The 43,101-nt window shown below is 68.9% G+C and carries 42 protein-coding genes; 23 read left to right on the forward strand and 19 right to left on the reverse strand.

Annotation, left to right across the window (positions count from 1 at the left end; all coding sequences use genetic code 11):
* Nucleotides 1–247: 247 nt before the first annotated feature.
* Together ABZ833_RS44555 and ABZ833_RS44560 are read left to right on the forward strand one after the other, a co-directional pair.
* Nucleotides 248–739, forward strand: coding sequence for a DUF2975 domain-containing protein (locus ABZ833_RS44555; RefSeq protein WP_361059508.1), 492 nt, complete (start codon nt 248–250; stop codon nt 737–739).
* Complete coding sequence (locus ABZ833_RS44560) at nt 739–960, forward strand: helix-turn-helix transcriptional regulator (protein WP_361059511.1); 222 nt, start codon at nt 739–741, stop codon at nt 958–960. The genes ABZ833_RS44555 and ABZ833_RS44560 overlap by 1 nt, the downstream gene beginning before the upstream one ends.
* A 103-nt stretch (nt 961–1,063) precedes the next feature.
* Here the strand turns inward: ABZ833_RS44560 and ABZ833_RS44565 are convergent, their stop codons facing one another.
* The gene (locus tag ABZ833_RS44565) at nt 1,064–1,696 is read right to left on the reverse strand and encodes a DUF2461 family protein (protein ID WP_361059514.1); all 633 of its coding nucleotides are present in this window, start codon (nt 1,694–1,696) and stop codon (nt 1,064–1,066) included.
* Nucleotides 1,697–1,821: 125 nt separating this feature from the next.
* Between ABZ833_RS44565 and ABZ833_RS44570 the strand changes: the two genes are divergently transcribed.
* Both ABZ833_RS44570 and ABZ833_RS44575 read left to right on the forward strand, forming a co-directional pair.
* Complete coding sequence (locus ABZ833_RS44570) at nt 1,822–2,007, forward strand: hypothetical protein (protein ID WP_361059517.1); 186 nt, start codon at nt 1,822–1,824, stop codon at nt 2,005–2,007.
* Nucleotides 2,008–2,159: 152 nt separating this feature from the next.
* Nucleotides 2,160–2,966 carry a DUF899 family protein gene (locus ABZ833_RS44575; RefSeq protein ID WP_361059520.1) on the forward strand — a complete coding sequence of 269 codons (807 nt, stop codon included), beginning with the start codon at nt 2,160–2,162 and terminating at the stop codon, nt 2,964–2,966.
* A gap of 44 nt (nt 2,967–3,010) precedes the next feature.
* Here the strand turns inward: ABZ833_RS44575 and ABZ833_RS44580 are convergent, their stop codons facing one another.
* The 4 genes from ABZ833_RS44580 to ABZ833_RS44595 form a co-directional block, all read right to left on the reverse strand.
* Entirely contained in the window at nt 3,011–3,520 is a 510-nt protein-coding gene (locus tag ABZ833_RS44580) for a DinB family protein (protein ID WP_361059523.1), read from the reverse strand.
* Nucleotides 3,521–3,952: 432 nt separating this feature from the next.
* Nucleotides 3,953–4,366, reverse strand: coding sequence for a VOC family protein (locus ABZ833_RS44585; protein ID WP_361059526.1), 414 nt, complete (start codon nt 4,364–4,366; stop codon nt 3,953–3,955).
* The gene (locus ABZ833_RS44590) at nt 4,363–4,947 is read right to left on the reverse strand and encodes a dihydrofolate reductase family protein (RefSeq protein WP_361059529.1); all 585 of its coding nucleotides are present in this window, start codon (nt 4,945–4,947) and stop codon (nt 4,363–4,365) included. Before ABZ833_RS44590 ends, ABZ833_RS44585 begins: the two co-directional genes overlap by 4 nt.
* A 161-nt stretch (nt 4,948–5,108) precedes the next feature.
* On the reverse strand, nt 5,109–5,567 hold the full coding sequence (locus ABZ833_RS44595) for a MarR family transcriptional regulator (RefSeq protein WP_361059532.1): 459 nt from the start codon (nt 5,565–5,567) through the stop codon (nt 5,109–5,111).
* A gap of 63 nt (nt 5,568–5,630) precedes the next feature.
* On the opposite strand from ABZ833_RS44595, the gene ABZ833_RS44600 reads away from it, so the two are divergent.
* The 3 genes from ABZ833_RS44600 to map all read left to right on the forward strand — a co-directional run bounded on the left by ABZ833_RS44600 (nt 5,631) and on the right by map (nt 8,911).
* Nucleotides 5,631–5,999: a VOC family protein gene (locus tag ABZ833_RS44600; RefSeq protein WP_361059535.1), complete on the forward strand. Its 369-nt coding sequence runs from the start codon at nt 5,631–5,633 to the stop codon at nt 5,997–5,999.
* 243 nt (nt 6,000–6,242) lie between these two features.
* Complete coding sequence (locus tag ABZ833_RS44605; protein WP_361059538.1) at nt 6,243–7,994, forward strand: glycoside hydrolase family 18 protein; 1,752 nt, start codon at nt 6,243–6,245, stop codon at nt 7,992–7,994.
* Nucleotides 7,995–8,128: 134 nt separating this feature from the next.
* Entirely contained in the window at nt 8,129–8,911 is a 783-nt protein-coding gene (gene map, locus ABZ833_RS44610) for a type I methionyl aminopeptidase (RefSeq protein ID WP_361059541.1), read from the forward strand.
* 62 nt (nt 8,912–8,973) lie between these two features.
* Here the strand turns inward: map and ABZ833_RS44615 are convergent, their stop codons facing one another.
* Nucleotides 8,974–9,951, reverse strand: coding sequence for a LacI family DNA-binding transcriptional regulator (locus ABZ833_RS44615; RefSeq protein WP_361059543.1), 978 nt, complete (start codon nt 9,949–9,951; stop codon nt 8,974–8,976).
* A gap of 215 nt (nt 9,952–10,166) precedes the next feature.
* Between ABZ833_RS44615 and ABZ833_RS44620 the strand changes: the two genes are divergently transcribed.
* The 3 genes from ABZ833_RS44620 to ABZ833_RS44630 all read left to right on the forward strand — a co-directional run bounded on the left by ABZ833_RS44620 (nt 10,167) and on the right by ABZ833_RS44630 (nt 14,994).
* Nucleotides 10,167–11,531: an NCS2 family permease gene (locus tag ABZ833_RS44620; protein ID WP_361059546.1), complete on the forward strand. Its 1,365-nt coding sequence runs from the start codon at nt 10,167–10,169 to the stop codon at nt 11,529–11,531.
* A gap of 93 nt (nt 11,532–11,624) precedes the next feature.
* Nucleotides 11,625–13,343 (forward strand): adenine deaminase C-terminal domain-containing protein, encoded by a 1,719-nt coding sequence (locus tag ABZ833_RS44625; RefSeq protein WP_361059549.1) that lies wholly within the window; start codon nt 11,625–11,627, stop codon nt 13,341–13,343.
* A gap of 157 nt (nt 13,344–13,500) precedes the next feature.
* On the forward strand, nt 13,501–14,994 hold the full coding sequence (locus ABZ833_RS44630; RefSeq protein WP_361059552.1) for an MFS transporter: 1,494 nt from the start codon (nt 13,501–13,503) through the stop codon (nt 14,992–14,994).
* On the opposite strand, the gene ABZ833_RS44635 is transcribed toward ABZ833_RS44630, so the two are convergent.
* Nucleotides 14,979–15,752, reverse strand: a complete 774-nt coding sequence (locus tag ABZ833_RS44635; RefSeq protein ID WP_361059555.1) for a DUF4239 domain-containing protein — start codon at nt 15,750–15,752, stop codon at nt 14,979–14,981. The two genes, ABZ833_RS44630 and ABZ833_RS44635, sit on opposite strands and share 16 nt — an antisense overlap.
* A gap of 119 nt (nt 15,753–15,871) precedes the next feature.
* Nucleotides 15,872–16,837: a LysR family transcriptional regulator gene (locus tag ABZ833_RS44640; protein WP_361059558.1), complete on the reverse strand. Its 966-nt coding sequence runs from the start codon at nt 16,835–16,837 to the stop codon at nt 15,872–15,874.
* Between the two features lie 127 nt (nt 16,838–16,964).
* Here ABZ833_RS44640 and ABZ833_RS44645 point away from each other — a divergent pair, with 127 nt between their 5' ends.
* The gene (locus ABZ833_RS44645; protein WP_361059561.1) at nt 16,965–18,074 is read left to right on the forward strand and encodes a PrpF domain-containing protein; all 1,110 of its coding nucleotides are present in this window, start codon (nt 16,965–16,967) and stop codon (nt 18,072–18,074) included.
* An 81-nt stretch (nt 18,075–18,155) separates the two neighbouring features.
* Nucleotides 18,156–19,415, forward strand: coding sequence for an SLC13 family permease (locus ABZ833_RS44650; RefSeq protein WP_361059564.1), 1,260 nt, complete (start codon nt 18,156–18,158; stop codon nt 19,413–19,415).
* A gap of 51 nt (nt 19,416–19,466) precedes the next feature.
* Here the strand turns inward: ABZ833_RS44650 and ABZ833_RS44655 are convergent, their stop codons facing one another.
* Entirely contained in the window at nt 19,467–20,507 is a 1,041-nt protein-coding gene (locus ABZ833_RS44655; RefSeq protein ID WP_361059567.1) for a bile acid:sodium symporter family protein, read from the reverse strand.
* A 251-nt stretch (nt 20,508–20,758) separates the two neighbouring features.
* Here ABZ833_RS44655 and ABZ833_RS44660 point away from each other — a divergent pair, with 251 nt between their 5' ends.
* A complete protein-coding gene (locus ABZ833_RS44660) occupies nt 20,759–21,556 on the forward strand; it encodes an SDR family oxidoreductase (protein ID WP_361059623.1) in 798 nt (265 codons plus the stop codon).
* A 161-nt stretch (nt 21,557–21,717) separates the two neighbouring features.
* On the opposite strand, the gene ABZ833_RS44665 is transcribed toward ABZ833_RS44660, so the two are convergent.
* The 4 genes from ABZ833_RS44665 to ABZ833_RS44680 all read right to left on the reverse strand — a co-directional run bounded on the left by ABZ833_RS44665 (nt 21,718) and on the right by ABZ833_RS44680 (nt 23,993).
* Entirely contained in the window at nt 21,718–22,302 is a 585-nt protein-coding gene (locus ABZ833_RS44665) for a DinB family protein (protein ID WP_361059569.1), read from the reverse strand.
* 158 nt (nt 22,303–22,460) lie between these two features.
* Complete coding sequence (locus tag ABZ833_RS44670) at nt 22,461–23,060, reverse strand: GPP34 family phosphoprotein (RefSeq protein WP_361059572.1); 600 nt, start codon at nt 23,058–23,060, stop codon at nt 22,461–22,463.
* A gap of 92 nt (nt 23,061–23,152) precedes the next feature.
* Nucleotides 23,153–23,278, reverse strand: coding sequence for a hypothetical protein (locus tag ABZ833_RS44675; protein WP_361059575.1), 126 nt, complete (start codon nt 23,276–23,278; stop codon nt 23,153–23,155).
* Nucleotides 23,279–23,405: 127 nt separating this feature from the next.
* Nucleotides 23,406–23,993 (reverse strand): TetR/AcrR family transcriptional regulator, encoded by a 588-nt coding sequence (locus ABZ833_RS44680; RefSeq protein ID WP_361059578.1) that lies wholly within the window; start codon nt 23,991–23,993, stop codon nt 23,406–23,408.
* A gap of 139 nt (nt 23,994–24,132) precedes the next feature.
* On the opposite strand from ABZ833_RS44680, the gene ABZ833_RS44685 reads away from it, so the two are divergent.
* Together ABZ833_RS44685 and ABZ833_RS44690 are read left to right on the forward strand one after the other, a co-directional pair.
* A complete protein-coding gene (locus ABZ833_RS44685; RefSeq protein WP_361059580.1) occupies nt 24,133–25,446 on the forward strand; it encodes an erythromycin esterase family protein in 1,314 nt (437 codons plus the stop codon).
* 134 nt (nt 25,447–25,580) lie between these two features.
* Nucleotides 25,581–25,895, forward strand: a complete 315-nt coding sequence (locus ABZ833_RS44690) for a hypothetical protein (protein WP_361059583.1) — start codon at nt 25,581–25,583, stop codon at nt 25,893–25,895.
* A 167-nt stretch (nt 25,896–26,062) separates the two neighbouring features.
* On the opposite strand, the gene ABZ833_RS44695 is transcribed toward ABZ833_RS44690, so the two are convergent.
* The 4 genes from ABZ833_RS44695 to ABZ833_RS44710 all read right to left on the reverse strand — a co-directional run bounded on the left by ABZ833_RS44695 (nt 26,063) and on the right by ABZ833_RS44710 (nt 30,988).
* A complete protein-coding gene (locus ABZ833_RS44695; protein ID WP_361059586.1) occupies nt 26,063–26,446 on the reverse strand; it encodes a hypothetical protein in 384 nt (127 codons plus the stop codon).
* Between the two features lie 361 nt (nt 26,447–26,807).
* The gene (locus ABZ833_RS44700) at nt 26,808–28,277 is read right to left on the reverse strand and encodes an FG-GAP repeat protein (RefSeq protein WP_361059588.1); all 1,470 of its coding nucleotides are present in this window, start codon (nt 28,275–28,277) and stop codon (nt 26,808–26,810) included.
* A gap of 445 nt (nt 28,278–28,722) precedes the next feature.
* The gene (locus ABZ833_RS44705; RefSeq protein ID WP_361059591.1) at nt 28,723–29,247 is read right to left on the reverse strand and encodes a 2'-5' RNA ligase family protein; all 525 of its coding nucleotides are present in this window, start codon (nt 29,245–29,247) and stop codon (nt 28,723–28,725) included.
* 373 nt (nt 29,248–29,620) lie between these two features.
* A complete protein-coding gene (locus tag ABZ833_RS44710) occupies nt 29,621–30,988 on the reverse strand; it encodes a cytochrome P450 (protein ID WP_361059594.1) in 1,368 nt (455 codons plus the stop codon).
* Between the two features lie 943 nt (nt 30,989–31,931).
* Here ABZ833_RS44710 and ABZ833_RS44715 point away from each other — a divergent pair.
* From ABZ833_RS44715 to ABZ833_RS44735, 5 genes are all read left to right on the forward strand, one after another.
* On the forward strand, nt 31,932–32,900 hold the full coding sequence (locus tag ABZ833_RS44715; RefSeq protein ID WP_361059597.1) for an NAD(P)-dependent alcohol dehydrogenase: 969 nt from the start codon (nt 31,932–31,934) through the stop codon (nt 32,898–32,900).
* 429 nt (nt 32,901–33,329) lie between these two features.
* Nucleotides 33,330–33,539 carry a DUF6243 family protein gene (locus ABZ833_RS44720; RefSeq protein ID WP_361059599.1) on the forward strand — a complete coding sequence of 70 codons (210 nt, stop codon included), beginning with the start codon at nt 33,330–33,332 and terminating at the stop codon, nt 33,537–33,539.
* Between the two features lie 311 nt (nt 33,540–33,850).
* Entirely contained in the window at nt 33,851–34,453 is a 603-nt protein-coding gene (locus tag ABZ833_RS44725; protein WP_361059602.1) for a sugar O-acetyltransferase, read from the forward strand.
* Nucleotides 34,454–34,939: 486 nt separating this feature from the next.
* A complete protein-coding gene (gene snpA / locus ABZ833_RS44730; protein ID WP_361059605.1) occupies nt 34,940–35,620 on the forward strand; it encodes a snapalysin in 681 nt (226 codons plus the stop codon).
* A gap of 804 nt (nt 35,621–36,424) precedes the next feature.
* Nucleotides 36,425–37,048: a hypothetical protein gene (locus ABZ833_RS44735; protein WP_361059608.1), complete on the forward strand. Its 624-nt coding sequence runs from the start codon at nt 36,425–36,427 to the stop codon at nt 37,046–37,048.
* Nucleotides 37,049–37,636: 588 nt separating this feature from the next.
* On the opposite strand, the gene ABZ833_RS44740 is transcribed toward ABZ833_RS44735, so the two are convergent.
* The gene (locus tag ABZ833_RS44740) at nt 37,637–37,819 is read right to left on the reverse strand and encodes a hypothetical protein (RefSeq protein WP_361059610.1); all 183 of its coding nucleotides are present in this window, start codon (nt 37,817–37,819) and stop codon (nt 37,637–37,639) included.
* Between the two features lie 493 nt (nt 37,820–38,312).
* Here ABZ833_RS44740 and ABZ833_RS44745 point away from each other — a divergent pair, with 493 nt between their 5' ends.
* Together ABZ833_RS44745 and ABZ833_RS44750 are read left to right on the forward strand one after the other, a co-directional pair.
* Nucleotides 38,313–38,900, forward strand: coding sequence for a GrpB family protein (locus ABZ833_RS44745; RefSeq protein WP_361059613.1), 588 nt, complete (start codon nt 38,313–38,315; stop codon nt 38,898–38,900).
* 134 nt (nt 38,901–39,034) lie between these two features.
* Nucleotides 39,035–39,415 (forward strand): FKBP-type peptidyl-prolyl cis-trans isomerase, encoded by a 381-nt coding sequence (locus ABZ833_RS44750; RefSeq protein ID WP_361059616.1) that lies wholly within the window; start codon nt 39,035–39,037, stop codon nt 39,413–39,415.
* 330 nt (nt 39,416–39,745) lie between these two features.
* On the opposite strand, the gene ABZ833_RS44755 is transcribed toward ABZ833_RS44750, so the two are convergent.
* Nucleotides 39,746–42,268 carry a Helicase associated domain protein gene (locus tag ABZ833_RS44755; RefSeq protein ID WP_361059618.1) on the reverse strand — a complete coding sequence of 841 codons (2,523 nt, stop codon included), beginning with the start codon at nt 42,266–42,268 and terminating at the stop codon, nt 39,746–39,748.
* Between the two features lie 256 nt (nt 42,269–42,524).
* On the opposite strand from ABZ833_RS44755, the gene ABZ833_RS44760 reads away from it, so the two are divergent.
* A complete protein-coding gene (locus tag ABZ833_RS44760; RefSeq protein ID WP_361059621.1) occupies nt 42,525–42,788 on the forward strand; it encodes a DUF6199 family natural product biosynthesis protein in 264 nt (87 codons plus the stop codon).
* Nucleotides 42,789–43,101: the final 313 nt, after the last annotated feature.

Here is a 43,101-nt window from a genome sequence, read left to right on the forward strand (position 1 = left end):
TAGCTCGGTGCGTGCGGTCTGAAGTATTTGTATCGCGCACCGAGTTACAGGCAGTCCTCCGCCACGTCTCCGTTCTGTCACAGGCGCACCGCCCTCGACAGGCTTCACCACCAAGGAGCCTCGTGCAGCGTCGATCGCCCATCGACCGGCATCCGCACCCCCCTGCGCCATGAGCCCTCCGGCCCATCCCTTGCTGCATCTATCGAGATTCGATAGATTAACATCGTATGTCGATGGAGGATGGGTCATGGGGAAGCTGACAGTGCGCGCGCTGCGCGCCGTGCTCGTGGTGGTGCTCACCGGCACCGTGTTCGTACAGGTATTGATGGTGTGGGCGTTGGTCAGTGGGAATGACCCGGAGGACGGGTCGCTCCCGCTGACCCCGTTGCGCGTGATCACGATCCTGGGCATCGGGACGGTCCAGGTCGCGCTGGTCTGTGTATGGCGACTGGTGACGATGGTGCGACGCGGAACCGTGTTCTCCCACGCCGCCTTCCGGTGCGTGGACGGCATCATCGGCGCGATCGTTGCGGCTGCTCTCGTGTGGTTCGCGGTCACGGCCCTGAATACGCCCGGCCAGCGGGACGACCCGGGCGTCACCCTCATCATGGGCGGGATCGGCGTGGCCATCCTGGGCGTCGCGCTCATCGTGCTCGTGCTGCGGATGCTGCTCGCCCAGGCCGTCGCCCGCGACGTCGAAGCAGCGCAGATGCAGGCCGAGTTGGACGAGGTGATCTGATGCCGATCGCCGTCGACATCGACGTCATGCTGGCCAAGCGGAAGATGTCCGTGGGTGAACTCGCGGACCGCGTAGGGATCACGCCCGCCAACCTGGCGGTACTCAAGAACGGCCGCGCCAAGGCGGTGCGTTTCGCGACGCTCGCCGCGCTCTGCGAGGTGCTCAAGTGCCAGCCGGGCGACCTGCTTCGGTGGGAGGCCGAGGAGACCGAGGGCGAATGAACCGCGCCTGCTGACGCATCATGGCCGCACCGGCAAGTCTTCAGCGACTGCCGGTGATGTCGAGGCGGTCACCGATCAAGTGCAGGCAGGCGCCCTCGTGATGTCAGGCGGCGCGCTTCACGTGGCGGACCAGCCACATCAGCATGGCGTCCAGGTCGGCGGCGGCCGAGAGGACCCGGTCGAGCGCCTCGGAGGTGTGCAGCCACTCCTCGCAGCCGAGGGGACGGGCGGCGATCAGCGAACGGTGGCGCAGCAGGTCCGTACGGGAGTGGTCCGTCGGATAGCCGCGCGGAGGGCGTTTCATCACGTCCCCGGAGATGTCGTAGCCCTTCTTCCGCACGTCCTCGACGATGGCGGACAGCTCGCGGCCGCTCCCCTCCGAGGCCACGGCTTTGCGGAACATGTCCACCTGGCCGGGATCGGGGTACCACCAGGCGCCCTGGATCCGCAGGCCGTCCAGGGAGAACCGGAGGCCGATCTCGACCTTGCGGCCGAGCCGGATCACCGCGCTCTGGTGCTGCCACCACCAAGAGTCGGTGCGGTAGTGCCAGACGGAGAAGTCCTCGTATCGGGGGTCGGTGTCCGCGACCTCGTTGAGCAGGGCGATCATCGGCTGCCTGACCAGGCGTTCACGGTCCGCGCGACAGCGCTCGCGGGTCGCGTGGGTCGGTTCGCCCTGGAGCTGCCACAACACGTCCATGGCCTGCTCCGGCCAGCCTGTGAACTGTCCGCGCATGCGGGCAGGTTAGCTCACCCATGGTCCGTACGCGGCAGACGTAAGCGGCACACTGGAGGGTGGCCGGCACGCCGTATCGGGTGCCCCGGGTCGCGCGAGGGCGCGCGGCCCCTTAGACCGGATGTATGAGCGAGAACGAAGAGCAGGTCCACCGTCCCGGCGAGATCGTCCCTGAGTCGGGGATCTATGAGTGCGAGTGCGGAGAGCACCACCGTTACAGCGCCGACGTGCGCGGCCACCGCTTTCCGCCGCTGAGCGCGGCCTGCACCGGCAGCGGCTGGAAGCTCGTGATCTCCGCGCACGATTCCTGATGGCTCGAGCGGGATGACGCTCCGCCCGCCGGTGCAGCACGCGCTCCGCGCTGGGGCACAGTAAGAGTCCAGCGTCTGCGCCAGGACCTTGACCGCGGGGAGATGACAGGCAGCTTCAGCCAACGTCACCGGAACAAGGAGAGAAAGCAGCCATGAAGGACGAATCAACGACCGTCGGCAAGCCGGCGGTCGTCGACCGGGCCACCTTCCAGGCCGAACTGGACAACCTCCGCACCCGGGAGAAGGCACACACCCGGGAAGGCGACGCGATCGCCGCGGCCCGTCGGCGCCTGCCCATGGTCGAGGTCGACCCGGACCTTGAGCTGATCGGGCCAAACGGACCGCTCACTCTGCGCGACGCGTTCGAAGGCCGTCGGCAGCTCGTCGCCTACTACTTCATGTGGTGGCCCACCCGGCCCGCACCCGAGCAGTGCGAAGGCTGCACGTTGTTCCTCAGCCAGGTCAGCGAGCTGTCCTACCTGCACTCCCGTGACATCACTTACGCGGTCTTCAGCCAGGGCCGCAACACCGCGTTCGGCCCCGGCGACCCCCAGGTGTCCTACGAGGAGAGCCTCCGCTACCGCGACTTCATGGACTGGACCCTGCCGTGGTACTCGGCGCAGCCCTCCCTGGACACGCTCCTCGTCGGTCGTGAGATCGGGTTGTTCCACCTCGTGTGCTACGTCCGGGAAGGCGACCGCGTCTTCGAGACCTACTGGACGAACCGCCGCGGCGTGGAGGCGATGGACTACAGCTACGCGCTCATGGACCTCGCCGTCTACGGACGCCAGGAACCGTGGGAGGACTCGCCCTCCGGCTGGCCACAAGACTGCTCCATGAGGACGGACAGCGGTCCACCCGCATGGCCGCCGGTGTCGGGGGAGTCGGGCGGACGCCCCATCGCCCAGTGGCCGCGACTCGACGCCGGAAACTCCGACGACCTGGCCGTTGGCCCCTGATCGTCTGTGCGCCCGGTGGGTGTAGCGGCCGGAGTGACCGTGTGTCAACGGCGCTGCAGCAGGCCCCGGACGTACGCGGCCTGGCCAGTGTGCTGCAGATCGTCGGAGATGACGCTGATCAGCCGGACCCCGAGGGTGACGGACGGCGTCCACTGCTCGTCGACGACGCGGTCGAGCGCTGTGTCGTCGAGTGCGCGCACGAAGGAGAGGGTCTGCTCGTGGACGGCGTCGTGGTAACCGCGCAACTGGTCGGCGGAGACGCCACCGAGCGACGCCACCTGCTTGGGCGTGTGCCCGTACCCCGTCTCCTCCTCACCGAGCGGTAGTTGGAAGCGGTCGTACCAGCCCTGGGCGGTCCACACCTGGTCCAGACCCGCCGCGTCAGCGACATGATCGTCCTGGACGCGGGTGAGGTGCCACACCAGCCAGACGATCGAATTGGCCTCGTCGTCAGGACGGAAAGCAAGCTCCTCGGGCGACAGGCCGTCGACGGCAGCGTGCACTTCCTCCTGGACACGATCGAACGCGTCCGCCAAAAGCTCTGCAGTGTTCATCCATCCATAGTCACCGCCGCGCCGGGAACGCGCCGGAATGGAAGGTGACGACGGCCTGTCGTTGGCTCTCAACCCACTGGTGGACTCCCTCGGGTCGCCCGTCAGCTTGACTGCCGCTGCGTTGTCTCGGCGAAGGCCAGCCCTTGCAAGGCGAGTCGTTCCGTCTCGAATCGGCCTTCGGTCGTGGCCTCGACGTCGAATCCGTGCGTGACCTGCGGTGGGTAGCCGATGAGTTCGAGCGCCCGGCTGGGCAGCGCCTGCTGGGCGGATTGCTGGCGCCGTGGTGCTGGTGTGGATGGGAGCGCCTTCAGCGGCAGTCCGTTCGGCGCCGGATGGAACAGGTCTCCGGAGCGCTGTTGGTCGGGCTGGGGGTGCGCCTGACTACCGAGTCCTAGGGGGATTGCCGGTGGCGAGCAACGCTCGCCGGAGCGCTCAGGAGAAGTCCGCGGCGGTGAGGCCGTCGGGGTGTCCAGGCGGCCACTCCACCAGCTCGATCCGGTAGCCGTCCGGGTCGGTGAGCCACGACGTCTTCGGGCCGTGAGGTCCGCCTGGGTACTGGACAGGTCCCGGCTCCAGACCGGCGTCGGTCAGCCGCTCCAGGGCGGCGGCCAGTGTGTCCACCTGGATTGCGAGGTGGTCGACACCGCTGCCCACGTCGACGGGTCCGTCGAGGGGGCGGTGGACCAGTTCGAGCGAGGCCGCCGGTTCGCCGGGGAACTTGAGGATCACGAGGTGGCTCCCGTCGCCACCGTCGACCCTGCCCAGCTCGGCGTAGCCCAGGGCGGTGTAGAAGTCGAGCGAGCGGTCAAGGTCGGTGACGCGGTAGGCGACGAAGAGCGTCTTCATGCGGTCTCCTCGGGTCGGCGGACCCGGTAGCGAAGGTGTGTGACGTCTCGGTCCTCGAGCCGTCGGACGAGGTCGAGTTCGATGTGATCGCCGCCGAGGTGGTCGAAGAGTCGTCGGCCGTCCCCGAGGAGGACCTGAACCAGGTGGATCTCCATCTCGTCGATCTGCCCGGCCCGGAGGAGCGCTTGGGCCGCGCCCGCCCCATGGACCATGACCGGCCGGTCCCCGGCGGCCGCACGAGCCTGACGGGCGCAGTCCTCGACGTCGGTGACGAATCGCGCGTGGCCGGGTGGCACGTCCCCGTCATCCACATGGTGGGTGAGGACGAAGATCGGCACACCGTCGTGATGGTCGCCCTGCCAACGCCCGGCGAGTTCGAAGGTCCGACGGCCGGAGATCAGCGCGCCGGTCGCCAGCGCCTCGCGATAGACCTGTCCGCTGGGACCATCGGATTCCCGGTCGTCGAGCCAGTTGAAAAGACGTCCACCGGCACGTCCGAGCTCTTGGCCCCGTCGGTCGTCCGGACCGGCGATGTAGCCGTCGAGCGACATCGACATGTACAGCCGAAGCGGATTGCTCATTCCGGCCTCCATCTCTCCTCCATGGCATCGGGATGCGCCGCTTGCCGCCCCATCGGGGCGGGACCGTCAAAGAGAAAGACTCCAGGCAGCAGACAGACTCATCGCCTCGGCGAGGCGTAGTTCGAGAGCAGTGTGCGACGAGATCTGCGCCGGGGAGCGAGCTACGCACCGTCGTTGCCGTCGCGCAGGGAATGAATCATGCTCCGCAGACTCCGGAACGCGCCTGCCTGCTCGGTCTCGGTCATGTCGGCCAGCATTCTGACCTCGACGGACCGGACCGCTGCCGTCGCCTTCTCGAGGCTCCGCCGGCCGCGAGGCGTGAGCCGCGTGGGAAGGACCTTCCCGACGGGAGCCGCCGCGGGCCTGGTCACGTAGCCGTCTCGTTCCAGGGCCTGGAGCAGCACGTTCATCGTCTGCCGTGTTACGAACGCGCCCCGCGCGAGCTCGGAGTTCGACAAGCCCGGCCGTTGAGCCAGCAGCTCGAGGCAGGAGTAGTGCGTCACGCTCATCCCGAGCGGCCGCAGCACCTCCTCCATGGCTGCGCGCAGGGCGCTGGACGCCTCTTTCAGCAGGTAGCCCAGGGACGTCTCCAGGTCGACGCCGACACCGTCTTGATTCATGTCAGTATTCTGACATAGCTTGATGCGTGTCAGAAAGCTGACACGGAAAGAAGGAGCATCATCATGCCCGCCACCGGTCCTGACTTCATCTCGCTCCAGGCGCGCGACCTCGACGCTTCGCAGGCGTTCTACGAGCAGTACCTCGGCCTCGTGCGCTCGCAGGCCGGACCTCCGCACGCCGTCGTCTTCGAGACAAAGCCGATCGCGTTCGCACTCCGCGACGCCCTTCCCGGCACCGATCTCGCATCCGTTGCCCAGCCAGGCATCGGTGCGGCGATCTGGCTCCACGCCACGGACGTCCAGGCCATTCACGATGCTCTCGTCGCCGACGGTCACACCATCGTCTCCGCGCCGATCGACGGCCCCTTCGGCCGGACATTCACCTTCGCCGACCCCGACGGCTACCAGGTCACGCTCCACGACCGCACCTGATCGGCCGCGCGCCGCGGACCGTGCCGGGGGAGTGGGCGGGGGACGTGACGTTGGTGCCGTGCGCCCCGCGCTCACGGAGACGGCCCCCGGTCGGCCCCGTGATGCGTACGTTCCTCGACTGCTCCGCGGTCGGGTCGTCGCGTCAGAAGCCTTGACAACTCCATTGGTCTGGACCAACTATGCGCACAGCAGCGGTGGCCACCGTCGTTCACTTCCGTCCTCACCTCTCCCTGGAGGCATTTCGTGGACCGTGTACGGCAGGGCAGACCCGGCGTTCGCCGGAGAATCGGCGCAGCGATCGCCGTCGGTGCGGCCGCCGCACTCACCGTCACCGCACTCGCCGCGCCCGCGCAGTCGGCGGACGTCAAAGCGGCGTACACCAAGGCGGCCGACGTTGCAGCGGCGGACGTCAACGTCGCCAAGAACGCCGGGTTCGAGGCGGACCTGAGCAACTGGACCTGCGCCGCGAACAGCGGTACCGCCGTGACTTCCCCCGTGCACGGCGGCACGAAGGCGCTCAGAGCCACCCCGTCGGGCCAGGGCACCGCCGAGTGTTCCCAGATCGTCTCGGTGAAGCCCAACTCGACGTACAAGCTGAGCAGTTGGGTGCAGGGCAGTTATGCCTACCTCGGCGCCCGTGGCACCGGTACGACCGACGTGTCGACCTGGACGCCGGGCAACTCGTCCTGGCAGCAACTCTCCACCAGCTTCACGACCGGCGCGAACACCACGTCGGTCACCGTGTACACGCACGGCTGGTACGGGCAGAGCGCGTACTACGTGGATGATGTGAGCGTGCTCGGACCCGACGGGGGCGGCGGCACCGACCCGGTGGAGATACCGTCCGTGCCGGCCGGCCTCGCGGCGGGCACGGCGACGTCCACGTCGGTGGACCTGTCCTGGACCCCGGTGTCCACGGCCACCGGATACACCGTCTACCGCGACGGCGCCAAGGTGGCCTCGGTCGGCGGCGCCTCCACGACCGTCACCGGTCTCACGCCGGACACCGCCTACAGCTTCCAGGTGAGCGCCTCGAACGCGGCGGGTGAGTCCGCGAAGTCGACGGCGGTGTCCGCGCGGACCGCCAAGGGTGGTGGCGGAGACGGCGGCACCGTGCCCAAACACGCGCTGACCGGCTACTGGCAGAACTTCGACAACGGCGCGACCGTGCAGAAGCTGCGGGACGTGTCGTCGCAGTACGACATCATCGCCGTTTCCTTCGCCGACGCCACCACCACGCCGGGCCAGATCACCTTCAACCTGGACCCCGCCGTCGGCTACTCCTCCACCGCGGACTTCAAGGCGGACATCGCCGCGAAGAAGGCCGCGGGCAAGTCGGTGATCCTCTCGGTGGGCGGCGAGAAGGGCACCATCTCGGTCAACAGCGACGCCTCCGCGACCGCGTTCGCCAACAGCGCCTACGCGCTGATGCAGGAGTACGGGTTCAACGGCGTCGACATCGACCTGGAGAACGGACTCAACCCCACGTACATGACCAAGGCGCTGCGCCAGCTCGCCGCGAAGGCGGGCCCGAACATGGTGCTCACGATGGCGCCGCAGACCATCGACATGCAGTCCACGTCCGGCGGGTACTTCCAGACGGCGCTGAACGTGAAGGACATCCTCACGGTCGTCAACATGCAGTACTACAACAGTGGTTCGATGCTCGGCTGTGACGGCAAGGTCTACAGCCAGGGCAGCGTGGACTTCCTGACCGCGCTCGCCTGCATCCAGCTGGAGGGTGGCCTGGACCCGTCGCAGGTCGGGCTCGGCGTCCCGGCGTCCACGCGTGCTGCGGGCGGCGGTTACGTGGCCCCGTCCGTCGTGAACAACGCCCTCGACTGCCTGACCCGGGGCACCGGCTGCGGCTCCTTCAAGCCGTCGAAGACGTACCCGGGGCTGCGGGGCGCCATGACGTGGTCCACGAACTGGGACGCGGCGGCGGGCAGTACGTGGTCGAACTCCGTCGGCCCGAAGGTGCACGGCCTTCCGTAGTGAACGAACTACCTGGCGGGGCGGGCGGACCGAAGGACGGTCCGCCCGTCCCGCGAGGGGTCCGACCGTGACCCCATTCTAATACCGGTATAGTTTGACCGGTATAGTTGTTGGTCCCGTGAGGAAAGTGGCACATGATCGAGATCCTGAACCCCGCTCTGCTGGTCCGCGCAAGAGACACAGGCGCCCTGGTCGCAGACATCCTGCAGACACTGAAGGGCCGGAGCGCGGTCGGCACGAACCTCCTGGACATCGACCGGTGGGCCAAGGCCATGATCGCCGAGGCGGGGGCGCTGTCCTGCTACGTCGACTACGCACCATCCTTCGGGCGCGGCCCCTTCGGCCACTACATCTGCACGGCCGTCAACGATGCCGTGCTCCATGGGCGGCCCTACGACTACACGCTCGCCGACGGCGATCTGCTCACCCTCGACCTCGCCGTCTCCAAGAACGGAGTCGCCGCAGACGCCGCCATCAGCTTCGTCGTGGGCAATGCGCAGCCCGCACAGAGCGTCGCGATGATCAGGGCAACCGAACGCGCACTGGCCGCGGGGATCGCGGCCGCCGGACCCGGAGCTCGTGTCGGCGACATCTCCCACGCCATCGGCACGGTCCTCCACCAGGCCGGATACGAGATCAACACCGAATTCGGAGGGCACGGCATCGGGTCGACGATGCACCAGGACCCGCACGTCGCGAACACCGGACGGCCTGGCCGTGGATACAAACTGCGCCCCGGGCTGCTGCTGGCGCTGGAGCCGTGGGTCATGGCGGACACCGCCAAACTCGTCACCGACGCCGACGGGTGGACGCTCCGCAGCGCGACGGGCTGCCGGACGGCACACAGCGAGCACACCATCGCCATCACCGAGGACGGAGCCGAGATCCTCACGTTGCCGAAGTCGTCGAAGCCGTAAGGCGCTGCTGCCCCCGCGTTGCTCTGCTGCGCAGCATGGACCAAGGGGCAGCCGGGTGGTGGCTACGGGCCGCGCGGCGGAGCCGTCGACGCGCGCAATACGGGGGCCGCCGGCAGGCGCGATGTGACCGTGCGCCGGTGGCCGTCGAGCAGCTCGTGGAGGCGGGTGACGGCAAGTGCCCCGGCTTCTCGGAGCGGCACGTCGAGCGCGGTCACCGGGGGCGTGGTCGCGCTGAGCGTACTGAGGTCGTCGGCCGCGGCCAGACTCACGTCCTCGGGCACGCGTCGTCCGGCCACGCCGAGGCCGTGCAGCAGCCCGAGCGTCAGGTAGCTGTTGTAGGCGAGGACGGCCGTGGCCTCGCCGGGCAGTACGCGTGAGGCCTCGATCCCGGCGTCGAACGTGGGCGGCAGGGGCCCGAGGACGTGGACACGGGCGCCTGCCGCCGACGCCCGTGCGGTGAGAGCGGCCCGTCGCTGTTCGTCTGCCCAGGAGTCCGCGGGGCCGGAGACGTAGGCGATGTCGCGGTGGCCCTGTGCCAGCAGATGGTCAAGGAGTTCGGTCAGGCCCGTGGCGGTGTCGGCGACCACAGCGGGCAGTCGGCCCACCTGGCGGTCGACGAGCACCAGCGGGCGCCGTCGGAACCGCTCCCGCAGCGCGGCGTCCGTGCCGACCGGCGTCACCATGATCAGGCCGTCGGCCTGCTCGGAGAGCCGGTCGGCGAGGGCGGCCTCACGCTGCGCGTCATACTCCGAGACCGCGATCAGCAGATGACTCTCGGTCTCCTCCGCCGCTTGCTGTGCGCCCATCACCAGCGGCGCGAAGAACGGGTTCGAGAGAGTCGGCACGATCAGGCCGATCAAGCCCGTACGGCCCGTGGTCAGCGCACGGGCTGCGGCGTTGGGCTGGAAACCGAGCCGGTCGGCCGCCTCCCGGACACGAAGCCGCGTGCTCTCGGCGACCAGTTCGGGGCGCTGCAGTGCCCGCGAGGCGGTGGCCTTGGACACCCCCGCCGCACGCGCCACGTCCAAGAGCGTCGCCATGCCGTCCCCTGCCTCATGTGCCCGGCAAGGATCGAAGATCCGTCCGAGGCCAGTGTTCACTTTCGCCTGATGCCGTGCCATGATACCCGCAACCGGTCTCTGCAACCGGTTTCATAGACCGGTTGCAGAGACCGTTCCAAGCCGGGTTCCCCGCGCGCCCGCACTCTGACACGCCGACAACCGCGTGCCCGCCCTTCACCCCGCCCGAGGTCCCCATGCCCACCACCGCTCCGCCGCCCGGCGAGCAGACCGACGCTGCCACCCCGCCGCCCGCCTCGCCCGTCGAGCGGGTCTTCGGCGTCCGTGACCGCGGCAGCAGCCACCGCACGGAACTCGTGGCGGGCGCCTCGATGTTCATGGCCGCCGCCTACGCCGTCGTCGTGGTTCCCGGCCAGCTGGCCTCCGCCGGTGTGCCGCACGGCGCCGCGACGACCGCCGTCATCATCGCCATCGCCCTCGCGACGCTGGCCATGGGCCTGATCGCCAACCTGCCGTTCGTCGTCGCCCCGGGCCTCGGCGGCGTGGCCCTGATCGCGTTCACCATCGTCGGACAGGACCATGTCCCCTGGGACACGGCGCTCGGCATGGTCTTCTGGTCCGGCGTCGCCTTCCTGCTCCTCACCCTCTTCGGCATCCGCGACCTCGTCACGCGGCTCATGCCGATGAACCTCAAGTACGCCATCAGCGGCGGCCTGGGCCTCTACATCGCGCTCATCGGATTCCGCGACGCCGACCTCGTCGTCGGCAACGCCGACAAGGCCGCTCTCGCGGTCGGCGACCTGTCCGAGCCCACCGCGCTCCTCGCCCTGGCAGGCCTGCTGCTGCTCACCGCCCTCGCCGCACGCAAAGTACCGGGCGCCTTCCTCATCACCATCGCAGCCGTCACGCTCGTCGGCGTGCCGCTGGGCGTGACCGACGTCCCCGACAGCCTCTTCGCGGCCCCCGACTCGCCCGGCCCCCTCCTCTTCAACATCGACATCCTCGGCGCTCTCAAGCCCGAATACTTCCCCTACATCTTCGCGTTCTTCGTGTCCGAGTTCTTCTCCATGACCGGAACCCTCCTGGCCGTCTCCGGACGCGCCGGTCTCCTGGACAAGGACGGCAACATCCCCGGCTCCCGCCGCCCCTTCCTCGTCGACTCCGTCTCCGTGATGGGCGGTTCAGCCGTGGGCGCGCCCTCGATGACCGCCTACCTGGAGTCGTCGGCCGCCGCCGACGCCGGCGGCAAGACCGGCCTGGCATCGGTATGGGCCGCGTGTGGCTTCGCACTGCTGCTGCTCGTCACCCCGTTCGCCACCCTGATCCCCTCCGCGGCCACCGCACCCGTGCTGATGTTCATCGGTCTGAACATGCTCGGCGCGCTCAAGAACGTCGACTTCAAGGACCCCACGAACGCCATCCCGGCCGCCCTGACCGTCGCCACCACGCTGTTCTTCGGCAACTTCGGCACCGGCATCGCGACCGGCCTCGCGGCCCACGTCCTGGTGAAGACCGTCAGCGGCCGGATCCGCGAGGTGCCCTGGCCGCTGTGGATCGTCATGATCCCGCTGGGCTACTACTTCTACACACTCGTCCCCTGACCGCCCCGTCGCCCGAGACGACAACCCTCTTCCGGCGCGGGCCGCGCCCGCCCGCCCGCGCGTGACGACACCCTTTGCAAGGAGCACGACCACATGAGTGAGCAGCACGACCTCCGGATCAGCGGCGGGCGCGTGATGTCCACCTTCACCGGTGAGGAGTTCGCCGCGGACGTACTGGTACGGGGCGACCGCATCACCGCGGTGCTCCCGCCCGGCACCCCGGCCACGGCAGGGGAGGAGATCGACGCGACCGGCATGCTGATCGTCCCCGGCTTCGTGGACGCCCACATGCACATCGAGAGCGCGTTCCTGACGCCTCAGGAGTTCGCGGCCGTGACGCTGGCCCGCGGCACGACGACGGTCCTCGCCGACCCGCACGAGATCGTCAACGTCGCCGGCCGGGACGCCATGCGCTGGATGATCGACGCGGGCGGCCAGACCGCCCAGACCCAGCTGTGGGGCGTGCCCTCGTGCGTGCCCGCGCTGGAGGGCCTGGAGCACGCCGGAGCGGCCCTCTCCGCCGACGACATCGCGGACATGCTGGGGTGGCCGGGTGTCATCGCGCTGGGCGAGGTCATGGACTACCGCGCGGTCGTCGCCGGCGACCGCCGCATGCACGAGATCACCGCGGTGGCCCGCGCACACGACGCGATCCTCGACGGCCACTGCCCGAACCTGACCGGCGCGGAACTGAGCGCGTACCTGGCCACCGGTGTGGACTCCGACCACACCAAGAACCGCACCGAGGTGGTCCTGGAGAAGGCGCGCCTGGGCATGACGATGATGCTCCAGGAGAAGTGCCTCACCCCGGACGTGGCGACAGCCTTGCTGTCCTTGCCCCAACTCCCGCCGCTGTGCCTGGTCACGGACGACCTCGCGGCCGACCACATCGTCGAGCGAGGCCACCTGGACCACATCGCGCGGGTCGCCGTGGCCGCCGGGTTCCCGCCCCATGTCGTCCTCAAGGCCCTGACGTGGACGCCGGCCCAGCGTCTGCGGCTCCACGACCGAGGCGTCGTCTCCCCGGGCAAGCGCGCCGACCTGGTCCTGCTGCGGGGCGAACTCGCCGCGTTCGAGCCCGCGTTGGTGCTGGCGGGTGGCCGCATCGTGGGCCGCGACGGCGCTCCCGAACAGGCGACACCCGCCTCGGAGACCCTTGCCGTACCGCCCCTGGACAGCCGCGTGGACGTGGAACCACAGGAGGCGGACGGATACCGCTGGCGCGTGGACCTGCCGGACGGCACGCACCGCTTCCGGGCGATGAGCGTCAACCCGCGCGACACCTACACCGAAGCGACCGAGGTCGAACTCCCGGTCTCCGACGGTGAGGTGCACTGGGAGGGCCGGACCACACTGGTCCGCGTACGCAACCGCTACGGACGCCCCGGCATGGTCTTCGCCCCGCTCCTGGGCCGGGATCTGGGTGAGGGCGCCGTGGCATCGACGTACGCCCACGACAGCCACAACCTTCTGACGATCGGTACCTCACGCGCGGCGATGGCCGCAGCCGCCGCGACCGTCGTCGCCGACGGGGGAGGGGTGGCCGTCGTCAGGGGTGCCGCGGGTGAGACCGTGGCGGCGCGCATGCCGCTGCCCGTGGGCGGCGTTCTGTCCGCCCGCCCGGCCCACGATGTCGCCGCCCAGGCGGCCGCGGTGCGAACGGCTCTGGAGACCTGGGGCTGGAACCACCTCAACCCGTTCATGAGCGTGTCGACCCTGACGCTCGCCGTCTCACCCGCCCTCAAGATCACCGACCGCTCGCTGGTGGACGTGGCACGCCGCGAACCAGTGGCAGCGACGGTGGGGGACTGACCAGCCACGGCGACGGCTCCCGACGGGGTGACCGCACGCTGATCGGGCTGACGTCCATGACGCAGACGACGGTGACCATTATGCGGACATGTGTACGGACGATTTCCGGCCGGTGCGACGATTCGCCGGTACGTCCGCACCACCCCGGAAGGCGCTCGTGAGCTCCACCTCCCCCTTGTCCGGCAGCACGGCCCCGGCGACCACGCCGGGCACGGTACTGATCCGCTCCGCGGCGGACATCTCTGACCTGGTCAACTCGGGCACGGCCCGCGGTCAGCACGCCAAAATGATCGTGATCATCGCGCTCGGCGGCATCTTCCTCGACGCCTACGACCTGAGTTCCCTCGCCTACGGGCTTCCCGACATCACGGAACAGTTCGGCCTCAGCTCCGCCATGGCCGGCACGGTCACCGCCTCGATCAGCGTGGGATCCCTCGTCGGTGCTCTCGTCGGCGGCTGGCTGGTGGACCGGATCGGCCGCTACCGGGTGTTCATGGCGAACATGCTCTTCTTCGTCGTCACCGCGCTCGTGTGCGCGCTGGCGCAGGACGTATGGACCCTGATCGCGGCGCGCTTCGTGATGGGCATCGGCGTCGGCATGGACATCCCCGTCGCGATCGCGTTCCTCGCCGAATTCTCCCGGCTGCGCGGCAAGGGCAGCAAGGGCTCGCGCACGGCTGCCTGGTCGCCCGCCTGGTACACCGCGACCAGCGGCTGCTACCTGGTGATCATGCTCCTCTACTTCGTCCTGCCCGACGCCCAGCTGGGCTGGCTGTGGCGATTCACCGTCGGCTTCGGCGCCATACCCGCGCTGCTGGTACTGCTGCTGCGCCGGCGCTACATGAACGAGTCCCCGACCTGGGCCGCCGACCAGGGCGACCTGGAAGGCGCGGCGCGCATCCTCCGCCAGTCCTACGGCGTCGACGCGCGCGTCGCCGACGATGTGCCCGCGCAGGCGCCCCGCCCGCCCAGGCCCGGCCTCGCCGCGTACGCACGGCTCTTCACCCCTCCGTACCGCACGCGCACCATCCAGTCGGTGACGGTCGGTCTGGCGGAGACCTTCGGCTACAACGCAGTCGCGTTCGGGCTGCCGATCATCATCGCCACCCTGATGACCCAGGGCCCGCTGACCACGATCGCCTCCTCCTTCGCCCTGAACCTCCTCTTCGCCCTGACCGGCGGACTGCTCGGCATCCGCTGGGCATCGACCCGCGGCGCCTGGCCGATGATGACGCTGGGCTTCGCGATCCAGTTCGTCGCCATCACGGTGCTCGGCCTCATCGCGGCCCCCTCCGGGACGGCCGCCGTCACGGCGGGGATCCTGATGCTCGGCGCGTTCATGTTCGCCCAGGGATTCGGCCCCGGCGCACACATCATGAGCTACGCCTCGCTCGGCTTCCCCACGTCGATGCGCGGCGTCAGCATCGGCTTCAACCAGGCGGTACTGCGCCTCGGTTCGACGCTGACCCTGTTCTTCTTCCCCATCCTCAGCAGCGGCCTCGGCACCGACGTCTACTGGGTCATCCTCGCCGCCCCCGTACTGGGGCTGATCGCACTCCTGGCCAAGCGCTGGGAACCGGTCGGCTTCGACGCGGACGCGGAGGAACGGAGCTCGTCAGCCCGGCTCGCGGCCGGTCAGTGCCAGAACTGAGCGAGTACGCCCTCCTTGAAGGGCGCAGGCGAAACGGCGAGCTCGCCCGCGAACGGATGGTCCAAGGTCAAGCACAGCAGCAAGCTCACGCCGATCAGTGCGGCTACCGACACGACGAACATCAAATTCGCACGCACGCTCCTGATGCCGTAGAGCAAGGTCAGGGGAAGCATGACGAGCGCGCCGCCGTAGACGAGGACGTTCAGGAGCGATGGCAGGGACTGCTCGGAGTCGGCGAGCCGGGTACGGCGTGCGCCTGCGATCTCGCCCAGCGTCGAGACGGACTGCGCGTAGTAGGTCTTCTCGGCCTCGGTCTGCGGCTCGTACTCCTGGAACACCTGGTACAGCGCGGTCACTTCGGGATTGGTGATCTCGGGGTCGGGCTCTCCGGCGCGCATCAGCGGCCATTGCTCGTCGACGACGACACGCACGTACGCCCCGACGGCGTTCGTCACCCGGCGCTCCTGGTCGGCCGGGAACGCAGAGGCATCCCGCAGCACCTCGGCGGTCTGGCTGGCCTCGAGCGCGACGTTCGTCTCGGCCTCGTTGAGGCCCTCCCACTCGGCCACGACGACGAAGGCCAGGATGATGCCGTAGATCGCGGCGTACATGCCGAGCACGACCCCGATCATCTCGTTGTGCGTGCCGTTCGCGTGGTGAGGGAAACTGCGTCTCAGTACGAGCGTGCCGGCCACGGCAGCCAGTACGGCGCCGCCACCGAGCAGCCCGGCAAGCGCGACAGTGGTGAAATTGTTCAACAGCCAGATACCCACGGCCTCATAACGCCGGGCCCCGGTCCGGGTTACCCCTCGGCTGGGACGAGCCAGATGGCGACCGCCGACGCGAGCCCGCTGCCGGATGGTCAGCTGCCGGATGGTCAGCGCTTTCGCACCGCACCGAGCTGAGGGCGGTCAAGGCCGGGGTCGGTGAACCCTCGTGCGACGGCGTGCAGGACCTGGGCCATCGTCTGGGCCGCGGGCGTGGCGGCGCGCTGGGCGGGGCTGGCCAGGAGGATGCGGCGGACCGGTGGGACGGCGTCGGGGGACTGGTCGTGGGACAGGGAGAGAAGGCGTACGTCGCTGCGCCGGTTGGTCAGGGCCAGCCGGGGCGCGAGAGCCAGGCCGAGGCCGGCGGCGACCATCGCCTGCGCTTCCTGGTAGTCGTGGGAGGTGTAGGCGATGCGCGGTTCGAAGCCTGCCTGATGACAGGCGCGCCGGAGCACGTCCGCGACCGGGTGGTTCTCGGCGCGGATGATCCACTCCTGGGCCGCGAGCTCGGACAGTCGGACACGGTCGGAGGCGACCAGCGGTGAACTGGCCGGCACGACAAGGACCGTGGGGTCTTCGAGGAGCGGTGTGAGGATCAACTGGTCGTCGTCGACGCGGTTCCAGTCGTAGTCCCACAGCAGTGACAGCTCCACCTCACCGGTGTGCAGCATCTCCCGCAGCTGGGCCAGGACTCCGGCCCGTACGACCGTGCGTACCTGCGGGTGGGCGCGGCGGAAGCGGGTCAGGGCCAACGGAAGCAGTGAGGCGCTGGCCGTCGGGAAGGAGCCGAGGGTGACGACGCCACGGTCCAGATGGCCGAACGCCTCCAAGTCGGCCTCCGCTGCCTGGAGTTCACGGCGGATGGTGCGGCCCCGTTCAGCGAGCGCGGCGCCGGCCGCGGTGGTGCGCACGCCGCGCGGCAGCCGCTCGATCAGCGGCTGCCCGGCCTCGCGCTCGAGCAGGGACATCTGCTGGGAGGCGGCGGACGTGGTCATGGACAGCGCCTCGGCGGCGGCGGTGAGCGAGCCGCGCTCGGCGACCTCGGCGAGCAGCAGCAGTCGGCGGACATTGAGCATGCAGTGACTTTAGCCCAGCTAAACCTGCCTCAAGAAACGAGACATTGTGCTCAAGCCAACGGCTCTGCGAGAGTCTGCGCAACGCAGCGGCCCCGCACCCGATGCGCTAAGAGAAAGACGCTCTGACATGCACGTTCCCGCAACTCTCGTACGCGGTGGGACCAGCAAGTGCTGGCTCTTCCCCCAAGTGCACATGCCCGCCGACCGCGACCGCATCGAACGCATCCTGGTCGACGCCTACGGCGCGGCGGACCCCGTTCAGCTCGACGGCATCGGCGGCGCCACCCCCACCACGTCCAAGGCCGCCGTGGTCGGCGCCAGCGCCCACGACGGCGTCGACATCGACTACCTCTTCGCGCAGGTCGGCATCGGTACCGGCACGGTCGAGTGGGGCAGCAACTGCGGCAACTGCGCCACAGCCATTGCCCTTTACGCCGTGGCCGAGGGACTGGTGCCGCTGAGGCGCGACCGCACCCCCGTGGTCATGCGCAACCTCAACACGGGCGCCGTCCTCGAAGCCGAGGTCGACACCCCGGGCGGCCGAGTCCAGGAGTTCGGTGACCGTACGGTCCCGGGCACGCTGGCCGGAGGCGTGCCGGTAGGCCTCGCCTTCCGTCACCCATCGGGCGCCGCGACAGGCCACCTCCTGCCGACCGGCCGCCCCGCTGACGTACTCCAGGTCGGTGAGCGGTCGTTGGCCGTGAGCATGGTGGACGCCGGTGCCCCGGTGGTCCTGGTGGACGCACTGCGCGCCGAGAGGACCGCAGCCGAGACGCTGGAGCAGATGCGCACGGAGGTGCCCTGGCTGCGTGCGGCCCGGCATGCCGCCGCGGTCCGCATGGGCCTGGCCGAACCCGGGGCGGCACCCGGTGACGCGGTGCCCAAGGTCGGCCTCGTCGGTCCTCCCGCCGCCTACACCACCACCCTCGGCGAACACGTGGCCGCGCACGAGTACGACGTGTCCGTACGGATGCTGTCGATGAACTCCCCGCACCCGGCCATCGGCCTCACCTCCGCGGTCGCCGTGGCCGCCGCCAACCTCACCGAGGGCACCGTGGTCGCCGAGGCGTCCACCGCCGCCGGGCGCGGTGTCCTGCGCATCGGCACGCCCGCAGGTGTGCTGGCCGTGGAATCCTCGGGCACCGGCCCGGACCGCGTCACCGTCGCCCGGGCCGCGCGTGTGCTGTGCCAGGCCCGCATCCTCGTACGCGATCCCGCGCTGCCGGCCGTCGCCTGACCCCTGCCGCCTCTCCCCGGTGCGCCGCAGCCACCGGCCCCTCTCGCCCGCCCCGCCCCCTTCCGCAGGACAAAGAGGACAATGATGTCTCCTGAGCTGGTATCCGTCGGCGCGCTGCTCGTCATGTTCGTCGTCGGCACCGTCCTGCCGATCAACATCGGCATCCTGGCCTTCGTCGCGTCGTTCGCGATCGGTACGACCGCACTGAACATGACGGAGGATCAGATATTCGAGGGCTTCCCCGTGGAGCTCTTCCTCACCATCGTCGGCGTCACCTATCTGTTCGCCGTGGCCCGCCGCAACGGCACGGTCGATCTCCTGGTCGCCGCCGGAGTCCGCCTGGTGAGGGGGCGTACGTCCCTGATCCCCTGGGTGCTGTTCCTCCTTGCCGGGGTGCTGACGTCGCTGGGCACCTTCACCCCTGCCGCCGTGGCGATCCTCGTACCCATCGCGATGAACTTCGCTTTCCGCTACGACATCAACCCGCTGATGACCGGAATGATGGTGATCAGTGGTGCCCACGCCGGAGCCTTCTCGCCCATGGCCGTCTCCGGGGCCCTGGTGCTCGGCATGGTCGACGACACCGAGCTGTCCGTCGCCCCTGCGACGCTCTTCTTCGCCAGCTTCGCCGTCAACCTCCTGCTGTCCGTGCTGACCTTCGCCGCCCTGCGGCGCCGCACGATGACGACGGACCCGACCACGCCGCCCGAACAGGAGGCGACGAACGGCGACACGGAAGCACAGCGAGCAACCGGGCACCAGTGGGCCACACTCGCCGCCCTCGCTGCCCTGGTGGTGTGTGCGCTCGGCTTCCAGATGCAGATCGGTGTCCTCGCGCTGGCCGCCGGAGCGCTCCTTGCCCTCCTGGACATGAAGCGCCAGGAGAAGGCGGTGGACGGCATCAGCTGGCACACCCTCCTGCTGGTCGGCGGCATGATGACCTACATCGCGATGCTGGAGCACGCCGGGATCATCGAGAAGATCTCCCAGCACGCGGCCGACTTCGGGGCCCCGCTCGTCGTAGCCCTCCTCCTGTGTTTCACGGTCGCCGTCACCTCCGCCTTCGCCTCCTCGACCGCGATCCTCACCGCGATCATCCCGATCGCCGTTCCGCTGCTGCTGACCAGCCACCTCAGCTCGACGGGCCTGATCGCCGCACTCGCCGTCTCCACGACGATCGTCGACGTCTCACCGTTCTCGACCAATGGCGCGCTCGTGCTGAGCAACGCACGGGGAGTGGAACGACGCGGCTTCTACCGCCAGGTCCTCGGCTACACCTGCGGCATCGTCGCAGCGGGTCCCGTGGTGGCCTGGGGTGCTCTCGTCCTGCCCTGGTCCTGAATCCTGCCGTGCCGCGACCGGCGGTGGCTGCCTCCTTGCCTCCCCCTGGGGTCACAGCCTCTCCCGGCCGGGTGCGGCCCGCTTCCGTGTCGGCCACGGAAACCAACGCGGACCCAGCTGTTTGCGCGGCGTCCGGTTCTCAGAATTGGACGCCGGAGGTGCTCCCGCGCCGACCGCGGCAGTCTCATCCGGGGCGACGCGACGCAGCAGGAATCCGGCGGTCAGGGCCATGACGAACATCGCCACCGCGTACACCGCCGAGGGAATGGCCATCCGGGTGCTGTCCAGCAGCGAAGGGCTGAGGGCGATCGCCATCGACAGGGTGGTGTTGTGCATGCCGATCTCGAAGCAGGTGGCGACGGACTGCCGGTGGTCGCCGCGGGCCAGCCGGGTCGCGCCGTAGCCGATGGTGAGGGAGATCGCGCCGAAGAGGAAGACGACGAGGCCGACGTCGGCGAGATAGCCGAGCACGTTCTTCCGCTCGGCGGCCAGCGCGGCGATGATGATGCCGACGAGCGCGGCGATCGCCGTCACCTTGACGATCCGCGTGGAGCGCTCGGCGAAGTCCGGACGGCGGTGTCGGACCAGCATCCCCGCCGCGACCGGCACCAGCACGACGAGGAAGACCTGAACTGTCTTGTCGAAGCGAAGTCCCAGCGCCTCGTCCGTGCCGGTCATGAAGTGGTCGAGGGAGAGGTTCACGACGATCGGCAGCGTGACGACCGCGATGACCGAATTGATGGCGGTCAGCGAGATGTTGAGGGCGACGTCGCCGCCGAAGAGATGGCTGAAGATATTGGCCATCGTGCCGCCGGGAGAGGCCGCGAGCAGCATCATGCCGACGGCCAGCGCGGGACTCAGGTCGAAGGCCAGCACCAGGCCCAGACAGACGGCGGGCAGCAGTACCAGCTGGCAGACAAGCGCGACGGCCACAGGCCGCGGATACGCCGCGATCCTGCGGAAGTCGGCCACGGACAGGCCGAGTCCGAGACCGAACATGATCACGGCGAGGACGGCAGGCAGCAGATAGGTGGTCAGCGGCGAGTCCACGGGAACAGCCTCCGGGAGGCTGGTCGAAAAGTCCACGGCCATGCAGAACGGCTCCCGCAGCGTGAAGGCGGATGATGCCGAGCCGGAGGCCCTGGGCCAGTATCAGGTGGGTCGCACGAGACGCTGAGGTGTACGCCTTCGCCCGTGAAGCGGCAGCCCTACGGGATTCTCCCGTTCCGCAGCAGGGGCAGCACATATTCAACTCGCCCTTGCGCACGGTGACATGGTGAGCTGCGAGGCAGGAATGCGATTGACGCTGCGGAGTTGTTCGTGAACCATTCCGGACCGTGACGATGAACACCGCTAGTGAACAGCCTGCCCACGGACAAAGCTCTCCGGCCAACCGTCCGCTCGCCCTGATTACCGGGGTGGGCCGCACCGTTGGTATCGGGGCGGGCATCGCCCGTCGGCTGGCCGCATCGGGGTGGGACATCGCCTTCACCTACTGGACCCCTTACGACGACCGTATGAGCTGGGGGATCGAGCCCGGCGCGACCGAAGCGATCAGCCAGGCTCTGGCCGAACAGGGTGCGTCCACCACCGCAGTTGAGGCGGATCTCGCCGACCCAGATACCCCGGCACGTGTCTTCGACGAGGTCGAACAACGGATGGGCGGTGTCACCGCACTGGTGATGAGCCACTGCGAGTCTGTCGACTCCGGGCTCCTCGACACCACCTTGGAGAGTTTCGACCGGCACTTCGCCGTCAACGCGCGCGCCACCTGGCTGCTCATCCGCGAGTTCGGACGCCGCTTCGCCGCAGAACGGGGAACCGGACGGATCGTCAGCCTCACCAGTGATCACACCGTTGGCAACCTGCCCTACGGAGCCAGCAAGGGTGCCCTGGACCGCATTACCCTGGCCGCCGCCCACGAACTCGCCCACCTCGGCGTCACCGCCAACGCGATCAACCCCGGACCGGTCGACACCGGCTGGATGCCCGAGGAAGTCCGGGAGGACTGCATCCGCAGCGCCCCCCTCGGCCGACTGGGCACTCCGCAGGACACCGCGCACCTCGTCGACTTCCTGTGCTCCAGGGAAGGCGAGTGGATCAACGGTCAACTGCTGATGAGCAACGGTGGCCTCGCATAGAACCACACGGAGCGGTCCCACCACCTTGCGGACGACCAGCGAACGTCGGCAACAACGGGGCGGCCGGCTCCCAGAGTTCATCAGGGACCAGGAGCTTCGAGTAGCGCGGCACCCACGACCGGCAGCATGCCGCACGAACTTCAACTCACGTGGGCTTACCTCTAAGCCTTGATCGGTGCGGCCGACTTGGCGGCCTGCTCGATCTTCGCGCAGTAGGCTGCACGGGCTTCTTCGTCGATCTGCTCCTCGTTCTCGGCACGGACTCCGGTCCGGCCGTCGACGCCCTCGCGCAGGATATCGGCGTGCCCGGCATGCCGGATGGACTCGCCGAGGACGTGGACCATGACGGCGAACAGGTTCGTGTTCGGACAAGGCTCCGGCCACCACGGCACGTGGCCGGGGGAGTCGAGGGGAAGCTCGTTGATCGTGGCGTCCGAGTGTTCCCATGTACGCCGGTAGAACCCGATGATCTGCTCGCGGGTCTCGTCCTCGGTAGCCCACTGATCGCTGCCGTCGGAGTCCTGCCACCGGGACAGCGGTTCCGGGCAAGGGCGGTCGAAGACCTCGCCGAAGTACCTGGCCTCGACGGTGGTCACGTGTTTGACCAGGCCGAGGAGGTTGGTCCCGGTCGCTGTCAAAGGCCGGCGGACGTCGTATTCGGACAGGCCGTCGAGTTTCCACAGCAGCGCCTTGCGGTCCCGCCGCAGTCTCCCGTGCAGGTTGTCCTTCGCGAATTCATCGATCATGCGGCATGAGCCTGCCACGGGCTGCTCGTGGTCTCAAGATCCCGTACGCGGTCCCCAACGACTGGCGGCGCGGCCGAGACCTGGCCCTGGCCGCCGCCCCTGACGCCGGGCAGGTCGGCCTGGTCGGACTCGGCCGCGCCCCCGAAGGCGGGTTCCGCTCACGGTCCGCGCCAGAGGTTGGCGAAGGCCGAGTTCTCGATGGTGCGCCTCTGACGCACGGCCTCCAGCTCCATCACCGCGTCGTGGACGGCGGCCAGCACGGTCGTCACCGCCTCGTCATCGAGGCCGGGCTCATCGTCGGACTGTTCGTCCTCGATGCCCACGACCGAGGCGAGGGCGGCCAGGACGGGTTCCTTCTCTTTCCAGCGGTCGGCCGCACGGCGGCGCGCGGGCGTATCGACCGGTTCCACGCGTGCCGAGCCGAAGGGCAACCGGCCGCGTCGCTGCGGCTTCAGCTCATCGTTCTCCTCCAGGGCGGCCTGGTACGCGGCCGAGAGGTCGCGGCCCCGGCGCCACAGCCAGTCCTCGATCCGCTCATAGGGCGCCTGCCGAGTGAGCCCTGCCGCGGCCTCGCCCAGGAACCGATCGTCCGGCGTCGGCTGTCCACCCGGCACGATGCGGTCGCCGTCCACGGCGACCGCCCCCGCACCGATGAGATCGATCAGCTCGGCTCCCGCGAGTGCGAGGGACAGGTCGCCCTGGCCCACGGAATGCTTCAGGTCCATGGCGACGATGAACAGGTCTTTCGCCGTGGTCATGAACGGCTCCCCTCGGAGACATCGACAAAGGTGCGTCCTCACCGACCGGGCCCGCGTCCGAGGCCGGCCCGGCGGCCTGGCGACTGTCACCATCAGTATCGCCCGCGCGCCCGAAAGCCCGCGCCGATCGACAGCATCGGCACGGCCTGGTCGAGCGCGGTGGCGAAGCCGGGGTGCTGGAAGGCGACGTACGTGGCACCTCCGCCGGCGTCTCCCACTGGCCACCGCAACGCGGTAACCGTCAATTCTCGCGGACCGTAATGTGGTCCGGCCGTGCCATGCCCCCGCCCGGGATATACCGGGCGGGGGCATATTTCGCAACATGCGCAGCCGACCAGGTGAGGGCTACGTGTCCGAGTGCACGAGGCGCGTGAGAGCTCGTAGGCCGGTGACGACCTCGGAGGCTCGCGGGGCCTGGTCCGGATCCGTGAGCCATTGGGTCATCAGGCCGGTGAACAGGGCCAACTGCGCCGAACCGAGGGTGCGGGCGGTCGCGTCGTCGACGGCGTCCTCGGGGGTTCCGCGCAGGAGTGCGGCGAGACCGCGGCGACCCTCGGCCTGACCGGTGGCGAGGTAGCGGCGCAGGTCGTCGGAGTGCTCGGCCTGTACCAGTGCTTCGAGGGTGGCGAGCCAGAGCGTGCGGTCATCGGCGAAGGACTGGATGACCGCTGCCCACAGGGCCTCGTACCGCTCGGCCTCGCTCGCGCCTTCGGCGCCGTACGCCGACAGGACCCGACCGAGCCGAGTGCCCCATTCATCGATCGCCTCGATGAGAGCCGAGGTCAACAGCGCCTCGCGGGAGCCGAAGTGGTAGCCGATCGCGGCCATGCTGACGCCTGACGCGGCCGCGATGTCGCGCACGGTGATCCGACCCCAGCCCTTCTCCTCCAGGCAGCGCCGGGCGCCGGACAGCAGGTCTTCACGGTTTCCCATGGCAGGGCAGGTTACCGGACGTCTGGCGCACCCGCCTTAGGCGATCGATCTATACAAACGTATTGCGCGCATGCGCAAACCCTGGCTATGGTCGTCCCGTTCACATCGACCAACACCTTCAGGGCTTACGGGAGTTGACATGAATCTGAATCGCCGCCGTCTGATCGGCCTCACCGCCGCCACTCTCGCCGCGGGCACCCTCCTGCCCCTCGGCACCGCCTCTGCCCAGGCCACCGACCCGCCGCTGAGTGCGCTCCAGCGCCGCGCGGTCCCCCTGAACGATCTCGACAGCGTCGTCCGGATGATCGGCGACGCGCGGGTCGTGGGCCTGGGTGAGGCGGGCCACAGCGGTCACGAGTTCTTCACGCTCAAGGCGCGCGTCTTCAAGAAGCTGGTCGCCACCCGAGGCTTCACCACCTTTGTCCTGGAGGCGAGTTGGAGCACCGGCCTACGCCTGGACAACTACGTGACGCACGGGGTCGGCGACCCGGAGCAGATCATGAGTGAGGAGTTCCAGGGCCAATACGTCTTCTGGAACACCGACGAGCACCTGGACCTCATCCACTGGATGCGGCGCTACAACGTCAGCCATCCCGACCGGCCCCCGCTCCACTTCGTCGGCAACGACCTCGGCTATCCCGGGGGCGAAGCCTTCGACCAGGTCACGTCGTACGTCACCACGCACCGGCCCGGCCTTGCCCAGCAGATCGACACTTTGTACGCGGGACTCCGGCCCGCCCGAGGCACGCAAGCCGGTGCCTGGATGGCGCAGCAGCTGGGCAAGGACACCGCGTCGCGCCGCGCCGAAGCCGATCGCGCCGAGCACGCCCTCACCGTCCTGCGTGCGTCCGGGCGGCCGCGGGGCTCCAGGGACCGGGCTTACGACTGGGCTGTGCAGAACGCCACTGCCATCGCCCAGAGCTTCACCGGATATGCCTTCCCCGACGACGAGTTCCCGGAGCGGATGCGCTACCGGGACCACGTCATGGCCGACAACACCGCCTGGTGGCTGGCCCACACGAACGGCAAGATCCTGCTTGCCTCCAACAACGGCCACGTTGCCTACACCAGTGACAATCCGCAGGAGTTCCCCGAACCGGTCGGCGCGTTCCTGCGCAAGAGCCTCGGCGCGCAATACGTGAACATCGGCCTGACGTTCAACGAGGGCAGCCTCAATGCCCTGCCCGACTACACCGCACAGCAACCGCAGAAGTACACCGTGGACCCCGCGCCGGCCGGACACAACGAACACACCCTGGACCAGGTCCGCTACCGCGACTTCGCCCTGGACCTGCGCACCGCCCCGGCCGCGGCCCGCACTTGGCTCGACGCCGCCCGCCCCACGCGCTCCTACGGTCTGTACTGGTCGGACCGGGCCCCTGAAACCGCCCTGGCCCGCTCCTACGACATACTCGTCCACCTGCACCGCGTCGAGGCCGCGCACCTCCGATGAACCAAGTGTCCAAGGGGCCACTCCTGTTCCTGGCTGGTGCTTTCCCGGTCCGCTGGCTTGGGAGCTGAGCATGCGTCCGGTACTCGTCCAACAGGCGCGCCGCCAGCCCGGCGAGGCTCTGAGACCATGACGGCGTGACCGAGCCCTCCGTGCAGCCACCGCCCAAGATCCAAGTCGTGCAGGTGGACACACTCGACACAGATCTGCTCGCCCTCGTGGTGCGCTGTCTGGCGACAACACGCCTGGGGGCGCGCTTCTACTGCGTGAGCCAGTACGGCCGAACCGTTGAGCTGACCCTGACGGAGATCCGACGCTATCCCACGGTGACGGTCACCGAAGTGGACCCACCCCACCCTGCTCAACTCGTCCTCACTGGACCGGGTACAGGCAGGGACGGTCTTCGACTCTGGGCCGGGGACGTCCTCCGCGGCATCAACCCAGTCGCCTAATGCTGCACTGGAGGGAAGCGGGGGGCTGATCTAAGGAGGGCCGAGTGCGACTCCCCGCCCGCGCCCGGAAGGGATCGACTCGACTTCCTCCTGCCCCCCGTGTCCTGCTCACGAGACCGGAGACATTGCACCGACCCCCGCGGGGCAGGCATTCTTCGGTCCGGTGATCAGCCGAAGATGAGTTCAACATCTGCGTTCACGCAAAACTTCATGACGGTGACCAACTGGCGGGTGTCGTCCATGCGGCGTTGGACAACCAGGTCACCGCCATCGTGTTGCCGCTGACTGATGATCGCTTCCAACCGGGGCAGCATGCCTGCGCATTGGCCGGGTGTGAGGTCCGGACCATCGTCATCTGGATGGTCGAGCAGAGGCGTCAGTGTTGTTGAGACGCTGCTCCACTGGCGTTCCCCGCCGAAGCTGCACATCTCAGAGAGGTCGAACCCCTCGGCCTGGGCCAGCCACTGCCTGAACATGCTGAAGCCGTGGGCGGACCAGGAAATGTCCGGGCTGGTCACATCGGCATCTCCGGGGAAGAGCATGAGCCCCATCCTTGTCCTCCTCGACCGTCCCATGCCAAGGATCGCCCCTGTGTGGCAGGTCGGCAACTGAAAAGATCTACCGCATAGTTGGTGTCATCACGGCGTCATCGACCACCACTTCCCGCCAGCCGAGGCATGGGCCTGCTCCTGATTCAGGTAGATACGGATGAAGCGCTCAAGCTCTCCGGTCACGACCACTCCTGACGGGACGACACCAGGACTCAGGGCGGGCGGGGCTGAAGGCGGAGTGCGCAGCCGGTGGACTGACCGGGGGACCTCTGCTGCTCGGATTCCTCGGTCACCGGTGTCGGCCCGCCCGCCGGACCAGCCGACACCGGTGACCGAGGGGCGCAACGTCCGTAGGGCGCAGTCAGTGGCTGTTCAGTGGCTTGCCGTACTTCTGAGGTGTGGAGAGGTACGGGAGGCCGAGTGTGCGGGGCGAGAAGGCCGCCGAGTCGCGGGCCGAGCCGCGGGGGAGCACCCATACGGCGCCCAGGGAGGCATTCTCGCCAGGGGAGCCGACTGTGACATCCGGTACGCCGTCGGCGTTGTAGTCACCCGAGGCGACCCCCGCGCCGAAGGCGTCACCCGACTCCGCGACGCCCGGGACGCCGGACGTGTCCTGGTTCCAGGCGACGGAGGTGGCTGCGCCGCCTGCGTCGAGCAGGCCCTGAGCGCCTCCGTGGAGCAACCAGGCGGCGCCCGCTCCCGCCTTGCTCGAGATGGCTTCACCGGGAGCGCCCGCGATCAGGTCGTCGCGGCCGTCGCGGTTGATGTCGGCGACGGCGAGGGCGGCGCCGAAGCGGTCGCCGTCTTCGGCCACCCCCGGGACGCCTGCCGTGTCCTGATTGAGGGTCTGGGCGCGGCCGCCGAACGAGCCGCCCTCGGGGCTTCCGTAGTGGAGGTGGATGCCTCCCCCCTTGGCGAGCTTCTCGGGACCGCACGGGTCGTCGATGTTCTCGTCGGCGATCTCACGGCATTCGCCGAGCGCCAGGTCGTCGTTCCCGTCACCGTCGAAGTCGCCGGCGGCCAGCGCGGTCACGCCGGCGTTGTCCGTGTTCCAGAAGTTGGCCATCTCGGCCCGGTCGGCGTCCCACTTCCACAGGCGTACGTGGGACTGCGTGTTGGGATCGCCCGCGGTCCAGTACGCCACGGCCAGGTCGTCGCGGCCGTCGCTGTCGAAGTCGCCGGTGGTCAGGATGGGGGGGCGGCCTCCCATGGGGGCGGTGACGACGGTGGTGATCATGCTGTCTTCACCCTGGATGACACGAGCGACGACCTTGTCCGTGCCGCCGATGACGATCACCTTGTTGTCGCCGCCGGTCAGGTCGGCTGCCGTAACCGATTTGCCGTACGCAGCTGCCGGCGACGGCCCGGTCAGGACCGTCGACGCCGGTCCTGGGCCGTTCTTCGACCCGCCTACGGCGATGACCATGCCCGCGTCCGCACCGCGGTCGGTGACGTCCTCGCCGGGGACACCGACGAGCAGTTCCGCGATGTCGTCGCCGTTGAGGTCCGTCAGGGTCACGGACGCGCCGAAGCGGTCGCCCGCCTCCGGGGCGCCGGGAACCTCGGGAGTGGCCTGGGTGACACGGATGCTTCCGTGGGCGCCGACGCCCTTCGGGCCGCCCCAGACGACGTTCACGTACCCCGCCTTGGCCTGGCCGTCGACGGTGCCGTCCGCGACGCCGACGGCGAGGTCCGCGTAGCCGTCGCCGTTGAAGTCGCTCGTGGTGGCGGAGGGTGCGGCAGCGGTGGCACCGGACGGGAGCACGAACCCGGCGGTGACCGCAGCGGCGGTTGCGATGGCGTACGTCAGGATGCGGCGGCTGTGTGGCATGGCGGCTCTCACTCGGTCGACGGGGCGCGGGTCTGTCTGGTGTGACCGCCGAAGGGCGGAGCTGGTTGTACGGAGTTCACCGCTGGTTGGTTCCGGGTTCACGGTGGGCGAGCGGGACCTCCGGTGTTACGGGTGCCTCCGAAGAAGCGCGGGGGGTGTCCCGCGGAGATGCTCCGCGGGACTTGCGGGACATCTGGTGCGTCAGCTGGGCACGGCCCTCGAGCGCAGCCCGCCGACGATGGCGCGCAGGGTGAGGGTGCCGGTGCGAAGCCCGGTGTCGAGCTCGGGCGAGCCACCAGCGGGGGCTTTGACGGGCGCGATACCGGGCCACGGGAACGTGCCTACCAGCCAGCTCTCTGGCTGCCGTAAGCCTCCCAGAGGATCACCGGCTCGTTCATCGCCGTCAACGCGCTGACGCTGGTGATGAACAGCCAACTCCGCCCGGTCAAGTGGTGAGTGGGAACTGCGCGAGAACCTGCCAACCGTCGGGTGTGAGAGCGACCACGTGTACAGCGGACACCGCAGTGCGGATGGGCAGACGGCCGGTGACTCGGCGCGCAATGTCGGCTGCGGTGTCGGAAGTCGCGTCCAGCGATACGGTGACGTGCACCGGTGGGTCCTGCCCGAACCGGCCGGCGTAGGGGACCTGTTCGGGGAACGCGGTGCGAACGGCGGTGGCCAGGGCGCGCAGTTCGGGCACCGGGATGCCGATGAACGCACCGGCCTGCTCGACCTCGGCCAGCCGCAGGGGAATCCGGCCGCCCTCCGGCGCGGACCGCACCAATACGGCCCGCAACCGCTCCAGCTCCTTCGCGTCGATCTGCTCGGCGGGCAGCCACGGGTAGAGCAGCGTTGCGTGTGCGGGCACGCCCGGCCGCACCACCTGCGCATCCACCTGGGCGGTCAGCTCCAGCAGCGGGTCGGCGTCCGGCAGCAGTACCAGGACTGCCGTCGTTCCCGGCGCTGGCATCGTCGCCCTCACCCTGCCTCTCGCGTCGAGTTGCGCCGTACCAACCTGAAACAGAGAGACCCGCATCCCTTCAGGTCAGGCATGACGACGTTCGTGACCGGGCGCTTCGCGTGCTCGAAGCGATCTTCGGCACCGGTCGCTGAGTAGAAGTGTCACCGACAGCGCGTATCTCTGTCACCAGCACATGCCCGACGCTCCCACCCGAACCGTCACGCGTTGACCCACCGTCCGAGGCCTTCGCCCCGTTGCTGGGGCGGTGCGGGGCGATCGCGGCGGCCTGGCGGTGCAGTGTCGGCTGCGGGGCCACCGGTCGGTAGCGTGCCCATGGCGCACGCCGGTCGGCTGAGTGATGGCTCCGCCTTGCGGCTCCTTCTTATGGCTCCGGACAGGGCTGGCCCGGGGTGCGTGGGTGGGGTGTCATGTGGATGTCGTCCTGCGCCCAGACGACGAACCGTTCGATGGGCGTCACCTCGTGACCCGGCACGGGCGTGAAGTGGAAGCGTTTGAGCAGTACGGCCAGGACGAGTTCTGCCTCGATCATGGCCAGGGCGGCGCCCTCGCAGCTTCGGGGACCGAGCCCGAAGGGGATGTAGGCCAGTCTCGGCCGCTTGGCCACCTCGTCCGGGGTGAACCTCTCGGGCATGAACTTCTCGGGTTCGGGCCAGTAGTCGGGGTTCATGTGGACGGCCCAGAAAGGATAGAAGACCGTGGCCCCCGCCGGGATCTGGTAGTCGCCCAGGACGAGTTCCTCGGTCGTCTCCCGCGCGCCGTAGGGGCCGGGCGGGTAGAGCCGCATCGACTCCTTGAGCGTCATGTCGAGAAGGGTGAGCTCGCGCAGGTCGGCGTAGCCGGGTGCCGGGCGGTCACCGAGCACGCGGTCCAGCTCGTCCGCGACCCGCTCGGCGATCTCCGGGTGGCGGCCCAGCAGATGCAGTGTCCAGGAGACGGCGACCCCGGTGGTGTGGTGCGCTGCCAGCATCGTCACCATGACGGTGTCGCGGATGCGTGCGGGGCTCTCACCGGCCTCGACAAGCGCCCCGATCAGATCGCTCTTGTCCGCACGGCCGCCCGAACCGTGCGCGGCGATCACCTCGTCGACCGTCGCGCGCAGATAGGTGAGGGCCTCGACGGCCTGGGTGGCCCGCTCCTCTTGGGTGCCGGGGACGGGCACATGGTAGAGGCGTCCGAGGTATTCGGTGAGCACGTCTTCGAACGCGGCGATGATGCGGTCAGGGTCCGGGGCGGCGCTGCCCAAAGCGAACTGGCAGATCATTCGGAGCGCCAGCGCGGTGAGGTCCTTCTGCAACGCGACTGGCTCGCCGGGCCCCTTGTGCCCGGTGGTCTCCCGCACTGCTCGCTGGTCCCATCGGTCGGCGAGAGCCGTGGCCATTTCCGTGAACTGCGCGAAGTGCCGCTCGTGGGAAGGGCGTCCGGCCAGCACCGACAGCAGCACGCGCCGCCACGGGGCGTGCTGCTCGGCGTCGAGTACTTGCAGGTTGTCCGCCTCGCACAGCGGGGCCAGGAACTCGAAGAGCTGCTCTGGGCGTTTGTTGATATGAGCCGTGGCCTCCAGCAGTACGGGGTCGGCCACTGATACGGCTGTTTCGACGCCAGGCAGTTGGAACCGTACGACGGGCCCGTACTCGGCGTGCAGGCGTAACTGGTAGTTGTGCAGTCCCCCTGCTGCCGTGACGGCGCCGACCCCGCCGTCCGCGCGGGGCTCAGGCCCGGGAATACGCATCGCCGTACCTCCTCAGTGACGGAAGCTCACGGACGAAGCCTAGGTGCGTAAGGCCGGTGTCTGATCTGGTGGCGTGTTGGAGCGGGCGGCTCTGGTGCGGTGCGGGTTCTGGGGGTTGAGCCAGCCGCAGTCGCCGTTCTTGGCGTGAAACGTCTAGGAAGTGGGTCTGTGAGGTGCTCCCGGCCCGGCCCGGCCTCGCCGTCACGGCCCAGGTCGCCCGACCGAATATGAGGCGCCTTCACGCTCGACCGTGAACGCGCTACGGAGCTCCGGTCCGTGCCGGTGGAGGCGATGGCACCGGAGTGCTACCTGTCGGGTGCCTTGGCATGGGTGCCGGCGCTCACGGTGACTTCGGCCGTTCTGCCGACCGGCAGGTGATCTGCGCCGGATGCCGCGCCAGTGCCGCCAGATGGCCTTGTGCTGTCGGGCCAGGGGGTGGTGGGGGATGGTCACATCGAGTGGCCTCGCCATGGAAGTCTCAACCTCAACCTCAGCGTCAGTGTGAGTCTTCGGGGCGCTGTGGACGCAAACTCACCGGCCTGTGGCGGGCTCTTGACGCCCTGAGATGAGGTGCTGAGCGGCCCGATGTCCACGGTCGAGGGCGGGTACCCCAGTGCCTTGGCCGGCAGATGCGCCGGCGGCTGACTGGAATCAGGCTGCCTGCCCCTGAAGTGCCCAACGCAGGGTCGGCCGCGTCCCGTAGCGCCACGCGGGGGCACGTCGGGTGGCGCGTGCGCAGGCTGGTCGGGTACCGCGCAGTGCACGAGCGCCGGTGCCGTGAGGCCGGCGGCACGGTCGCCAATGGCTAGGCCCATGCGTGGCAGCCGGTGGAGTTGGGCGGCGTGCGGGCGGCAGCGCAGGGAGGGCGGGGGGACTGGGAGGCTGGCCGGCAGTTCGAACTGGCGGGATGCTCAGGGGCAGCTGCTACCCGTCAGGGGGACTCATGAAGGCCATCGCCCAAGGCTCGTACGGCACCGCCGACGTCCTGGAACTACGCGACATCGACCGCCCCGTTCCCCATGACAACGAAGTGCTGATCCAGGTGCGCGCCGCCGGGGTGGATCCGAGCGTCCTACACCTTATGACGGGCAAGCCCTACATCGCCCGCCTCGCCCTGGGACTGCGCAAACCCAAGAACCCGGTTCGCGGCTGGGACGTCGCCGGAGTGGTCGAAACGGTCGGTGCGAAGGTGACGGGTTTCAGGCCGGGTGACGAGGTCTTCGGCAGCGGCGACGGCTCGCTGGCCGAGTACACCTGTGCCAGGGCGGACAAACTCGCACCCAAGCCCGGCAACCTCACCTTCGGACAAGCCGCGGCTCTCCCCGTGTCCGGCGTCACCGCCTGCCAGGCCCTCAGCGGCAAGGCGCGCCCGCAACCGGAGCAGAAGGTCCTGGTCATCGGCGCCTCCGGGGGCATCGGAACCTACGCCATCCAGCTCGCCGTCTCTTACGGAGCCGAGGTCACCGCCGTCTGCGGCCCCGGCAGGGCGGACTTCGTCCGGGCCCTGGGCGCCACCGACGTCATCGACTACACCAGCCAGGAGATCACCGACGGCAAGCACCGGTTCGACGTCATCCTCGACGCCGCCGGCAACCGCCCGCTGTCCCTGCTGCGCCGGGCACTGGCGCCCAGGGGCGTCCTGGTGATGGCCGGAGGTGAAGGTGGCGGTGACTGGGTGGGTGGCCTGGGCCGCCAGCTCCGCGGCTACGCGCTCTCACCGTTCCTCGGCCAGGTGCTGAGAAGCCTGATCGTGACTGTGCGCCACAAGGACCTGATGGCCCTCAAGAGGCTCGCCGAGGCAGGCACGATCACACCGGCCCTCGACTGCACTTACCCGCTCTCCGAAGCCGTCGCCGCGATCAAGCACCTGGAGACGGGCCATCCCCAGGGCAAGATCGTCGTGACCGTATGAGCTGAGGGTGATCGCGGCGAGAGCCGGTTCACAGGACATGCCGCGGTGCGGGGACGACGCAGAGCACACGAGAGGCCTTTTGCCCCGATGCTGCGGTAAGGCGGGCAAACTGCCCGTGCCGGCAGGTGACGCAGGGGCGGGGACAGCCCACATGACGGGCCCGGCCGCCCTCTGTGGCCAAGCACACCCACTCCATGCCCGGCCGAGGCGGCCCGGCCCCTGACGCTCGCCGCAGGCCCGGCCTGATGCCGGGAGGGCGGAAATTTGGTGTGCGGGGCCGAGGGAACCGGGTAACGTCATGGGCATGTTCTTCCAGGCGCTGATTTACGAGTGAGCGTGACGGGCCCCTGCTGACGCCCTCCGACGTCGCCGCGCCCGTCACCCCGCCGATGAATCCGTAGATCACTTCACACTAATCCGGGAGAACCCGTGAGCAAGAACATCAACAATCCTGTGGGTATGGGCGGCGGCAAGCGCAAGAGGCTGTCTCGCGCTGAGCGGCAGAACAACGGCCCGCACCGCAACCTCGACCGCCAGGGTGCCGCTGAGCAGAAGGCGGAGTTGGTGCGCAAGATGCGCGAGAAGACAGGCGCAGCCGAGGCAGCCGGGCAGGCGGGAGACGACAGCGCACAGAGCTGACGCAGCGCCGCCGCAGGGCGGCACCGCACGGGGCAGGGCCCGGACCGCGACACGCGGTCCGGGCCCTGCTGCCGTACCGGAGTCTGGTGCCGTCCCCCGCAGCACGTGCCGGACTGCGCTGGGGTACCGCTCGAGCACATGATCGTTCGGCAGCGGCAGACCCCACGCAGCCCGGGGCAGAGGGGACCACGGCCCGTGGTCCGAAAGGGATCACGCTCTCTTCGCGCTGTACGTAGGCTCTGGAGGCGCGCGGCCGGCCGGGGGCGCGCCGGGCCGGTGCCCGAGGGGTTGGAGGAGGGGAGCGTTCCGCTGTGACACGTGCTCAGGAGGACAAAGTCCTGGCCCGGATCGCCCAAGGGCTTGTCTACACCGAGTCGGAAGCGGCCTTCCAGGGCCCGCGGCGCCGCACCGAGCAGATCTTCGAGTACAACCACACACCGCCGAGCGAAACGGACAAGCGCCGCTCGCTGCTCGTGGCGATCTTCGGCTCGGTCGGTGAACGCACGGTGCTGCTGCCGCCGTTCCACGCCGGGTTCGGCAGCAACGTCCACATCGGCGACGACTTCTTCGGGAACGTGAACCTCACGCTCGTCGACGACGTGGACATCCGCATAGGCAACGGCGTCATGATCGCGCCCAGTGTGACGCTGACCACGACGGGACACCCGGTGCATCCCCAACGGCGTGCTGACTTCGGACGGTTCTCGGAACCGATCGTGATCGAGGACAAGGTGTGGATCGGCAGCAACGCGGTGGTCCTGCCCGGCGTCCGTATCGGATACGGGTCGGTCATCGGCGCCGGCAGCGTCGTCAGCCACAGCATTCCCCCGATGACCGTCGCGGTCGGCACCCCTTGCCGGGTGGTCCGCCCCATCACGGACGAGGACCTCACCACACGTTCCGCCGCCCAGTAGTGGCGGTCACCCGACTTCTGACGCCGGACCACACCACCCAGCATCCGCTGGGCGGATGGATGGTCCGGACGGGGGAGACCCTCGGCGGACGACCCGCATACGGTCCAGGGGCGGGCCGGCCCGGCACCAGCTCCTCGCCGTGCTCGCCGTGCTCGTGTCCGTCGCTCGGCTGGCGCTCCCGGCCTGGACAGGGATCGCCGCCCTCCTGAACCTCCGTGTGCGCGACATCCACCGGATCAGGCCTCGCCAACAGACGCAGAACCGGACACGTGATGCGGCAAGTCTCGTATGGCTTATACCAGTTGATGCTTTGCCGCTATCACTAAATGGCATCGGTACGAACGCGCCCCGCCGTCCCGATACTCGTCCCGACCAAAGGCCGCCCGTAGGCCCCTGGTCCCGGGACCCCGGGCATCCCCGTGCCTCAAAGGGTCCCGGCAGCCCTGGCCATCCAGGCCATCGGACATCCGGAAGGGACACACCCCCATGAACAGATCCCGCACCAGATTCCTCGCCATCCTCGGCGCCGCTGCCTTCGTCAGCTCGCTCGCCGCCGCCCCCTCGGCGTTAGCGGCGCCCGCGCCCGACGCCGCCAGCCCCGCCTCCACGAACGCCACGTCGGCGTACGCGGGCTCCGCCGAGGACCAGGTGGCCAACCGGCAGTTCTTCGACGCCGTCATGAAGTCGGCGCTGAAGAAGCAGGCAGCACAGCCGGGCATCCAGGTCGTCACCGTCCGCTACCGCACGAGCAGGGCGCCGAGCTTCCGCAGCCAGATAGCGCAGAGCACGCAGATCTGGAACTCCTCCGTCAGCAACGTGAAGCTCCAGGAGTCCAGCTCGGGCGCTGACTTCGAGTACCGCGAGGGCAACGACTCGCGCGGCTCGTACGCCTCCACCGACGGGCGCGGCCACGGCTACATCTTCCTGGACTACCGGCAAAACCAGCAGTACAACTCCACCCGGGTGACGGCCCACGAGACGGGGCACGTGCTCGGTCTGCCCGACCACTACTCGGGCCCGTGCAGCGAGCTGATGTCCGGCGGCGGCCCCGGCACCTCCTGCACCAACGCCTACCCGAACGCGCAGGAGCGCCAGCGCGTCAACAGTCTCTGGGCCAGGGGGATCGCCACCCTCCAGGACAAGGGCGAGCTGACCAAGATCCGCTGACCGAGCAGCACGCCGCCGGGCGCACTGTCACACACCGCGGACAGTCTCCGTGCCACCCCGGCCGTATGCGGCGCGCTCTTGTGTGCCACGGGTATTCACACCCCGGGGAAGACATCGTGCCGCCGCGGGGGAGGGGCGTTCAGCGGCTGTTTCCCGCCCACGACGGCTGCTGGACCAGCACCCGTCGTGGGCGGACTTCTCTCGGTCTTGCGCACTGCGACGCATGCAAGATGACCGTGGCCCGCACGGTTCCCAAGCCGTAGGTCGCTGAACGCCGGTGGGGCACAAGCGCTCCTGGCCGCTGTGCCCCACCGGCCCCACATGCGCCCGAAGAGAGCCCGAAGAGAGACAGTGGCCATGCCTGCCCGCCGTGGTGACCCGCACCTCGCCCCCGTCCTCCTGGTAGCACAGGCGCTCCGCAAGTAGTTGCCGGCCACCGACCGGGCGCAGCAGCCGCACCGCGTCCAGCATCCAGCACATCGGCCGGCCGGCGCTGACCCGGATCCACCTAACGCACGGCGCGGGACAGGACGACCGGCATCCCGAGCCAAGCTGCACCCTCCGTCCGGCCGTGCAGGCGCATCGCCGGCAGCACCCACGGACCCGCGTATCGCCGCCGCGAGGCACGCTTCCCGTACACCGTGACGGATGACCAGGCGATGGCCGCGGAACAGCCCCTTCACGCAGCCGAGCACGAACCGGCCCTACCCGCAGGTGGCCGTCGCATCAGCGAGCAACCTCAGCCGTGTGCGGGACCGCTGGGCTGGTCTGCACAGTGATGTGATCAACATAAAGTACCGTCTTATGTCTCACTCACAGAATCAGCGCAGGGCGCGTCGTGGCCGGCGTTTTGGGCTGATAGCCGTCGGCGCGGCCACGGCCTGCACCCTCACCGCGTGCTACCCCTCCACGAGCGGATCCTCCAAGGACGCCACCTCAACTGCCCCTGAGGCTCCCAAGAAGCTGCGGCTCGGTCAGCCGAGCCCGGAGCAGGAGATTTCCAGCTTCAAGAAGACCGCCCAGTTCGTGTTCACGCCGACGAAGGTCGTTGAGGGCAAGCCGGAGGATCTCGACGAACTCGATGAGCCCGACAAGTACGCGGGCAAGAAGGTCGTGTGGGTGTACGTCAACGCCCGCCATGCCGGAGGTGACACGCTCAAAGAGCCGCCCCCGGTGATGAGCGATGTCAACGTCGAGACCGCGGCGGGCCCGGGCACCAAGTTCATCCTCATCGGCGCTCTGAGCAGCACGCCGAAGGACTGCAACCTCCTCAACGGCGTCAAAGAACTCGGGACCCAAGACGTGTGGAAGAAGGGCGAGGAGCGCAACGTCTGCGACCCCTACCTCGTCCCCGAAGGATCCACGGTGGACCAGGTCACCTACTCCCAGGGGTACTACAAAGAGCCCCTCAAGTGGTCCGTGAAGTAGCACCGCCGGAGGGCGCGAACCGGCGCGGAGCCTGACCTCACTGGACCGGAGACGAACTCCTCACCTCTGTGGCCACCGGGGCGCAGCGGGCGGACGGGGCTGTTTCCTGTGCCTGCCTGTGCCTGTGCCTGCGTGTGCGTGTGCGTCGGTGCCGTGGGCCGTGCTGCGTCCCGCGCGGCGCGCACGGTGGGGGCTGCCTGCTGTCTGAATCAACGGCTGGCGCCCGTGCCGGCACCCCACAGGGCCGCGGTGCCTTTCGGCTCCCAGCCCCCGGGCCGCCCACCGGACAAGGACGGTCACAGACGGCCGGAGCCCTCGCATCCTGCAGCGGACACAAGGGCCCAGCATCGCGTCCTCTCCGCCGCGGCCCTGGGGCGCGCCTCCCTCTCGCTCTACGAGGGAGGACGAAGGGCGCCGGGGGAAACCCTGTGGAAGGGGAGCTATCGCGTCCCCGCGCCGTGCGGCCACCGCCGCTTTCCGACCACCGGCGGCGGCCGCGCCCACCACCGGCCACCTCACCCCCTCCGCACCGGCAGGAGAGAGCCCTTCTCCTGTGCAGCGCGCAGAAGATGGCAGGCAGGAGCCTGCTCACCGCCCGGCATCCGCCGGGCCGTCCGCGGCGAGGGCCGCGCGCAGCGCGCACAGACTGGCCAGGTCCGCGTCCCGCACGAACCGCTCCATCAAGACGCCGGCCCGCCAGCAGCTCACCTCACGGACCGCATCCACGATCTCCGCGATCACCGCGCCCTGTTCAGCCGACGAAGTCCGCATCAGGACACCTTCTCCAAGGGAGCACCAGAACCCGGAGGGACCCCACCCCCCCACTCGCCTCTCTCCGATGGACCGATTACCGGAATCGGCCCTGCCCGTTCGCCTGTTGGCGTGCACGGATCACGAACAGGACTGAGCTCGTCTTTCGACTCCCTGGCGCCGAAACGGTCCTCGAACCAGGCCGCTCACCAGGGTTTCGCCGGACGCTGAGGCGCCTCCGTCTGACTTACGTGCTCTGACCGCCGAGTTCCGATGACCTCGACGGCCTGGACAGCAACCTCATGGCCAGCAACGCGGCCACCTGACCCGGCTCCCGACGCAGCCGGCCACTGGTCGTAGCGGTTGGATCTGCGGCGGTGCAAGGATGACCACCAACCGCGCCGGGGCCGGAAAGCCACTGATTCACTGCCGAGAGCCCTGGCTTCATGGCCTCAGAGCGCAGACGGGAGCTCCCATGTCCGGACGGCCCGATGATGAAGTCCCGCGCATACCCATGACCACCGGGGAGATTGAGGCGGCCCACCTTGTCGCTCCGCCCAAGCTCAACGGCCAGGTCACGCTGCGGGAGTACGACCCGCGGTGGCCCGCGGTCTTCGAGCAGGAGGCCCTCCCCATGAGTGAGCGCCTCGGCCACATCGACCACCGGATCGAGCACGTCGGCTCCACCTCCGTGCCGGGCCTGCCCGCCAAGCCGGTCATCGACATACTCCTGACCGTCCCCGATCCCAGCGACGAGGCGTGCTACGTACCGGCCCTGGAAAACCTTGGCTTCACGCTCGTCATCCGAGAGCCCCAATGGTACGAGCACCGCGTTCTGCGCAAGTACCACCTCGCCCCAGGCGTCGAATCGGCCAACCTGCACGTCCTGCCCGAGGGCTGCCAGGAAGCCGTCCGTATGCTGCGCTTCCGCGACCGGCTGCGCACAGTCAGCAGCGAGCGCAAGCTATACGCCGACGCCAAACGGTCACTTTCCCTGCAGTCCTGGGAGTACATGCAGAACTACGCCGACGCCAAGTCCGAGGTCGTTGCCGCGATCCTGGAACGGGCGATGGCGGCTGAGAATTGTGGGCCGCACACGTAGGCGAGTCGGATTCGGCCTCAGGCATGACTCCAGGAGATCAGCGTTCACGACAGCATGATGATCTACCGCATAGAGTGCCCCTGCGCCTGGCTGGTCTGTATGAGGGCTTTGGGCGGCGAACGAATGAGGCTGCAATGAGTGAACTGACGAAGCCCGAGATCGACCTTCCCGAGGGTGAGGCTCCCACCGAACTGACCATCCGTGACCTCGTCGTCGGGGACGGGCTCGAGGCGAAGCCGGGCAGGGTTGTCCGAGTTCACTACGTCGGGCTCACCTTCGAGTCCGGAAAGGAATTCGACGCCTCGTGGGACCGGGACCAGACGTTCAAGTTCGCCGTGGGCGGTGGCAAGGTCATCAAGGGCTGGGACCGCGGTGTCAGAGGGATGAAGGCCGGCGGCCGGCGCGAGATCATCGTTCCGCCGCGCCTCGGCTACGGCAACCAGTCACCCTCGCCGTTGATCCCGGCGGGCTCGACACTCGTCTTCGTGGTGGACCTGCTCTCCGTCGCGGTCTGAGGCCTTCTGCTCCCCGGCCTCTCCGCCAGGAGCCAGGGCCGGGAAACACCTTGCTGGCCGACGCCCTACGCACAGATCGGCGACAGGGCGCTGCCGACCTCCACGTTCCGCATCGCCCCGTGCTCTGGCGCCAAAAAACTCCGAGTGACCCTTACCCCTACCGCGGGTTCGGCCTGGAGAGGGCTCACGAGAACAGGCTTCCGGTCAGCCTCACCGCCCAACCCGTGCTCGCCCCCGGCCAGGACTCATCCGCGGAAGAGGTCAAACTCAGTCGCGAGGTCAGAGTGGGCCAGGCAGGACTCCTGCCTGGCCCACTCCTGCACCTGCGCGTCACGTCCAGCTCATGCCGATCGCGGCCAGTTGTTCCATCCGCTCCGGGGTCAGCGTCGTGGCCCTGCTGCGTTGGTTGCTGATCCAGGATCCGAGCTTGAGCTCCCGCTCCTCCTGGTCCTCGCCGACGATCCATTCGACGTGCTTCCTGGGCACCTGTAGGTGTCCCTCACGTTCGTGGAACTGCCGGGCGGCGGTGAGATGCAGCGCCCATTTGTGCGCCTGGCTGGTCCGCGGTTTCGGTTTCTCGTTCTCGGTTGGGGGTGTGATGCCGAGGACGTGTTCGCACATCCACTGCTGCACGCCGGTGAGTTGATCCCACCCGAGCCGTACCGACGTCACCCACCGTCCGAGGTCCTCGCCCTGGCGTACGGCATCGACGCCGTGCGCCTCGGTGGGGAGGGTCTCGCCGGCGTCCAGGTGTTGCCGGACGAGGTGGAAGCACCGCTGCCATGTGACGGGCCATGCCGGGCACCAGGACGGGTCGATGTCCTCCAGCTGCTCGCGCCGTTCGTCCGACAGCGCCCCAGCGACCGATTCCACTGCCAGGCCCTGGGCGCGCCGTTGTTCGATCTCGGCAGCCCTCCGGGCGGCGGCCCGTGCGTTCTTCAGCCAGATGCCGACCTTCGCACCTTGGAAGGTGGCGTCCAGCGGTGCCAGGAGGTGGCCGTGTTCGCTCGCCCATCCGCGCGCGGCGGCAAGTCCCTCCTCCCACGCAACGTCGAAGTGGGACCAGATCATGCCGAGCTTCTCCAGCTGTTCGACACGGCCGGTGTCCATGTTGCCGCGGGCGTAGAAGCGGCGAGCGTCGGCGGTCCACTGCCCCAGCGGGAAGGACATGAGCGAGGTCGGCCACCCGGCAGCTTCGGCCTCCTCACCCTCCGGGACACGGAACGTGAACGGCACACGCAGGTCGCCGTGCTCGCGGGCGTAAATGACGGCGGCCTCCACCCCCCGCCGCCAGTGCTCGTGCTCCGGATTGAGGACCCGCAGGTTGATGAACGCCGCGAGGGCAGCTGGGTCGCGTGGCGTGGAGAACTTCAACAGGGCTTTGGCGGGGGCACTGACGGTCTCGGAGCCGCCGCTGCTCCCGCTCGCACTCTCCCCGTGCTCGTCCTTGCTGAGCGGCTTGTAGTGGCTTGGGGCCTGCTGTTCGGCGAGCTGCTCCACTACACGTGCGTCGTGCGCCCGGAGCGCTTCCAAGAGCTTGGCAAGCCCACCGAATGCCCGGGAGGTGAGCATGTTGTCCACCGTCTCGCCCGGTCCGAGCAGCACCGGCACCACGAGCGAGGCCGTCTTGCCCTCGCCTGGCTGCATCCGCAGCGCCCGGCCCACGGCCTGGACCAGGTCCGGCATTGAGCCGTGTACGTCCGCCCAGTACACGGAGTCGCAGTTTTTGGTGTCGACGCCCTCGCCCAGGACCTTCACCGAGCACAGGAAGCACTTCTCCACCACGGTGCCGTCCGTGGCGATCCCGGCCGCGAACTCCTCGAGCAGCCGGCGGCGGTGGAGCGGCTTGTGGTCCCCGCACAGCCAGTCGGCCCAGATCGTCCTTGGGTACAGCTCCGGGTCGCTGGCGTGCAGCTGCGCGGCGACATCGGTCAGGCCAGTCGCGAACGCCTCGGCTTCCTTGACGACGTGGTGGAAGACCAGCGTGCGTCGGAAGTTCTCCTCAGCGGACGCTTTCACCAGCGCGGTCTGCAGGGCGGCCAGCCGCACCCCGCGGACTTCGGCCGACCGGCCCTCCGCGCCCAGGAGCTGCGCGGCCTGGAGGGCGGTGTCGGTGACATCGACGCATACGACTTGGTAGGGGGCGCAGATTCCCCGGTCGATGGCTTCCGAGAGGGTCAGGGTGTACGCCCTGCCGCCGAAGGGCCCGGCGGGGTCGTCGTCCATGCTCGCGACCAGATCACCGGGTGCGCCGGCCTCGTCCTCATCCCCGAGCTGCCACAGCCGGGGCGTGGCGGTCATGTAGAGGCGGCGCAGGGAGGGGATCTTCTGGTTGTCGTGGACGACCGCCCACGGCTTCCCGATCCGCCCCGAGACCCGGTGGGCTTCGTCCACGACGATCAGGTCCCAGGCTCCCAGGCCCGCGGCGTGCGCCCGCTCCAGAGTGCCCAGACCGAGGCTGGCGTAGGTGGCGTACACGGTCACCTTGTCCAGGACCCTCGTCCACTCCACCAACTCGTCCACGTCCGTGGTGTTGGGGAAGCTCGCCTCCTCACCCCGCAGCGAGGACACCCCGATCATCGACCCCCGACGGCCCCCCTCACGCCACGCAGCCTCGGTCTGCGCCAGGAGGTCCAGCGAGGGCACGAGCACCAGCACACGGCCCGCGTGGAGCTCCTCCGCGCTACGGACCGCCACTCTCGTTTTCCCGGACCCGGTCGCCATGATCACCTGAGCCCGAAGCCCTCGCTCGGGCACGAGTGATCGTGCAGGCAATTCGAGGGCGCGCACGATCGCGTCGATGGCTTCTCGCTGGGCTGCCTCGCGTTGGTCAGCGCGGCCTGTGATGGACATGCTTCGCCTGCCTTCTGCTGGGGTGCGTCCGGTTCAAGAGGGGCCGTGAGGGTTGTGGCTGGACTGATGTGGCCGGCTGACTGCTCTGCCCGTCATGGTCATCGGTAAGGCTGTGGGCTGGATCTCGATAATCTTTCGGAGCGGGCCTGGTGGGTAGTATCTGATTCCAGAGTCTATCCGATACTTAGAATGAAGCACGCTACCCTGGTCTGAGCGACACTGTTTTCTGGGAAGCGGCCCGGGCACTCGGAGAAGCATGAATCGCGACGCAGTCATTCAAGCCGCTTCCGACGGCGACAGCAGTCCAGTCCTCATCCCGTTCCTGTGCCTCTTCCTGGTCATGGGGCTGGTTCAGGTCGTACGGCCTCAACTGCTTTGGAGGATGAACAGAAACTTGCAGAGAGGGTGGGTGAAGGATCCGGATGCGACCGAACCCACTGGCAAGGGGTATGCGATGACGCGAGTGAGCGGGGTGCTTGTCCTGGGATTCGCCATATGGATGCTGGCGCAGCAGATCTGACCGGAACTCACGAGCCGCCACCCCAGCCTCTTCTACTGCCGGGCCGTCAGGCCCGTGAACACCTCGCCCCAGTAGTCAGCTTGGCCCGCTTCAGCGGGCCTTGAGGGCCCTGGAGGCGAAGCCGGAAGGGCCGTTGGGTGGGGGAGCGGAGCGGACCCACTGGGCCGGAGCGCAGCGGAGGCCTCCACTCCGGGAGCGCAGCGGACGGAGTGTCACCCGCCTTGCGCAGCAAGGCGGGTGAGCGTGGGGCGCAGCCCCACGAGATCGGAGGAGCACACGTCAGTACTCCAGACACCACGAGAACAATCTAGTA

This window comes from Streptomyces sp. NPDC047525 (assembly GCF_040643025.1).
Lineage (GTDB): Bacteria > Actinomycetota > Actinomycetes > Streptomycetales > Streptomycetaceae > Streptomyces > Streptomyces durmitorensis.

Excerpts from the sequence above, each read along its gene's own strand:
- ABZ833_RS44710 (WP_361059594.1), bottom strand. The coding sequence starts at position 30,988 with ATGCGTATTCCCGGGCCTGAGCCCCGCGCGGACGGCGGGGTCGGCGCC.
- ABZ833_RS44580 (WP_361059523.1), bottom strand. The coding sequence starts at position 3,520 with ATGAACACTGCAGAGCTTTTGGCGGACGCGTTCGATCGTGTCCAGGAG.
- ABZ833_RS44645 (WP_361059561.1), top strand. The coding sequence starts at position 16,965 with ATGCACGTTCCCGCAACTCTCGTACGCGGTGGGACCAGCAAGTGCTGG.
- ABZ833_RS44655 (WP_361059567.1), bottom strand. The coding sequence starts at position 20,507 with ATGGCCGTGGACTTTTCGACCAGCCTCCCGGAGGCTGTTCCCGTGGAC.
- ABZ833_RS44750 (WP_361059616.1), top strand. The coding sequence starts at position 39,035 with ATGAGTGAACTGACGAAGCCCGAGATCGACCTTCCCGAGGGTGAGGCT.
- ABZ833_RS44565 (WP_361059514.1), bottom strand. The coding sequence starts at position 1,696 with ATGCGCGGACAGTTCACAGGCTGGCCGGAGCAGGCCATGGACGTGTTG.
- ABZ833_RS44660 (WP_361059623.1), top strand. The coding sequence starts at position 20,759 with ATGAACACCGCTAGTGAACAGCCTGCCCACGGACAAAGCTCTCCGGCC.
- ABZ833_RS44755 (WP_361059618.1), bottom strand. The coding sequence starts at position 42,268 with ATGTCCATCACAGGCCGCGCTGACCAACGCGAGGCAGCCCAGCGAGAA.
- ABZ833_RS44585 (WP_361059526.1), bottom strand. The coding sequence starts at position 4,366 with ATGAAGACGCTCTTCGTCGCCTACCGCGTCACCGACCTTGACCGCTCG.
- ABZ833_RS44760 (WP_361059621.1), top strand. The coding sequence starts at position 42,525 with ATGAATCGCGACGCAGTCATTCAAGCCGCTTCCGACGGCGACAGCAGT.
- ABZ833_RS44665 (WP_361059569.1), bottom strand. The coding sequence starts at position 22,302 with ATGATCGATGAATTCGCGAAGGACAACCTGCACGGGAGACTGCGGCGG.
- ABZ833_RS44705 (WP_361059591.1), bottom strand. The coding sequence starts at position 29,247 with ATGCCAGCGCCGGGAACGACGGCAGTCCTGGTACTGCTGCCGGACGCC.
- ABZ833_RS44715 (WP_361059597.1), top strand. The coding sequence starts at position 31,932 with ATGAAGGCCATCGCCCAAGGCTCGTACGGCACCGCCGACGTCCTGGAA.
- ABZ833_RS44695 (WP_361059586.1), bottom strand. The coding sequence starts at position 26,446 with ATGGGGCTCATGCTCTTCCCCGGAGATGCCGATGTGACCAGCCCGGAC.
- ABZ833_RS44700 (WP_361059588.1), bottom strand. The coding sequence starts at position 28,277 with ATGCCACACAGCCGCCGCATCCTGACGTACGCCATCGCAACCGCCGCT.
- ABZ833_RS44575 (WP_361059520.1), top strand. The coding sequence starts at position 2,160 with ATGAAGGACGAATCAACGACCGTCGGCAAGCCGGCGGTCGTCGACCGG.
- ABZ833_RS44670 (WP_361059572.1), bottom strand. The coding sequence starts at position 23,060 with ATGACCACGGCGAAAGACCTGTTCATCGTCGCCATGGACCTGAAGCAT.
- snpA (WP_361059605.1), top strand. The coding sequence starts at position 34,940 with ATGAACAGATCCCGCACCAGATTCCTCGCCATCCTCGGCGCCGCTGCC.
- map (WP_361059541.1), top strand. The coding sequence starts at position 8,129 with ATGATCGAGATCCTGAACCCCGCTCTGCTGGTCCGCGCAAGAGACACA.
- ABZ833_RS44570 (WP_361059517.1), top strand. The coding sequence starts at position 1,822 with ATGAGCGAGAACGAAGAGCAGGTCCACCGTCCCGGCGAGATCGTCCCT.
- ABZ833_RS44640 (WP_361059558.1), bottom strand. The coding sequence starts at position 16,837 with ATGCTCAATGTCCGCCGACTGCTGCTGCTCGCCGAGGTCGCCGAGCGC.
- ABZ833_RS44745 (WP_361059613.1), top strand. The coding sequence starts at position 38,313 with ATGACCACCGGGGAGATTGAGGCGGCCCACCTTGTCGCTCCGCCCAAG.
- ABZ833_RS44620 (WP_361059546.1), top strand. The coding sequence starts at position 10,167 with ATGCCCACCACCGCTCCGCCGCCCGGCGAGCAGACCGACGCTGCCACC.
- ABZ833_RS44590 (WP_361059529.1), bottom strand. The coding sequence starts at position 4,947 with ATGAGCAATCCGCTTCGGCTGTACATGTCGATGTCGCTCGACGGCTAC.
- ABZ833_RS44600 (WP_361059535.1), top strand. The coding sequence starts at position 5,631 with ATGCCCGCCACCGGTCCTGACTTCATCTCGCTCCAGGCGCGCGACCTC.
- ABZ833_RS44560 (WP_361059511.1), top strand. The coding sequence starts at position 739 with ATGCCGATCGCCGTCGACATCGACGTCATGCTGGCCAAGCGGAAGATG.
- ABZ833_RS44595 (WP_361059532.1), bottom strand. The coding sequence starts at position 5,567 with ATGAATCAAGACGGTGTCGGCGTCGACCTGGAGACGTCCCTGGGCTAC.
- ABZ833_RS44680 (WP_361059578.1), bottom strand. The coding sequence starts at position 23,993 with ATGGGAAACCGTGAAGACCTGCTGTCCGGCGCCCGGCGCTGCCTGGAG.
- ABZ833_RS44735 (WP_361059608.1), top strand. The coding sequence starts at position 36,425 with ATGTCTCACTCACAGAATCAGCGCAGGGCGCGTCGTGGCCGGCGTTTT.
- ABZ833_RS44615 (WP_361059543.1), bottom strand. The coding sequence starts at position 9,951 with ATGGCGACGCTCTTGGACGTGGCGCGTGCGGCGGGGGTGTCCAAGGCC.
- ABZ833_RS44555 (WP_361059508.1), top strand. The coding sequence starts at position 248 with ATGGGGAAGCTGACAGTGCGCGCGCTGCGCGCCGTGCTCGTGGTGGTG.
- ABZ833_RS44650 (WP_361059564.1), top strand. The coding sequence starts at position 18,156 with ATGATGTCTCCTGAGCTGGTATCCGTCGGCGCGCTGCTCGTCATGTTC.
- ABZ833_RS44740 (WP_361059610.1), bottom strand. The coding sequence starts at position 37,819 with ATGCGGACTTCGTCGGCTGAACAGGGCGCGGTGATCGCGGAGATCGTG.
- ABZ833_RS44625 (WP_361059549.1), top strand. The coding sequence starts at position 11,625 with ATGAGTGAGCAGCACGACCTCCGGATCAGCGGCGGGCGCGTGATGTCC.
- ABZ833_RS44685 (WP_361059580.1), top strand. The coding sequence starts at position 24,133 with ATGAATCTGAATCGCCGCCGTCTGATCGGCCTCACCGCCGCCACTCTC.